Below are 57,671 nucleotides of genomic sequence, written 5' to 3'. Positions count from 1 at the left end.
CAAATGTGAGAAGCAGGCCGTAGTCCACCCGTAAAAACAGCGTCCGCTCAATCAGCAGCACCGCCAGCACAACAATGACCAACGCGGCCTGATACGGTACCACCCTGGCCACACAGGCCAGGCACAGAACGAGCAGCAGCGGGTACAGCCATCTGCCGGCGCTGTTATGTTCGGCGATTTCGGCCTCCGGCCGCCTCTTCGGCAGGCCCACCTCCAGCTCTTTACTGCCGGACATGCAGATTACCAGGATAAGCAGCAGTGCAGAGACCAGCGTCACCGGCACAGTTGTCCTCATAAACTCTGCGAAGGACATGCCATATGCGGAAAACAGATACAGATTCTGCGGGTTGCCTATGGGTGTCAGCATGCTGCCCAGATTCGCGGCGATCGTCTGCAGGACGATGATGCGCACCATCGACTCCTCCAGGCCGGCCATCGATAGTATCATGACGGAAAAGGGCACAAAAGTGATCAGCGCCACATCGTTTGTGATCGCCATGCTGGCAAAAAAGCAGAGAAATACCAGGCAGAAGGAAAGCTGCCTGGTAGTCTTTATATTTTTGAGAAGCGCATGTCCCATGCGTTCAAAGGTTCCCTGCTTCTGAAAGCCGGCTACCACCAGCATCAGTGAAAAAAGCAGCGCCAGGACTCTGAAATCAATATAACCGAGATACTTAAGGTCCGGCGGTGCCGTAAAGCAGGACAGCAGCGCCAGCGATGCGGCGATGCAGAGAACCGTCTCTTTCTTAACAAATTCCAGAATGCGCGCTCTCATCTCTTATGCCTTCCGTCCGTGAAAAGTGCGGTAAACCTCCGCACACATAAGAATGAAAGCACCCGCTCCATGCAGGTCATTTTCACTGGTCGGCCTGTCACAGTAATGCTTATAATCGCCCACGCCGGTGCCCACACAGATGTTGTCAATAATCACTCCGTTTTCGTTATAGCGCAGCCTGTCAATGATGCCCTCATATCCCTTCCGGGCTGCCTCCAGGTATTTCTCATCCAGCAGTCCCTTCCTGACAGCCTTGCAGATCGCTTCCGTAAACAGGCAGGTGCAGGAAGATTCCAGCCAGTTTCCATCCTGGCCGCCTTTGTCCACAACCTGATACCACAGCCCGGTCTTCGGATCCTGATAGGGGATGAGCGCAGTCAAAAGATCTGTCACCATCCGGATCAGCTCTTTGCGGTCCTTATGGTCTTGCGGCAGATCATCCAGTTCATCCAGTATCGCTACCGGAACCCAGCCGATGGATCTGCCCCAGAATTCCGCCGACAGGCCGGTCTCCTTATCCGCCCAGGGCATCACGCGGTCGCAGTCCCATGCATGGTAGAGCAGACCGGTTTTGGGATCCTTTGTTTTCTTCTCCATCAGAAGCGCCTGGAATGCGGCGATATCAAAATACTCCGGCTGATCAAACTCTGCTGCAAACCTGGTAGAGATCGGACCGGCCATGTACAGTCCGTCCAGCCACATCTGCTGGCGGCAGCTCTCCTTGTGCCAGAAACCGCCTTCCTCATTCTTCGGGAAATCCCGGATGATCGGCAGCAGCGTAAACAGCGCCTTTTTATAGCGCTCATCGCCGGATTTTTTATACAGATCATAGAGCAGTATGCCCGGCTGAATATCGTCGAGCTGCCCTTTGTCAAAGCTATGGATGCTTCCGTCCTCATAGATGATGGAATCCACCCAGGCCTTTATGTACCTGTAATATTTCTCTTCCCCGCATATGTCATAGGTATGCTGCATGCCAGAGAGAAACACTCCCTGATGGTAATGGAACCTGCCCTTGGGCGGCAGATCCTCCGGTGCAAATTTTTTCATCAACGTGTCGCATGCCTCTTTGGCATAGTGAAGCGCGGTGTGTTCCCTGTAAATAAGATCTTCCATGACAGTGACTCTTCCTCCTGATTGGATTGCTTTCTGGTTTTTGGAACTTTGCTGCTTATGCAGTATGATATCAGTTTATCACATCGCAGTGAAAGAGGCAACGCTTTTGGACAGTACGAGCGTACAAAGATGCGCATACTCCGTTTCATCTATGCAGTGTTTCATGCTGCCGTCCGTCAGCCTTTTTCTGAGTTCTCCGGCCTCTGTCCATAGAACTTCCGATATCTCCTCCCGCTGAAAGCAAAAGTTTTCCTTTTTCTCCTTCATCTCATAGATAAAACTGCTGATCAGTTCCCGGTTATGAAACTGCGTACCGTGAAAGCATTCCAGCTGATCGATTTTCTTCTGCTGGAAATATATGAGCTCGGCCGGTTTTGCGTTAAGCCCCAATTCCTCTCCGAGCTCCCGGAGCGCGCCATCCAAAAAGCTCTCTCCCGGATCCAGATGCCCGGCCGCCGATACATCGAAACAGCCCGGATAGGAATCCTTCTCCTCGCTGCGCTTCTGCAGGAGGATCCACAGCTTCTCACCTTCCCTGCAGATAACCCAGATATGGGACGCGCCGTGCAGGTCTCCGTCCCGATGCACCAGACTCCGCTCCTTTAAAATACCGGTGAGCGAACCGTCCTCATTTAAAATTTCAAAATACTCAGTACCGCTCATAGTGTACTCTTTCCGGAAGAAAACGGTCGGCCCTTTCCTTTGTTTCCGCGGGATACCCCAAGGAAATCACCGCAAAAGGCGTAATCTGCTCCGGCAGCTTTAACGCCCTCTTTGTGCGCTCCACCCGCTCCATATCCGGGTACCAGCCAAGCCATACGCCGCCAAGCCCTTCCGCTTCGATCTGCAGCAGCATGTTCTGCACGCAGGCCGAAAGATCCTCCACCCACCAGTTACGGTCCGTCACCAAAAGATTGCTGCAGACCACAATCAGCGCTCCCGCATTGGCTGCCATCCCCGCATAGGGGCTCATAGTGGAGATCTGCTGCTTCATCTCTCTGTCCTTAGCGATCACAATAAATTCCCAGGGCTGTTCATTTTGGGCCGATGGCGCCTGCATGCCCGCCCGAAGTATCCGTTCCAGCTTCTCCTGTTCCACCGGTTTGCTCTGATATTTTCTTATGGATCTCCTGGTAAAAATCTCATTCATTTTATTGCCTCCATGTTCTGCGGCAGATACCGCCTGCGGATCCAGTCTGTGACGGTTCTATTCTACCGCAAGAACCCGGGGCGGTCAATCACCGTAAACCTGTATCGCTTCCTCCAGTCCGTAGTCAATCAGATCATAGTCCGCCGCGGCTGGCTGCCCTTTTCTGGGCGCCTCCTTCCACATGGCCGGCCAGGCTGTGCGGCGGGGATGTTTGGGATCGTGATGCGGCCCCAGAGTATTTTTCAGGCTGGCACAAACTCTTATCTGAATCCGGTTTTCTCCCGACTGCAGCGCTTCTGTCATGTATTCATGGCAGTGATCCGCACAGATAAGCACCGGCGCGGCGTTGTTTACCGCTATGCTGACAGCCGCCGCATTCAGATTTTCCGGCAAAACAATGCGCCCTCTGCCGCCGTCCGAAGTCACTGTATATTGATAGAGGACTGCTCCCCCATAAAACGGATAGCCCTGCTCCTTAAGGCTGCCATAGCTTAGCGGTTTCTCCGCACCCAGCTCCCATCTGCCCCCGCTGGCTGTCACGCTGAAACGGCCGGTCACATAGACCGGTTCGATCTCCAGTTCCGCGTCAAATTCCGGACAGATCAGCCGAAGTTCATTTCTGCCCGGCGCCAGTCCAATCAGCTGCGCCTCATAGAGCCCTCTTTCCAGTGCAGGATCCACCGCGCTCCAATGCAGGGGATGACCGTTGCAGCATATGCGGTATTTATCCCCCTGCTCAACCCTGACAGATACATGCTCCAAAGAGACACCCGGCCGGATATAAAAGCGGTACACAATGCAAAATCCGCTCTCTGATCCATAGTAACGGTTTCGGTCCAGCACGCTGTGTTTATACTGAACCTTATTATCCCACGGATTGCTGTCAAACCCGCGGTGCAGGAACAGTTTATGCGACGCCTCAATGGTGCTTCTGTCCTCATACAGATGTCCGTCGACCTCAAGATCGCAGTAATCCAGTGTCAGTATATTAAGCGCTTCGGCCCGCACAGAGTCCAGTTTCACCTGCAGAGGCTTATTCAGGCAGACCTGCTCTTTGACAGATTCAAAAAGGGACGCGCCTCTCTTTTCAACAATCCAGAGCACGGACTGGCCGTGTTCCATACAGAGGGGTATTTCCACCCTGCCATCTTCCCCCGCCGGACACTTCTCCGCCTCTGCTCCTGTAAACGGATCCCATCTGCGCGCGCCTGTACCTCCGGCAGCCAGCACATCCTCGATCCGGTGCAGGCTGTGATTGATGGCAAACAGAATCAGGCAGTCATCCGTCTCCCTTTGCATGACCTCAACTCCGTCAGGCAGACCTTTCTTGGCCACGATATTCGGATAAAGACGTTTTTGCAGTTCTGTCTTAAGATCATCTTCACTGTCAAAACAGACTGTGCCGGCAGCAGCTTTCAGATTTTCCAATGCGGACTCATTTTCTGTTCCGTCGAGCCAAAAAGCCGGCAGCTGTCCCGGCAACGAGCCGCCATATGCTTGTGTATCCTGTTGTGTATCCTGTTCACCTCTGCTAAAACCGCCCCAGAGCACCAGGCCTCCCATATCCAGAAAATCCTTCAGCATCTCCATCGTGGAAGACAGCATACTGCTCGCTTCCCGCGGCAGAATAATTACCCGGTAAGTCTGCTGTCCCACCGTCAGCCCCTCCGTGCTGCACACACCGTGATTTTTCAATATGAATTCATCACCCAGATCAAAATCCCACAGTCCGCGCCGCAGCGCCTTTAAGAGTTCAAAATAGCCGCTCATATCCGGTTTTCTGCATAAATCGCCGTCCACCAGGCTGTCCACCTCTTCCCTCACCGGACAGAGGTAACCGGATAGCGTAGGGTGCAGCACCAGTATACGGTTATGGGCGCGGCTTAATGTGCTGATCACAGAAACCCTGGCAAAATAGTCACACAGTTGTCCAAACTCCTGCCACCACGGTTCCCGCCAGTCAAAGGATTGGGGATGATCTCTTTTCCGGGCTCCCAGATAAGAAGCATAGGTCAGATGGCAGCAGAAAAAGTTGATCCCGTTAGCCAGCAGCCAGTCGCCGTTTCTCTTAAAGTCAGCGATGGTCTGATCCCAGCCTCCTGCGCCGAATGCTTCCGTCAGCACGCGCTCCTTGCCCAGCTGGTTGGCAGCGCCTGATGCCTCCAGCATGATCAGCCACAGCGGGTCCCAGGGTTTCTCCGTCATATGGCTGCCCTGAAGCATATCGATGCCCGGCCAGTCCATATATTCATGATTGGCCATAACTGACGGAGAAGTCACATACCCGGTTACTAACGGCCATTCATCATCCATGAAATGCCCGGTGAGGCGGATGTTATGAGCCTTACACCACTTCTGCATGGGCTTCATGAAATTTTCAATCCAAAGCTCACGCAGAGTGCTGTAATAATCAAAACGCACCTTGGCCGCATCGTGCAGAAACCAGTCCGCCTCCACATTATCTTCAAACAGCGCCGGCAGGTGGCTGTCCAGATCATATCCGTTTCTCTTGACAAATTCATAGCGCAGCCAGGGGCTGTAGGGCTGGGAAAGGCCACTGCCGGTTCCATAGATCATGCTGCCGGTCATAGCCGGTTCATCCATAAATACCGCCGGAATTTCCTCTCCGAAATAGTTCCCGAACCTCTCAAAATAAGGCCGGTACACCGTATCCAAAAACAGCTCGGCGACCTCCGGCCTTAACAGATCCACATTAGCAAATCCCGCCAGCCATTTTTCCGCCTTAGGCTCCACCTGTTCCAGCGCCACATACATGCATTGGTCCTCTGACCGCAGATCCCAGTCCTCATCGGTGACATCCTTAAGCAAGCGCAGCCCCCTGTCCCCTTCCTCACCCACAAAGACCCGGATATATCCGGACAGCTTGGACCTGCTGTTTTTAGCCAGCTCAAATTTATCCTTCACATGAGCAAAATCCGTCTTCACAAATTTCACTGACATGGCCAGGCAGTCCGGCAGCTGCGAGGACACATGCCCTCCCCCAAATCCGGAAGGATAGGAATTCTCATCATACAGATAGAGCTTGATCCCCAGCCCTTTAGCCGTCTTAAGTGCCAGCTCCCATTTATCGAACCACTCCTCATCCAGATACGTCTGAATCATGCCGGGTCTCGGATGGACGAAAGCACCGCCGAATCCATGTCCCGCAATCTCCTCCAGCTGTCTCACAATCTGCTCCCGCGTCATCCAGTCATTCCAAATCCAGAAAGCCGCCGGCCTGTATCCCGCATCCGGCCGCAAAAAATGCCGTCTAAGTTCATCCACTCTCATATTCTGTCCTTTCTATTGCCATAACCTCAGTCACACCGCACAATTCACCTCATCCTTTGACGCCCCCCGCCGTCAACCCTGCTATGAAATACTTCTGCATCAGCAGGAAGATCAGATACAGCGGCAGGATCACGATACAGATTGCCGCGCACAGCTGCGGCCAGTTGGTGGATATCTGGCCCTTGAAATTCAACAGCCCTACTGTCAGCGGCAGTCCCTTATCCGTCAGCAGCGTTGCGATCTGAGCCCACATCAGTTCCCCCCAGACGAAGTTGAAGTTCATGATCGACACGGTGCAGACAGCGCTCTTCATGAGCGGCAGAACGATCAGAAACAGGCTTTTCACCTCGCCGCTGCCGTCAATCCTCGCGGCTTCCAGAAGCTCCTTGGGCACGGTTTCAAAGAAATTTTTCAGGATAATCGCGGAGCCCGGTATGGACCACCCCACATAAGCGATGATGATCGGCACATACTGCATGCGGAGAAAACCGATTTTGGACATCTCCACATACAGAGGGATGATGATCGTCTCTGTGGGCAGGATCTGCAGGGCGAACAGAATCAGAAGGATCAGATTCGTATGAGGCACTCTAAGCCTGGTCAGCGCATAGGCCGCCATGGTGGAGATCACCTGTATGGCTAGGATGGAGCATACGGCTATAATCACGCTGTTAAGAAAGTACTCCCCGATCTTGCCTGTAAAAAATGCCTCGATATAATTGCCGTACAGAAAGTTCTTCGGCAGAGCCCAGATATCGGTGTAAAATTCCGGCAGTGTCTTTAATGATGTGATGACCGCAAAGATGACCGGATATATGTATATGACGGAAAAACAAAGCAGGAGCAGTCTTAGGATCAGTTTAATGGTTCTGTCTTCCGTCCATTTTTTCTTTTTCATGACTGCAGTTTTAGTACTCATATGCTTCACTCCTTAATGCCCTTCTCACAAGTGCGATGCAGACCAGTACCAGTGCGGAAAATACCAGGCCAATCGCAGATGCATAGCCGAATTTATTGTAGGTGAACGCCTGCTGGATCATGGCGATGGGCGCCGTCTTTGACATGGACCCCGGGCCGCCCTGGGTCATGGTCCAGACCATATCGTAGGTCTTGAAGGACCACATGACATTCATGGAAAGCACCATACAGATCGTGGGTTTGATCAGAGGCAGGATGATCAGGCGAATCTCCTTCCAGTAATTCGTCCCGTCCAGTCTGGCCGATTCAAACAGATCTTCCGGGATGGCCAGCACACCGGTGTAAATCAGCATCATAATCGTTCCGCTGTCCTTAAATCCGGACACAACTGCCAGGGTGCCCAACACCAGGCCCGGTTCAGCAAGCCAGGCGTGCTGCAGGGATGTCAGTCCCATAGCCCCGAAGATATTATTGAGGAGGCCTTCATCCGGCGCCAGCACAAATACGAACAGCAGGCCGGCTACGGTCATGGGCATCATGCTGGGATTGTAAAAGATGAAACGGAAAACCGAGCCTTCCTTTTTGCCCATCTTATAGATCATCAGTGCAAGCAGAATACCTAACACCATGGAAACGACGGTGGATCCTACGGCCACCACCATTGAATTTCTGATGGTCTTTAATGTCGCGGTATCGGAAAAGAGCTTCATATAATTGTCCAGGCCGGTAAACTCAAGGGCCCCGTTGCCGTTCCAATTGCTAAGGGATAAAACAATATTCCATATGATGGGAATCACTGTGGTAAATCCGATCAGCACTGCAGCCGGAAGCAGGAACAGGATGCCGATTCCCATCAGCTTGCGATCCAGTTTCCCATATTTTTTCCCCTTCTTTTTCTTCAAAATAACGCCTTCTTTCTTAAAATAACATTTTATCTGGCCGGCTGACGGCCTGACCCCATCAAATTTCGGTGTTTTAAGGGTTTATTAAGGACCGTTCCCGGCGGGGAATAACTTCCCCGCGGTCCGGTCCCGAACAGATCACTTTTTTAGTTACTGGGCGGATTCACGAAGTGCCTCCAGCTCAGTCAGCGCGTTTTCCTTATCATAAAAATAATTGGCCGCGATGTTATAGTTCACATAATCATTCATTTCCGCGGACAGGGACAGGATCTCTTTCGGATAAACCTTATTGGAATCCCGGGAAAATTCCTCGTCCGCGCTGCCTTCCACCTTGGCTGGCACCACATCGCCGTCCTCCACCTGGTACTCAAACGCCTCCGGGCTGGTCAGGTATTTCAGAATATTGACCGCTGCATCCACATTTTGGGTATTGGCCGGTATAAAATATCCGTCGCATCCGCCCAGCACATAATCGCACTCTCCGGTGGCCATGGAGGGCCAGCTGACCGTCCTCACATTCTCGTTTCCGGCTTCTGCCATCAGTTTTCTCGCGTTCTTTCCGCCGTTATTTACATTGCACATCATGGCGATCTTGCCCTGGGTAAAGGCCGCCTCTATCTGATCCTTCGTCTGTGAGAAAGCGCCGTCACCCGGATATGCGTACTCCTTGGTGAACAGCTCATTGATCTTATCCAGAGCAGATACGACGCGGTCATCCCTAAAGGATATCTTCCCATCTATAAACTCTTCCATCTCGTCCCTGGTCTCCCAGATCTGCAGCAATGCGTTTCTCTGGAACCAGCCGCAGCGCGTATCGCTGATGCCGAAAGGAAATGCATCGGTGTTGGCCTTGATCTTCTCACAGGCATCTACAAATTCATCCCAGGTCCAGTGTTCCTTCACTTCCACGCCCGCCGCTTCAAAGATATCCACATTGATGTCAATATCCGGATAGACCGTGGAATTGGGCAGACAGTACAGCTTGCCGTCGTAGGTGCCGATGTCCAGAGCTCCGTCCACAAATACGGATTTCCATTCGTCATCCATATAAGGGGTCAGATCCAGAGCCATATCGGAAGAGATAAAAGTTTCCATCTGATTCGGATACCATTTCACAACGTCAATGGACTCTCCGCCCGCAAATGCTGTTTTTACTGTTTTTTCTACCTGTGACTGTTCCCATGTCTTGGAGGTGATGTTATAATCCGGATACAGTTCTTTGAGTTTTTCAATAAAAATCGGATAGTATACGACATTGGGTTCCTCGATGATGGTGACCACATCCGTCTTGCCGGTCTTAGATTCCGTCTCCTGACCGGCCGTGCCTCCGGCTTCCCCGCCGCCGGACGCACATGCGGACATTCCGGCAATCGTGCATACTGTAAGCAGCAGTGCCGCCGCTTTTTTGATTTGTTTCTTCATTTCTAAGCCCTCCTTTTTAACTTTCCTTACTGTATATCTTTTCAACGTTTCCCCGTTGTCTGTGCCTTTATCATAGACCACATTCCACCGGGCGGGTATTAGAAAATACTACGGTAATTTGTAAAAAACTACGATGGTTGCCCGCCATCCCCGCTTCTTAAACCGGTAGGAGAACAGCCAGCAAGTTTTTTAAACACCTGCGAAAAGTAAGCATAATCGCGGTAACCAACCTTTTCGGATATCTCATAAATCATCAGATCGGAATGAAGAATCAGCTCCTGCGCCTTCTGTATCCGATATTGGTTTAAATACTCTCTGAAGGAAATGCCCATCTCCTGTTTGAATATGCTGCTGAAATAGTTCGGTGTCTTTCCGATATATCCGCTGACCTGTTCCACGCCGATATCTTCCCCATAGTGCTCCTCAATATAGCTCAAGGCCCGCTTCACGTTGGCCGAATACCTCCGGCTCTGTTCGCTTTCATAGTCATCCAGAAACTCTCTGCACTTCTTTTCCCAATACTCCATATACTCTGATAGAAATTTCATCCGCTCCATTTCGCCGTTCCATTCCAGAAGCTTCAGCTTCTCCCCCCTGCCCGCCGCGCCGTAGAGAGCCTCCAGCCCGTATAAAACCAGCTGCCGCACCGCGCGCGCATCTGTCACCCCGCACTCCCGCAGCTCCCTTTTTATCCTTTGGATGGCATCGGATATCTTATCCGGGTCCAGTGAAACAATGCTCTCCCTTATCATCATTTCCCGCTCTCTATATGGAAACTGCACCTGTTTTGCCGTGTCAATCCCGTAAATGCCCACATATCCTTCCCCGGCGTAAAACCGCCTCAAAAGAGCATGATCGGCCATGAGATACCCCCTATGTATCTCCTCCACCGCAAACATGCCCGAGATGCCGCCTGATACGGATACTCCCCTATCTAAAAAATGTCTGCGCACCGCGCGGAACAGGCTACTAAGCCGGTTCTGCTTTTCCAATATAAACAGGGTGGAATCCGCGGTTTTGGTCAGGACTGCCAGTCCCCCGCGAAAGCAGAAGACGTGCTCGTCCTTTTCCAGTCTGTCTTGCCAAAAGCTCTGTTCCACTGTGAGGCTTCCGCCATAATCCGGCAATACGGCCATGCAGAGCAGTGTTCTGGCTTCCCGTATGCCGAAATGCATCGACAGGATCTCCATCAGCACATTGCGGTCTGTAATCCTGCCGTCAAACAGCTCCTCCACCACCTTCTCCCGGTAAGTATCCACATATTTACGGTAATTTTCCCGTCCCACCTCTTCCTCCCGGATCTGATTGACGGTTTCCTGGATTGTCTGGATCAGTCTGCCCACCTTCAGCGGCTTCAGTTCGTATCCGGCAGCTCCGTATTGAATGGCCCTCTGGCAGTATTCAAAATCAGAGTACGCGCTTATCAGAATCACCTTTACGCTCCCCCGTTTCGTTTTGACCCGCCGAAGGAATTCCAGGCCGTCCATCTCAGGCATGCGGATATCTGCCAGGATGATCTGCGGGCTGAACTCCTCCAGTTCTTCCAGCGCCGATACTGCGTCTCCAAAGCTTTTCACCTCACTTATCCCAAGGCTCTTCCAGTCTATGCCAAACTGGATGCCTTCCCTTATCTGTACATCATCATCCAATATCATCAGTTTCATGTCTGTTCTCCTTCAAAAGGCAGCGTGACCGTTACGCGGCAGCCCACCCCCATCCTGGATTCGAACTTCAGCCCGTAGCCGTTCCCGTAACGCAGCTTGATCCTCTCATCAATGTTACAGAGCGCAAAAGTGTCCTGCAGATCCGAGTGCCCGTTCATCCTGCTCCTGATCTGATCCTCATCCGCTCCGACTCCGTCATCGCTCACCATAATTTCCAGCGCCGAAGGGCTGCGCCCTACCGTCACTTCAATCAGGCCGCCCTCCTTCTTGGGTTCCAGTCCGTGAAGAATCGCGTTTTCCACCAGGGGCTGTATGATCAGTTTGGGAATCAGGTGCGTATTCAGCTCTTCCGGAAGATAAATGTGTATGCGGATCCGCCTTCCGAATCTCGCCTGCATCAGCATCATATAGTGATTCAGAAACTCCACCTCGCTCTTGACCGTCACCATATCGCTGCCGCGGCTCAATACATGCCGGAAGATCTCCGAGAGCGCTTCCAGCTGGTCAGCCACCGCATAATCCTTATTGCGTATCGCCATCCAGTGGATGGAATCCAGCGTATTGTAAAAGAAATGAGGGTTGATCTGTGAAATCAGCACCTTCAGCTCGGCCTCCTGTTCTTTAATTTTAGCCGTAAATACCTCCTCAATCAGGTTTTTCAGTTTCTGCGACATGTCGTTGACTTCCCGGTTCAACCCTCCGATCTCGTCTGCCGGGCAGTCCTCCTGTAACTGTATAAAATTTCCCTCTTTGATCTGTCCGATCTGAACCAGCAGCTGCCGGATCGGCCTGATAATGTACCTGCGCTGGATCAGCGCAAAGGTAATGCCGAAGATTGCACACAGCATCATAGACGACAGAATCACCGCCATGCTGGAACGGCTGTCCGCCATAAATACCGACAGCGGCACCGCGTTTACCAGATACCAGTCGAAACTGCTGCTTTTAGCATAGAAGAAGACCACCTTGCGCCCGCCGTCCACAGCGGTCACATAACCGTTTCCCTGCTCATCATACATCTGTTCCAACAGCTCCTGCTGCGGCAGCATACTTCCCAGCATCTCTTTGTCCGTACTGGAAATCACCTCTCCGCTCCCGCTCATCATGCAGGTATACAGTGAACCCGGATTCACATAGCTTCCGTAGACCTTACTGATCTCATCCTCCTTCAGATTCACGGTCAGCCAGGCCACGATCCTGGAAAGCAGTTCATAATCGTTGATGCCGCAGAAATACGTTATGACTGTATCGTTATTCTGATACTCCTGCTTCGTCACCCGCTCCGCCTGATGAGGGCCGATCCAGACGCCCTCCTCTGCCCCGATCGTTTCATTCTCATAGGGAACTTCCCTGACCAGATACTCTCCCCGCTGTATAATCGTCCGCTCCTCATCCGTCATACAGATGGAATGGTAGCATTTCTCATTGCGCAGCAGGGAATTCAGCCAGTTTCCAACCGTTCCGTAATCATTTACATTTCCCTTTCCTTTTACGACAGCCTGTACGCTGCTGTCCGTCAGACAGTAATACTTCAGATCCGCCGCACTTGTGAAGATCTCCTCCACATCTCCGGCCAGCTGGTTTACCACGGTCTGGTTCAGCCGGTACTCCTTTCTGCGGTTATTTCCTCCCACATAGGAATTCAGTATGATGCCAATCACCGCCAGCGGGATGATGATGCAGATGATCAGCGCTGTTACCAGCTTTTTCTGCAGGGAATAATCCTTATATTTTTTCATTCGGTTCTCTCCTTGCCGGATTTTACATATCGCTGCGCCTGTTTACGGAATATACCGGCGGAGCATCCCAATATTTCTCCGGTCTGCCTGTGCAGGATCGTCTTCATACCTCTCTTCCGCTATTTCCTGGGTTAAGAGACCCCGATAGCCGTAGCGTTCCATACAGCTTAACATGTCTTGCAGAGGCAGTACACCGTCTCCCCATACGCCGTGAGTAAAGCTGTCTCCCCTGCCAGCCGCATCCACGAAATGCATATGCACCAGATCCTCTCCAAAGGCTTCCAGCCATTCCTCCAGGGTTTCTCCCTGGTAGGCCATAGCCCCTGTGTCCACCATGGCTTTCAGATTATGATGCGCTGATGCCCGGATCAGATTTTTTGTGCCGCGCAGGCTGTCCGCTATGCAGCTCTCCGTTGTCATAAGAGGCTCCATAGCCAGAACAATTCCCCGCTGCCATGCGAATTCAGCCAGCCGATGCAGCATTTGGGCGGACCGTTTCGCCGCTTCAGAAAGGGGTTCGCCTATAAGCTCCCACCCTGCATTGACGGTCACGATGCCCGCTCCCAGCTCCGCCGCCGCACGTATGCCGTTGCTAAAGTAAGCGAACGCATATTCCGACCACTCTTTTCCCGGCATGGCGTACTGATACTGCCTTGCAAAGCTGGGAGCAGTAGCCGCCTTCACCGACAGCCCGGCCGAAGCCGTCTGTCTTCGTATGGCAGTGCAGTCACTGTAACGCAGCCTGTCCAGATAGAAATGCGGAGCCCCCATCCACAGCTCCAGCGATGTCACTCCCAGACGCTTCTGGTTTTCTAAGAAAAAACGGTATGAGTACCGTTTGTAATGCTGATTCATCTGTGCGATCTGTTCTCTTCTCATTATAGGCCTCCCGCCGGGATACCGCACAGCCTGAAAGCTTCCCGATAACCGGCCTCATAGTTTTCCAGTCTGATCCATCCGCAAAAAGAACTTTGGAAAAGCGCGGATAAGCAATCCTTTGGCCATTCTCCGTCCGTGTGCGTGCCTTCCTGCATTTCCCGCAGCAGAAAACCGGGAACAGAAATGACTTTCAGATCTTCTCCAAAGGCTTTTAGCCAATCCGACAGCTTCTCACCGGCCTCAAGCGCTCCGGCCAGATTCATTTGTATCTGAATTTCCGGCACCGCCGATTTCAGGTCACAGAGTTCCTTAAGGGCAGAAAAAGCGCTGTACTTTCCGCCATTTTCGCACAAAATCTTCACCGGCCCCGCTTCCGCCGACAGCATCTTTACCGCTTTGACCGCCCGTTTCTTTCTCTCCGGCAAATCCCCATCCACGATCCTCATAAAGCTGTTCAATGACAGCATTTTTGCTCCAAGCTTTACCGCGGCCGCGGCCATGTGCCTGTAATATCCCATGGACGCAGCTCCGAACGGATCCTCCGGATCTGCGCACAGATCATACTGATATACTCCCGGCCGAAAGACCGCAGCTTCCAGTGCAAATGCCTCAAGCCCTTTTTTTATTTCCTCCAGACCCGATATCCCATAGGCATCCGCAAACAGGTGGGGTACCTGCCCATAAATCTCCACATCCTTCCATCCTGCCTCCGCCTGATCGCGCAGGCAGTCCACAAGATACATCCTCTGATACCGTTCACTGCTATGCAGCACTCCATACAGCAGCATACTCAATACACTCCTTTCCTGCAGCCTTATGTAACTAGTTACATAAATTCTAACATACGGGAAATGAATGTCAAGATAGAAAAAGCGCCGCATACCTTCCGTTTGGTATGCAGCGCTCCGATTGTTCCCACCGCTTCTGTTACCAGATCATTTCATACAGCGGCAATGCTTCAATGCTTTCCACCGCGAGCCCGCTGTTTTTCTCTGTTTCCAGATAAACGCCTTCCGGCCTTAATTCCGAAACAAGGATCTTCACTTCTGTTCCAAACCGCAAAAGCTCCTGCACACTCACCAGCCACGGATCTCCCCGGTAGAATTCATCCGCCGCCAGCGTATCGTTTATGTAGATCTGTATGCAGTCACCCACATAGCTGATCTTAAGGAACACATCCGCCAGCCCGGTAAGTGAAAGTTCCTTAAGTGAAAGCTCCCATTGCCGGATCTCTCTTTTGCCGCCCAGAGAGAGTTCTTCCATACAGAAGCTCTGTACGTCTATTCCCGGGCATTCTTTAAAGGACACCTCCGGACGCCTCTCATCCGCAGATTTGCCGGCCGGTACAAAAGCATTACCGTCCCACTTAAATCCTGTCAGGTCGGGGTTGCCCAGACAGTAAACGGCCTGTCCTTCATCCGTATTAAACATCTCCCCGCCGGCCACACAGACCGTACCGTCAAGATCGTAGAAATGTTCCGCCTGTTCCTGCGTCAGGGTGACCAGACGGATTTTTTTGCCATCCTTTTTCACGACCGTGATCACGCTGTCCGTACCGCATGCCGCAGGGGTCAGCTTGAGCCTGCCTCCCACGTTCTCTCTTCTGCAGCCTGCCGCCTCAACTCTGTCCATCCCGCCGGTTTCCAGATAATAACACCCCTCTATGCCGTCCACAGCAAAGAAAAACCAGGTATCCTCTTTATGGCAGATCAGCTGGACCGTAGCGCCTTGCAGCATGACCCCGTCCAGATCCAAACGGAAAGGAAGGAAAAAGCAGGCGCCGGACGGCACCTTCATCCCGTCTTCCGGAAACAGGAGCGTCTCCTCCTTAAGCGGAATCTCAAAACGCACATCTTCATGGGATGCCAGCACATCCAGCCTCTGGTAGTTATTCACAAACACATAGCCGCTTTGGCCGTCCATCCTCACACTGTATCGCAGAGAGGAGGTATCATAACGGTCTGTGATCGGATTCTCCGGAAAATACGCATCCATACCGGCCAGCACAGAGCCGAAGTCCGCTAAGAACAGATGCATCAGCTTCAGCTTTCCGTACTGTCCATGAGGCAGACCGTACCGGCCCAGGGGCGCCTGAAAGTCATAATCCCGTATGGGAAGGTCATTAGGATATCCCGTAGCCTTGGACTCCTGCAGCGTGGAGAGCTTTCCAATCGCATTTGTACCGCCGTGATACATATAATATCCGGGCAGATTGTTTCCGCTTCCCAGTTTCACCAATGCGATCGCATAAATCTCCTGCGGTGATATGCGGGGCCTGCGGTGATGGGTGACCTGGATACCCCCGCCGATCTCACAGGTGGCAAAGGGATAGAGATCATAATTCATATGGAAAGCGCCGTCATCCGTCAGAGGCTTCGGGATCAGATCCGTTCCGATGCTGGAATCGTTTCGGGCGGACAGGAAGAAAAAGTTGGAAGAAGGCACAAGCCTAACCAGGCTGGCATCCCAGGGCGCCTCCGAATATCCTCCGAATACAGGAACCACATCGTATTCCGGAATTTCGGCGCCATAGGCGCTGTTCCATCCGGTCACCGTATAGATCGGCGCCGTAAGGCGGCACTGCACGGCCATCTCCTTCAGCTTTAACAGGTGCGGCGCATTGTTCGTCAATTCGTTTTCCAGCTGGATTGCAAAAATACAGCCTTCTTTCTCAAACAGAAACTCCTGTACCTGTTCATATATTTTTGCATAATAGCGCTGTACATAGCTAAGATACTCCGGATCGTTGGTGCGCGGCTTGATATCCTTTTTCAGCAGCCAGTCGGGAAAACCTCCGTTGCGGACTTCCCCATGAGCCCAGGGGCCGATACGAAGGACCACCCACAGCCCCAGTTTCTGGCACAGCATGACAAAGCGCCGTAGATCCCGGCTGCCGGTAAAGTCAAAGCAGCCCTCCTCTTCCTCATGGTAAATCCAGATCACATAGCAGGATACGGCGGTGATTCCTCCCGCCTTCATCTTGCGAAGCTCCCTCTCCCAGTCCTCACAGCACACTCTCGAATAGTGGATTTCTCCCATCACGGGGATCCACGGTTTTGCGTTCAGGGTAAAATAGCGGCTGTTCACATCCACTTCATATGTGCGGTTCGCTCCGCCGAGCTTCATATGGCCCTTAATCAAAGGGGCATGCTCTTCCGTCTTAACTGTGTACCTCATTCTTCTCCTCCATACATCCGCGGCAGCCTGCCGCTTCTGATATGGGTCATTATAGCATACAGTGTTTTTATAATACAACCATAATTACTTATATTTTCCAATATCACAGGCCGCCTGAAGCGTTCCCAGAGCCCTTTCTATCGCGTGCCAGGGGCTTGCTACGCACATGCGCACAAAGCGTTCGGCGCCGTAGCTGCTGCCGGCATCCACATGGAAAAAGGCTTTATGGTACAGAAAATCGATCATGCTTTCCTCGTCCTCAAAATACGGACGCATGTCGATCCAGAGGATATAGCCCCCCTCCCCGCCGTAAACAGCAGCCTTTGGCAGATTCTCGTGAAAGAATTCCCTGATTCTATGGATGTTGTTCTCCACATAGGCGTTCATGGCATGGAGCCAGTCCCGGCCCTCTTCAGAGTAGGCGGCGAGGATGCTTTCATAGGCGAAGGGGTCGATGCTGCCGTAATGATCCGCATTTCTCTGTGTGATAAAGGCTTCACGCAGTGCGCTGTCCGGTATCAGCATGTTGGCGTGGTTCACTCCGGTAAAATGAAAGGCTTTGCCCAGGGATACCGATACGATTGCGTGAGAGGCAGCCCCGGGCACAGTCAGGTAGCACGGGGTGCTGTTTCCGTCATAGACGGTTTCCGCAAAAATCTCATCGGAAAAGACCGTTACATGATAGCGCTGCGCCAGCTCAGCCAGACGGGCAAGTTCCTCCTGACGCCAGATCTGGCCGATGGGGTTATGGGGATTGCAGAGGATGAACAGCCTGTTCTCCGGCCGGGCCATAGCTTTTTCAATGGAATCAAAATCCATGTGATAGCGCCCCTGTGACAGTATGAGACCGCATTTGCAGGTATTTCTGCCAAGCCTGTCGGCGGCCTGCTCATAGCGGTTATAGACAGGAGGGGTCACTATCACGCCCTCTCCCTCTTTGGTGGTCATGCGGATGGCTGTTGCAACGGAATGAATGGTTCCCAGCGTCGGGACCACCCATTCCTTTTCCGCCTTCACACCGCGCTCCGATTCCATCCAGTCTGTCACGGCCCTGCGGTATCTGTCATCGCAGAGGTTAAAACCGTACAGTCCGTTCTCCGCCATGCGGATCACAGCCTGTTCTATGGCCGGAGCCGTTTTGAAATCAGGCTCCGCTCCGTCAAAGCTTATGTTTCCCGCCGCGAGGACGGCAGGATCCGTAGCGGTCAGCTTCAGATTGGCCGGCCGCCTTTTTACTAAAGTTTCAAAATCATATTTACTCATACTAAAAACCACCGCGCGCTGCGACGCGCGCAAATCAAATGCACTTTAAACACGCTCTAGTGTACTGACACGTTTACGTTTAGACTAACAGTGCTGAATATTTCGTCACTCTGCAAGGCGGAGGAAGAAGGCGATGCGGTGGCATCGCTGACTGACGACAACGCGGCAGATGGCGAAATAGGCAGTGCTGTTAGTTTAAATGTAAGCGTGTCAGTGCACTAGCTCTACAGGGCCGGAAACGCTTATTTTTCCGGCCCTGTCACTGTATCTATACTTCGCTTATGTATTTATAGACCGTATAGCGCGACACGCCCAGGCATTCCGAGACATAGGGCACCGCTTTCTGAAAATGAAACACATTGCGCTCCTTCATCATGGAGATTGCCTGAAGGCGCTCTCTTTTCGTCATCTCTTCGATCGGAGTCCCCAGTCTGTTCACGCAGTCCGCCACGATATCTTCCAGCGTGGTGTTTTCCGAATCCGCGATTTCTCTGTACAGATCCTGATTCACCTGAATGAAATTATCGATCAGCGCATGCATCTTCTGCATCTGTGTGTAGTCGTAATTGATTCCCAGCGCATAGCTATAATTCCTGCCGCGGAAATGAATCGTTGTGGATTTCACCTTTTTTCCGTCCAGCGTCACTACCTGCATATTTACGAAATCCCTTTTCACTATGGTTTCGTTGAAATAGCCCGCACCGGGTTTATTCCCGTATATATCCTGTGTGGAACCGATCTCTCTGCCTGAAACCTTCCCATTATAGATTGCCAGTATCGGATGCCCCGGCACACTCATATCATGAACCAGCGTCTCACAGCAGTCGCCGAACATAACAGCGATGCTCTCCGCCAGACGTTTTAAAAAATCCAGAACTTCATCCTTTTCCATGTTTCCGGCCTTCCTTCACTTCCAAACTAAACTCTTCACAAGCATAATACTGTTTTACAGCATATGGCAGGCGGCCATATGTCCCTGCCCTCTGTCTTTTAACGGCGGCATCTCCTGCCGGCAGATCTCCTTTGCCATAGGACATCGGTCCGCAAACCGGCATCCGGGTTTCGGATTGATGGGGCTGGAAATCTCGCCGGTCAGCCCACTCTTCTCCCTGTTTTTCTCATAATCGGGATCCGCGGCGGGCACAGAGGCCAGCAGGCCTTTCGTATAAGGATGCAGCGGGTTTAAATAAACCTCTTCCGTAGGGCCGATCTCCACGATGGTGCCCAGGTACATGACGGCCGTGCGGTCGGATATATGGCGGACCATGGACAGGTCATGGGCGATGAAGAGATAGGTCAGCCCCATTTCGCGCTGCAGACGCATCAGCAGATTGATGATCTGCGCCTGAATGGATACATCCAGGGCGGAAATCGCCTCGTCACATACGATGAACTCCGGATTTACGGATAAGGCGCGCGCGATGCCGACACGCTGCCTCTGCCCGCCGGAAAACTCATGAGGGAAACGGTTTCTGTGCTCTCTGTTTAATCCCACCATCTCCAGCAGTTCACAGATGCGCTCCTCCTGTTCGGCTCTGCTCCTGCACAGGCCGTGCACCTTAAGCCCTTCTCCGATGATATCCGCGATCGTACAGCGGGGATCCAGGGAAGCATACGGATCCTGAAAGATCATCTGGATCTTTTTTGTATAGGTCTTGTCCGCCGAGATCGGAATGCGGGCAATATCCTTACCGTTATAAAGGATCTCCCCTTCGTCCGCGCGGTACAGGCGCAGGATGCAGCGTCCCACTGTGGTCTTTCCGCATCCGGATTCGCCCACCAGACCCAGGGTAGAGCCCTTTTCTATGGAAAAGCTGACATCGTCCACCGCCTTTAGATAGAGCTTTTCATACCAGTCCTTTCCCTTTTTGAAATCGATCACAGAACCGGATTTAAAATATTTTTTCAGGCCCTTTACTTCCAATAAATTCTCTGCCATCGTCACATTCCTCCCAGACTCTGCTGCTTTCCTTCCACGGCATGCCGCTTCGCCTCATACGCCGGCACCTTGGGAGCACGGGGATCGAGGAGATGGCAGCTCGCCTTATGGGTGCCGCTTAAAGAGGTTTCTTCCGGCTGTGCCTTCAGACAGGCGCCCATAGCATACGGGCATCTGGCCGCAAAGGCGCACCCGGCCGGAGGTGCGTATAAATCCGGAGGTGTGCCGGGAATCGCCGCCAGTTCCCTGCTGCCGTCCGTGCCGTTAATATCCGGCATGGAGTTTAACAGCCCCCAGGTATAGGGATGCTTCGGCTCATAGAACACTTCCCTGGCAGTGCCTGTTTCGACGATTTTACCGGCATACATAACGGCCACCTTATCCGCCATGCGCGCGACCACGCCCAGGTTGTGTGTGATCAGGACCATCGCCATGTTGAACTGTTTTTTCAGACTGTTCATCAGGTCCAGGATCTGGCTCTGAGTGGTCACATCCAACGCCGTGGTAGGCTCGTCTGCGAACAGTATCTTCGGATTGGTGGACATGCCCATGGCGATCATGATTCTCTGGCGCATACCTCCGCTGTAAGTATGCGGATAACGCAGCATATTCATCTCCGGTTTCGGTATGCCTACAAGGCGCATCATCTCCATCGTCTTTTCCGTGGCTTCTTTGGAGGATAAGCTGGTGTGTTTGAGTATGCTCTCATTGATCTGCCGCCCCACACGCATGGTCGGGTTTAAAGAGGTCATGGGGTCCTGAAAGATCATGGAGAATTCACCGCCCCTAAGCTGCTGCATCTCCTTTTCCGAACATCCCGTGATGTCCCTGCCGTTATACAGTATCTGTCCTTCTTCAATAAAAGCCGGGGGTGTCGGCGTCAGCTTCATCACGGTCTGGACGGTCACGCTTTTCCCGCAGCCCGACTCTCCCACAATCGCCAGCGTCTCCCCGCTGTCCACGGAGAAGCTTACCCCCCTTACCGCCTGTACCCGTCCGGCATAGGCATGAAAGGACACACGTAAATTTTTCACTTCCAATATGCTCATTTACAGTCCTCCTAATTGCGCAGCTTGGGATCCAAAGCATCCCTGACTTTGTCTCCGAATATGTTAAATGCTAACAGCGTGATGCTAAGGATCACCGCAGGAATGAACAGCTGATAGGCATACTGCTGGAAATTCTGCACGCCCATCTGCAGAAGCTGGCCCCAGGAAGTAAGCGGGGATTTAATGCCCAGACCCAGGATGCTCAATGTAGCCTCATAGAAGATGGCACCCGGCACGGACATGGTCATGCCCACCACCACGATTCCCAGGGTGTTCGGGATCAGATGCTTAAAGATCAGGCGCAGATGGGAAGCTCCTAAGATGCGCGATGCATTGACAAAGTCCTGATTTTTCATCTGCAGCACGAGGCCCCGGACATTTCTGGCGGACCCCATCCATCCGATCAGCGCAAAGGATGTGACGATGGAGACCGGTCCGTTGCCGAATTTGAGCATCAGCAGGATAACAAATACCATCTGCGGCACACACATCAGCACATCGATCACGCGCATGATCAGCATATCCAGCCATCCCCCGAAGTATCCCGCGATGCCTCCGATCACAATACCGATCAGAGAAGGGAAAATCGCGCCCAGAAATCCGATGGCGAGGGAGATTCTGCCGCCATACCACATGCGCACCCACAGATCGCGGCCCAGCGTATCCGTGCCGAACCAGTGCTCGGCGGAAGGGGCCTGGTTGATGCTCATCAGGTTATTGGTATCAAACTGGTACTTGCTCACCATAGGGATCACGACGGACATCACCACCATAAACATCACGATGACAAAGCTGAATATGGCAGCCTTGCTGGAAAACAGCCGGCGCATCACGTCTTTCCAAAAAGTGGTGGCAGGGCGCACGATTTCTTCGCCGCCCTTGTCTTCGGCAGCGAGGAAGGAGAAATCTTCATTTGTCAATACGGTCTTATTATCTTCCATGATGCCCTCCTAATCTGTAATTCTGATGCGTGGATCGATGATTCCGTACAGGATATCCACGATGAAATTGGCCGCAACCAGGAATATGCCGAAAAATATGGTGAGCCCCAAAACCATCGTGTAATCCAGGGCCTGCACCGACTCGGTGAAGTGCTTGCCGATGCCCGGTATGGAAAAGAGCTGTTCCACAATGAATGACCCCATCAGTGTGGAGGCCACGGCAGGGCCCAGCCCGGTCACGATGGGAATCATCGCGTTTCTAAGCTGATGCCTCCACACCGTTTCCTTTTCACTCAGCCCTTTGGCCTTGGCCGTCTTCATATAATCCTGATTATCCACCTCCAGCATGCTGGCTCTCATGGTGCGCGTCAGCGACGCGATGGTGGGGATGGCCATCGTGACGGTGGGCAGAATTGTATAGGAAAAGCCCTTCCACTGCGCGATGGGCAGCAGACCGGCCTTCACGCCGAAGCCCCACTGAAGCAGGGAACCCACTACAAAGTTGGGGACGGATACTCCCAAAACCGCGATGAGCACACAGAGATAATCCGCCTTTTTCCCTCTCCTTCTGGCGGCGATTGTTCCCAGCAGCAGCCCGATGGGATAGCCGATCGCCAGAGACCTAAGCCCCAGGTCTGCGGATACCGGAAAGGTATTCGCGATGATGCCCGCTACGCTGCGGTTGGTGTATTTAAAGGAATATCCCATGTCTCCGTGGAGAAGATTTCCCATATAGGTCAGGTACTGGGAAAACAGCGGCTTATCCAATCCGTAATAAGTCATCATCTTTTCCTGTATCTCCGGTTTTAAAAGCTGCTGTGTCTGGAACGGATTTCCGGGCAGCGTGCGGAGCAGAAAAAAGGAAAAAGTGGCCAGTGCCCAGATTGTAATTACGGAAATGAACAGACGCTTTGCTATATAACGCTTCATTTATTACCTCCCGCATCGTTAGCCTAAGTAAAAGGAAGCCGGGAACTGACTGCATTCCCGGCTTCCCGCAGTGATGTGCTATATTTAGTTGGCGTAATCCGCATAAATGTACTGCATATCGGAACTGTAAGAAATTCCTGTGAACTGCGGATTCACTGCCAGCAGGTTTGTAAAGAAGAACAGAGGGATATGGGGACCGTTGTCCAGAATGTACTGCTCCGCTTCCGCAAAATAACCGAGGCGCTCTGCCCGGTCCAGAGTGGTTTCAGACTGGTCGATGAGCCCCGTATAGGTATCGTCCATCCAGCCGGATACATTGATGCTGCCATAGGTCGTCCAGTAGGACATGTATTCGTAAGGATCGTTCAGATCGGCACCACACTGCTGCCAGTAGATATCGTACTGCCCCTGCAGCATGTTCTGGATCGTGGTCGGTACCGGATACTGCACAATCTCAAAGCAGTCCAGGCCCAGCACGGTCTTCCATGCATCGGTGATCGCTTCCGCATACAGCTTGAGCTGGCCGATTTCCATGCACAGGTAGGTGATGGTCGGCAGTTCCTCTTTGGTCATGCCCAGCTCTTCGAGAGCCTTATCCAGATATTCGTTGGCTTTCTCCGGATCGGCGGCGGCAGGAGCTCCGGCGATGTCCGGATATTCCTCACAGTAGGTCGTGCCTTCCTTGGAGCCGGGAGTCGCCGGATCGATCAGGCGCGTCGCTACCTCATATGTACCATTAGCCAGCGCCGTATTTAAAGCGGTGCGGTCGATGGCATAGGAAAGTGCTTTGATAAAGTTCACATTGGAGAGAACCTTGCCGGTCTCTTCCGTCATACCGTTCATATTGACCATCAACGTGGTGGTCGTGCCTGCCGATGCGATCTTTAACGTATTCTCATCGTAATTGTCTTTCAGGGACGCGGGAACGCTGACGTTCACATCGATTTCCCCGTTATCAAACATGCTCGCGCGTGTGTTGGAATCCGATATAATCAGTCTGGTGATCTTATCCATGCTGATCTTATCTGCATCATAGTAGTTCTCGTTTTTCACCATGACCAGTTCGGTATCCACAGCCCAGGATTCGATCTTATAAGGACCGCAGGCGATGTAATTGTCGGCGCTGGTACCGTAGTTGGCTCCGCATTTCTCCACAAACTCCTGGCGCAGCGGATACAGGCAGCTGGCAGATGCGACGCTGGAGATAAATGTGGGGGACATTCTGCTTAATGTAACCACCAGAGTTTTCTCGTCCTCGGCTTTTACGCCCAGCTGGCTTAAATCCGTGACTGTGCCGTCGGAAATCTCCTGCGCATTCACGATGGAAAGGAAATTGTCATATTCCGTGGCTCCCGTGTTGGGGTCTAACAGCCTCTGGAAGGAATATACAAACTGCTCCGCAGTGATGGGCTCTCCGTCCTCCCATTTCGCATCCCTTAAATGGAATGTATAGGTCAGTCCGTCCTCGGATACGTCATAGGTCTCCGCAATACCCGGTACAATCTCACCTTCCAGATTGCGCAGAAGTCCTTCCGCGGTATGAAACAGTATCTCACCGCTGTTGTTGTCGTTGATCACACTGGTGTCCAGAGAAATCGCGTCGGTAGATACCCCGATCCTAAGTTCTTTGGTGCCGGATGCGTTCTGCGCACCCTCTGCCGTGCTCTCTTTGTCCGCAGACTCAGAGCCTGCCGCCGCAGTGGTTTTTTCCTGTGTTGTCTCGTCGCCGCTTGTATAGGTGTTACATCCTGCAAGAGACAGGATCATGGTGCAGACAAGCAGCAATGCCAATGCCTTTTTCATTGATTCTCCTCCTTTTCTTGTCACCAACCGAAGGTTGATGACCTACGCACGCTTCAGCGTGCTTCCGCTTTTTCTTGTCACCGACCGAAGGTTGATGACCTACGCACATCTGAGTGCGCATTCTTTTTTCAAATCAGCTCTTTAATGTTTTATCCGTTTAAAGTGGTATAAAATGATTATATCTGAAACTGTCAATTTGTCAATGTTTTTTGGCAACATTTTGTCAACTTTTCTGTTACGCGGACGTCAGAGTTTTTTCTGTATTCTCACTTGTCTTTTGAAGAAAAATATGGTATGGTAGTGACATTCAGTAAGTTTATGAATACACATTTCTAATCAGGAGTATTCTCCTAAAACTGCGCGGCAGTTCGGCCGCATGATTCCCATTCACAATGTAACAAGTACAGGGGAATTTATGTCCATTTCTCCCTGTACAGCGATGATCCGGACGGTTCGCTGAAAACGAAATATTCGGCAGAACGGTGGAAAGGAGGTGTAAACAAAAGGCTGTATATTTTCGCAATGCGCTCTTGTTTCACTAACAAATTTAATGTACAATAAAAGGAGAAAAACAGATGGTGAAAGTAAACAAAAAATATAAAGACCGGTTATTCCGCATGGTATTCCAGGACAAAGAATCACTGCTTACGCTTTATAATGCTGTTTCCGGAAGCAGCATCACACAGCCGGATGAAGTTGAAATCGTCACATTAGAAGATGTGATCTATATGGGCACCAAGAACGACGCTGCATTTCTGATTGATGATATATTAAACCTGTATGAACATCAGAGTACGAAAAATCCGAATATGCCCTTGCGCGGAGTGCTCTATATGGCTGATGAATACCGCAGATATATAGAAAAGAGCAGACTGAACATATATGGGAGCAGCCTGATCACGCTGCCGCTGCCGCAGTACTATATCTTCTATAATGGGCTGACTGACGAGCCGGACCGAACCGAACTCAAGATATCCGATGCCTATTCAAAGAAGTATACACAGCTTACGCCCTGTCTGGAATTTAAGGCAACGCTGCTTAATATTAATCTTGGGCACAATCAGGAGCTGATGGAGCATTGCCAAAAACTAAGGGAATATGCGCAGTTTGTAGCGGAGGTACGAAAGCGTCTTGACCGCGGGGCCCTTCTGGAGGAGGCGGCTGATGAAGCAGTAAGTCATTGCATTCGTGAAGGAGTCCTGTCGGAATTTCTGATCGCACACAGAGCGGAGGTGAACGAAGTGATTCTAACAGAGTATGATGAGCAGTTTCACATAGCCAGCGAAAAAGAGCTAAGCCGGAAGGAGGGCGTGGAGCTGGGAAGGCGTGAGGGAAAGGAAGAAGGCAGGCGTGAGGGAATCAAAGTACTGATTGAGACGCTCGCTGAAATGGGAAGTCCAAAGTCTGAGATAGCTTCTAAGCTGCAGGAGCGTTTCGGCCTTTCCAGCGAGGAGGCAGAAACATATATAAATGACATTTTTCCTGATTCGGACTGAAATTCTGTTTTACCCATATAGCTGTGTAAAGAGAGGGCCGGCGCACATACTGCGCGCCGGTCCTCTCTTCCTTTTCCAATCGAACTTTCATTTAATACAGATATCAGCCTTTCACAATCTTCCCGCCGATCATGACTGTGGAGATATTGTCCGCATCGGCCAGCACCAGGATATCCTCCAGCGGATTTCCGTTTACGATCACCAGGTCCGCCAGTTTTCCGGCTTCCAGGGTGCCGATCTCCTGATCCTTCCGCATCAGGTATGCGCCGTTGACTGTGCCGGCCTTGATGGCCTCCATGGGCGTATAGCCGCAGCGGGTCAGGGAGTAGAACTCCTTGCCGATGTGCTTAAAGGGCGTATTGCCGGTATTGGAATAGTCGGTGCCCAGCGCCACACGGATACCTGCCTCGTGAGCCATGCGAAAAGAATTCATCGCACTTTCCTTGACGGATACGGCCTTTTTCATCATGAAGTCCGGCAGATTCTTCATATCCGCCAGGCCCAGCGCCACGCTCAAGGTAGTGACCAGAGGGATATCCTTCTCCTTCATGATCGCGATGCATTCCTCATCCAGCATCACGCCGTGTTCGATGCAGGTCACGCCGCATTTGAGCGCCTGCAGCGTACCGGCCGTGCCGGTGCAGTGCGCGGTCACATAGGTCCCGTGGCGGGCGGCCTCCCCCACAATCACTCTTAGCTCCTCATCCGAGAACTGAACATCGTTGATATTGTCCACGGCGGAGGACACCCCGCCGGTAGCGCAGATCTTTATGAACTCAGCGCCGTCCCTGAACTGCTGCCGCACGCCTCTTAGGCAGTCCTCCGGCCCATCCATCAGATATCCTGTAAGGCTCTTTTCGTTCGCCTCTTTCACCGACAGATCCGTATCGAAATCGCAGTGGCCGGCGGATACGCTTAACACCCTTCCGCCCGGCGTGATCCTGGGTCCGAGAATATTTCCTTTTTCCACAGCATTTTTTAACGGTTTTCCAAACAGACTCATATCCCTGACGCCGGTCACACCGGCATCCACCAGCTCCCCTAGATCCTTCACCACCGTTAAGAGCGCGTCAAATGCCGATGTGCCGGAAGAATTCCTGCTCTCCTCGCCGGTCAGATGGGCATGGGCATCGATGAAGCCGGGCATAATCGTGCCGTTTCCCGCGTCCCTCACCTGCATATCATCCGTCACCATCTCATCGTTTCTTTCACCCGCATAGAGAATGCGCTCTCCGTCCACAATCACCATGCCGTTTTCTACCGCTTCATCCTTCACAGAATCGATGACTCTGCCATATAATACATATTTCATTCGTCCGTCTCCTCTTACTTTGCGTTATTCTACAGATACTTAAGAAACCACTCGATCATCTCATGATAGTGCGAAATTCTAAGATGCATAGGCCCCTCCATGGTGAGTCCATGGTTGGAATCAGGGAACAGCACCAGCCGCACCGGCAGATCCGGATGCGTATCCTTTACAGCCACATAGAGCTGATGTGCCTGTTCCACAGGACATCTCATATCATGAATGCTGTGCAGAATCAGAAACGGAATGTCTATCCGGTCCGCATAGGCAACCGGTGAATTTTTAATCTGATCCTTCATGAAATCCACAAAATCCCGATAGTCCTTTGAGCTTCCGGCCATGTCGCTGGAAGCATACTGGATCAGCTCGCTCGCGATGCTGCGCTGCGTGACGGCAGCCTTAAACCGCTTTGTATGGCCGGCGATCCAGTTCGTCATATATCCGCCGTAACTGCCGCCGGTCACCCCCAGCCGTTTTGAGTCAATCCAGTCAAATCTGCGCACCGCTTCCTCCGTAAACTGGAGCAGATCATACATGGCTGTGCCGTCATATGCTTTCTTTATGGACGCGTGCGCCTCCCCATACCCGCTGCTGCCCCTGGGATTGCAGAAGATCACTCCGATCCCGGCCGCCGCCATCAGCTGGAACTCATAGTTCATGGCAAAGCCATAAAACGGTGTGGGGCCGCCGTGAATGTAGAGCACCGCCGGATATTTCCTGTCCGGTTCACGGTTCTGCGGCTCCATCACAAAGCCCTGCACGCGGGATTCCCCGTCCAGCGTATCGATCCACATTTCCTGCGGCATACAAAGCGCCCGTTCCCGCATCCACGCGTCCTGATCGGTCAGGCGCTTCCTGCCACCGTTCTCATCCACGATCCAGAGCTGTGCCGTCTCCGTGAAATCTCCGGCAGCTGCCAGCATACAGCCGTCCTGTATCTTCCCGATGTAGCGGTAGGTGCAGTCCTCATCCGTCACCGGCTCGATATGAGGCGTTTCAGACAGAGCGGCTCTGTATATCCCGGCGCGGCCGTGCCAACCGGAAATGAAGTATAAGTACCGGCCGTCTTCACTCATCGCCGCAGTATCCCCAAATCCGCCGCAGTTTTCCCCGTTGTAGAGAAAGCAGGTCGCTTCATGGCAGGGAGCATCCGCCGGCCACAGATCACGCTTCTCACCGCTTTTAAGATCCAGCCGGTACAACCGCACGGCGGGCATACCCCCGCTTAAGGACGGGGAAAGGGCGCCGATCACGGCAAACGTTCCGTCGCTGTTTACCACCGGCCGGAAGGCCTTGGGATAGTAGGCGATCCAGCAGTCCTCCGTGAGCTTCGTGAGCTTTCCGTCCTTTACGCCGATGCGGTACAGATCCATGCCGATGCTCTCTTCCCGGGGTCTCTCCCGGTTGCTCGTGATTAACAGTGACTTAGAATCCGGCATCCAGACGGGCATCACATGATCCCGTTCGCCGTCGGTCAGGCGCCTGGCACGGCCCGCCGTGGATGAAACCACCCACAGATGCACCGCGTCTTTTCCCCTGTCAGCAAATCCGTACGCATCCTCTGATTTGTAACCGTAATCCTCGATTACGATGGGATCATATTCCGTGCGCCCCTTCGCTTTCTCTTCGCCGCTGCCGGCCAAAAAGGCAAATTTCCGGCCGTCCGGTGACCAGGCGAATTCTCTGACGCCGCCTTCTATATCCGTTATCCGCCTGCAGGTATCCGCGCTTACATCGCGGACATAAATCTGATGCGTCCCTTTTACATCCGATAAAAATGCCAGCCGTTTCCCGTCCGGGGAAAAGCGCGGCATGGTCTCATGCCTGCCTCCGGCACTCACACATTCGGTCTTACCCGTATGCACGTCCATCAGCTCAATCCGCGAAAGGTATTCCCTCTCTTTAAGCACACTCACTGTCCAGGCGGCCAGACCGGCGCACCGGCAGTAATCCGGCATGCCGATATAATTCATTTTATAGTAATCTTCCAGCGCAGAAAGCCACTTCATGCCTTCTCCCCCTTCCAGTCCTCTTTCTCCACCAGGAAACGGACGAACCATTCCGTCAGTTCCCGCAGGTGGGCAATCTGAAAATGCACCTTGCCGTGTCTGGTTATGCCGTGATTTTCACCCGGGAATACCACAAAGCGCACCGGCACCTCCGGGTTGCGGTCCTTCATGGCGATAAACATCTGCTCCCCCTGTTCCAATGAGCAGCGGTAATCCTTCTCCCCATGCAGGATAAGCAGAGGAGTCTTCATGCGGTCAATCTTTCCGATCGGGCTTTTTTCGGCTCTGGACAGCAGATTTTCCAGCTCTGACTGCATCCCGTTCTCCGACCAGATAAAGCCCATATCCCCGGTACCGTAGGAGGTGGCCAGATTGGCCAGCGTCCGCTGGGTTACCGCTGCCTTAAACCGGTCCGTGGTTCCGATGATGCGGTTTGTCATATGCCCACCGTAGCTGCCGCCCGTCACTCCGGTCCACTCTGCATCTATGAATCCAAGCTCTGCAGCGCCGTCCATAAATGCGAAAAGATCATCCATGGATTCCTGTCCCCAGCAGTAGCTGCCGGAAGCAAACTCCATCCCATAGCCGAAACTGCCTCTCGGATCACAGTAGACCACCGCCATCCCCCTGGCGGCAATCATCTGAAACTCAAACCAGAAATCATGGGCATAAAAGCCGGAAGGTCCCCCATGCACATCCAACACCGCCGGATACTTCATGCCTTCTTCATATGCGGAGGGTTTCATCACAAAGCCGTGAATCCTCGCTTTTTTATCATAAGAGTCCACCCACAGCTCCTCGGGCAGGGACAGCTCAAACTCCTCTAGCCAGCTGTTGGAAACGGTCAGCCTCCGCTGCGCCTCCCGGTCGGCCCTGACGCCAGCCTCCTCATATGGGACCGCATAAAGCTCGGCCGGAGTCAGCAGATCCCCCCGGGTATATACGATCTTCCCTCCCATGGGCACACAGAAGGAATGTACGGACATCTCATCCTCCAGCACGGGCTCCACAACCGCCTCCCCGGCAAGAGAAAGCCGGTAAAGGTTCTCGCACCCCATCCAGCCGGACCTGAAATAGATGTACTGCCCATCAGCGTTTATCTGGTAGGCTGCGCTCTCCCTCCCGTATGCAGTGCGTCCCAAAGGCAGGCTGTCTACGCCGTGACAGATCTCCTCCTCAGGAAACAGGCAGATTTCTCGGCCGTCTTTTCTGCCGCGCCGAAACAGCTGGAGAGAAAACCCGCCGTTTTTCCCCTTTTCATAAGCGGCAAAGATCACGCTCTGCCCGTCGGCGGCAAAGATCACCGGATTCGTATCGTCGGCTTCACGCTCTCCCTTTATCATAGAAACCTCACCGCTTTTCAGATCCCGTACAAATATCTCCGCCGTCAGTTCCTTCACATGCGCATACGGCCGTCCGTAATATGCGAGAAATCTCCCGTCGCGCGAAAATGCAGGTTTATAGCAGTCCATACGGCCATCCGTCAGGATCTGCTGTCCGCTTCCCCCGGCACAGACGATGCCGATCTGTCTGACACTGCCATCGCGCACGCCATATGTATCATCCAGCTTGTACAGGAGATTTTCAATCACAACAGGGCTGTGATCCCTTTCATCCGTCCATTGTCCCTTTTCCCGTTCCGTCATCTCCCGCAGCCAGTTTAATCTCTCCCCAGAAAAACAGGGAGCGGTAAACGCCAGTTTCCGGCTGTCGGCGGACCATGTAAATTCCTCCACGCCATGGCGCGCACTCGTCACCTTTTTATGCTTACGGCTCTCCCTGTCATAGACCCAGATCTGATTTTCCGTCTTCCCTTTTCTAAGATAGGCCAGTTTCTGACCGTCCGGGGAGAATGCAGGCGCATCCGCTTCCTGCGCGCTGTCTTCAAAGAGGGGACTGATCTCCCCCGATTCCGTATCGATAAGAAAGATACGGGGCACAAAGCGTCCCGTCCGATCCGCTTTCTGCACCACATATGCTGCCTGTCTGCCATCCGGCGATGCGGATGGCGCCGACAGATACTCCATCTTCCGTAAATCCTCATACTCCAGCAGTTTCTTCAATGTATTTACCTCGCTGATTTTTGTTTAGCTTGTTTCCTATGACAGGATAAATTCCCGCAGATCTTCATACAGGCGGCCGGCCGGTCCGTCTCCCAGATAGGGCATATGTCCGGATTCGTATTCTTTGACAGTCACCCTCTCTTTTGACAGCGCCAGGTGGTTTTTCAGATACCGCACGGTTCCGGGTGGCGTCACCATATCGTACAGGCCGCTTCCAAAAAACACGCGCAGCCCCTCATTTCTTCTCATGGCCCATTCCAGGCACTCGGCAGGCGTCCGGGGAGTCTGATAATTCCATCGGCCGTTCACTTCAAAATCGATGGAATCGTATGGCCGGTTCATATTTGCAAGCCCCAGATATTCCTTCATCTTTCCGTTCATTGCTCCGATGAATGCGGCGGTGTACTTTCCCATGGCCGGGTCGTCCGCCACAGGATCCTTCATCTGCACCGGGTCCAGATGCCGCATCGTATAGCGGCCGTCATAGGCACCGGCATCCTTCCCCTCCCCTGCAAGCACTTCCGATAAAAATACATCCACAGGCAGGTTCAGGCCATGCCTCTCAAACCAGGCTTCCTCTACACCGGTGAGAAGAGACATCTGCCGCACGAGGAGCCGGCGTCTATCCTCCGAAAGGCCGCTTCCCTGAAAAAGCGCCGGCAGATACTGCTCTCCGGCAAATTTCCAGGCGATATCCGCGGTCTCTGCCGCACAATCCGGGACCGGCAGACCGCAGGCGGTCCATTCCTGCTTCTTACCCTCATCCAGCGGATGGTGGTACAGGTTTACACAAGCCATGCCCGGCAGCTGGAGAACTGCCTCCTCCACAGCAGGCCGGTTATGGAAATAATCCATGCAGATTGCAGTTCCAAGCATGATGACCCCGTTGATCGGGATTGCCCGCAGCCTTCTTCCGGCGCTCATCGGCCCTCCCATCAGCTCACTTAACAGCATGCAGGAACGAATCGTACCATAACTCTCTCCCGCCAGATATTTGGGGGACGCGATGCGTCCATACCGGATCACCCAGTCCTCTATGAGATCCGCCATACACTTGGCATCCTCTAAGACGCCGAAGAAGCTGCCGCCCGCCTCCTCCTTAAGTAACCGGCCGTAGCCGCAGCCCGGCGGATCGATCATCACCACATCGCAGCAGTCCAGCAGGCAGTATGGGTTATCCTCCAGCTCATAGGGCGGGAAAAGGCTGGGATTTGTGCTGTCATCCAGCTTTACCCGCACCGCGCCGAACAGGCCCAAATGTTCCCATACACAGGAAGAACCGGGACCGCCGTTAAAGGCAAATATGACCGGTGCCCCCTCGCCGCCATTTCCAAGATACGTATAGAGAAAAGCGGTTGCCGCGATCTCCCCCTGTTCATCCGTAAACGGGACTTCTTCGGTAATCACCTGGCAGACGGTGCGGCTGCCACGCAGTTGCATTTCATGTTCCGTCCTGTAAGAACGGATCTGATTCTGATCAAGCTTCATCCTTCTTCCTCTCTCTCATCCTCCATCTATAGGATACCGCGCTTTCCCCGGTATCGGCATATGCCGTCTCAATTTCGTCCCTGTCAAACAGGCCGTCAAAGCTGTCCGGATCCGGCACGGGCAGGCATCCCTGCTCCATGGCCTCAAATTCCTTCCGGATATCGATCCCGCCGACTTCCCTCACCATAGAGATAAAATCCTCATTGTTTCCGCTTCCATCCGCCATGTAGCGGCCGGTCAGCGGCTTTACCACATCATCCAGCGACTTGTCCCCGCCGGTGGCCCTGCGCACCTTTGCATCCACATTTGCCAGGAAAAAGAAGCCTCTCCCATAGGCAAGCCTCTGTGTACGCCGGTCCGTCCAGTACTGCTTTGCCGCCTCGCTGTTGCTTAGACGGTTGGTGGGATTGGTATAGTACTGATCCGTCCTTTTCTGAATCTGCCGCAAGGTATCCTCCAGGGACACGATACGGTTTCTGTAAGGCAGCATGACACTGTAGTATTCGGCAGTCCCTTCCGTGTACCAGGTGGTGCTTCCGTAGGGTTCATCGTTCATATGCGGCCAGTTATGCACCATCTCATGGGCCAGAAGATTCTGCAGACTTTCCACCGTGGGGGGCAGAGTATCGTTATAGCCGAACATAAAGGATCTGGTCAGAGCGGTCCCCCCGCTCTGCTCAAAGGGATCTTTTCTGGCAAAGACCCGGTATGCCGTATCTTTGTCTCCGAAAAATTCCGCCATGGCGGCAAACATCTTTTTTACTCTTCCCGCAGCCTCTGCGATGGGGAAAGAGGGGCGGCCAAACCAGTAAAAGCCGAACTCATTATCCGTACAGGAATGCAGCAGTCCCACCGCGTAATAGGAGTAAACCAGTGTGGAAGAGGAATCCGTCCTAAGCTGCTTCCCCTCACCGAAGCTCCATACCCCGCCGCTACCCTCCGGCATCCCGGTCAGGTCCCAGTCTAACGTAATATCATACTGTCCTTCCGGCAGCATGGGAAGAAATGTCACTCCGGCCCCGTTAGCGCCGCCTTCCTCACTGCGGAAATCAAAATACGGCCCATAGCGCTGGTCCTTTGTCACCTCTCGCGGATAGACCGCATAGGCGATCTGCACTTCCCCCTGTGTCTGTCTCTTCGCCGTATACCCGGTGAGCTTTACGGGATACTGCTCTCTTTGCACAGTATCAAAGGTGATTTCCCCCTGTGCATCCGAAATCTGCAGATCCTCCATTTTACAAAACGGAATGGTGACTGTCTCACTCTGTATATAAAAAAGCTCTTCTCCGGCAGCTGCCCTGATATCCGCCCGAACCGTCACATTCATCCTGTCCACACGGTCCGTGTTCCATTCCGGTTTCAGCACCACAGTCAGTTTCAGATGCTGTTTATTTTCTTCACTCATGGTTACACCTCCGTTATTTCCCGCATCCGGACATCAGCACACTGGCCGCGCTGGCCACATCCTCTACTGCCAGCCCCAGAGCGTCAAAAATCGTTATTTCCTCTGCGCTTTCCCTGCCCCGGACCCTGCCTAACAGCAGTTCTCCGATAGAACCGACAATTGCCTCATCATCCAGCAGGCCTTCCGCTTTCGGTATCAGGAATTCCCCGCTCTCCCGCTTCATGGCCTCCGTCTGATCCGCATAAAGCTTTCCGGCAGCCATCAGATCGGATGCCACCTCTCTGGTCGTGGGCGAAAAAGTTCCCACAGCGTTGATGTGGCAGCCGGGTTTTACCATATCAAGCGTCAGCACCGGCTCCTTTCCCGGAGAGACGGTGCAGATGATGTCAGCGCCGCAGACCGCATCCCGCACGTTTGAGCAGACAGCAACCGGTATCCCGTATTTTTCCTCTGTCTCTTTCCGGAAACGTTTCGCGCTGTCGGGACGGATATCATAGACGCTTGCCTGTGTGATATCCCGCACCTCACGAATAGCCGCCATATGGGATCTGGCCTGAGCGCCGGCTCCGATAAAGGCGATCTTTGCCGCGTCCTTAGCCGCCAGCAGATCGGTGGCCACAGCGCTGACCGCGCCGGTGCGGATTTCCGTGATGCTGGAAGCGTCCACCATGCCGGCCACCGTGCAGTGTTCGGATTCAAACAGCATCACATATCCGATATGGGACGGATATTCTGTTCCTTCATTGGGCCCATAGGCATTTAACACCTTAGCGCCGAAATACTTTCCGATATAAGCGGGCATGAATCCGAATTTCGCTGAATTCGGCATCGTGCAGATCAGCCGGGGCGGCATGGTGCAGACGCCGTTTTCCAGATCCGTAAGCGCCTGTTTCATCACCTCAATGCATTTCTTCGGGGACAGAAGTTCCCTTACTTCCTGTGCTTCAATAATCTTCATTTCGACTTTCCTCCTCGATACCGATGTCTTTTTTTAAATACTCTTTTGCGCTCTTGGCGTCGCCTTTCATCAAAGCCGCCGCGATCTCCTGATGATAAACCGGAATCCGGCCCTGGCCCGCGCGTTTTAACATGGAAACGCTTCTGGCAAGGCTTGTCACCAGCCGGTCGATGATATCCGTCAGCACCGGATTATCCGCAGCGGCGGCCAGCGACATATGAAATTTCATATTGCCGCCCACATCCCCGGTATGCTCTGCAGCCTCTGCAATCGCCTCCAGAGCGGGCCGGTCCGCCTTTTTCAGCAGCAGATCCACGGCCGCACATTCATTCAGATACCGGATCCGCCGAATCTCCTCATATTCCTCCTCCGAGATCATGGCGATCCTGTATCCCCTTCTGGGATAGCTGACCATCAGCCCTTCCCGGCACAGCCGGTATAATGCTTCCCGCACGGGCGCTTTGCTCACCTGATAGCGGTCGGCGAGCGCTGTCTCCGTCAGGAATTCATGATCCGGCAGTCGCAGCATATAGATGTCCTGCCGGATTTTTTCGTAGATTTGTTCTGTCAGTGTAGCCATTGGAACGGCTCCTTTCTTATTAACGAATTGGAGTGTCTCACCCTTGAGATCCTGTAAACGCGATCTCCGAAACCAGCAGGCTGGGCGCGGCCACTGCATAGCTCTTTAAAAGGTCCATGGGGCGCACAAACAGGCCGTTTCCGCACGCGGTCACATGGGCAAAAAGCTCTTTTAAGTTTCCGTTGATGGTGATGCCTTCCGCCGACCGTTTTTTTTGTCCGTTTTCCACAAGAATCGCCTTACAGGGAATGTGAAACTCTCCGGACGCAATATTGATGGAATGAAACACATCATAGGACTCAAAGACATAGATTCCGTCTTGCAGCTCATCCAGCAGTTCTTTTTCCGTGCATTTTCCAGGCCGGATGCAGAAGTTGCGGGGAATCGCCTGTATCTGTGTATGTATATTGCCGCTTAAAAGCGCCTTGCGCCCGGCACAGCCGCAGGGTGTCTGTCCCATTTCAGAAGCAGTTTCCAGCGTGTGCAGCAGACCTGTAAGCCGCCCCTCAAAAGCAACGGTCAGCGCGCAGGCCGGCGTGCCCTCGCAGTCCACCGCGCAGCCATAGCCGGAACGCTCCATAAAGGGCAGGTCTTCTATCGTAAGGCAGGGACTAAACACCTGTTTACCGTCCGCTGCGCCACACGAAAGATCTCCCGCATAAGGAGTCGCGCCATTCCGGTAATTCGCACCGGTAAACATCTGCCAGGCTGTGGCCAGTATATTGGTCACCACCTCCCCATCCAACAGCGTCCGGTATCTGCCGGCATCCAGAGTGCCCGAAGGCAGCCTGTTTTCACGCCATTGCCTGATTCGTCTTAGAAACGGTTTGGCAGTCAGCTCTTTCAGACTGCGGGCAGAAAAGCCGCAGTTCAGGAAACAGGGGATTTCTCCATCGGTCTCCGCCATCTCAAGCTCCGCTTCCAACCGTATATTTTCACAGCAGATATCCGTATCCAAGGAATTTATCAGCCCTCTGGTCTCCTTCGTCCTTGTCATGCGCAGCGCAGGCTTAGAACCGGGGATGCCCTCCCGTATTGCTTTTTCCAGCGCCGCTGCCGCTGCCTTCAGCTCCTCTGTCTTAGGTATCTGGCCGCAATCAGTCTTAAGCCGGCTGCCTTTCACCATGGGACCTGCCCCACCGGAATTGGAATAGCGGGCCAGCCCGGCCGCCTTCGCGAGCATCTCCTCCGGGTCCTCTTCCAGCTTCTGTGTGTAATAAAAGCCGCCTCCGGCACTCACAAACAGCTCCGTTACAGAGGAGTATTCCGCGCCTTTCACGGCTCCGTCCTGTATCTCAAACGAGAGGATTTCCCTCTTTTCCGCCTGTACCTGCGCCGCACGGATATCCGCCGGCAGTTCTTTCATGAGCGGTCTTAAGCGTTCCAGTTCTCTCATATTCATGCTCCTCCTATGGACATTTCCGCAATGCGCACCCTGGGCTGGAACGTGGTGGTGGGGATCAGTCCGGATGCCGCTCCGCAGAATCCTCCGTTGTCATATTCCAGCGCCGTGCCCACACGGTCGATCCTGCCGATCACTTCCAGGCCGTTGCCGGTGAGCATCAGTCCCTTCACGGGGTAGGTGAGCCTGCCGTTTTCGATCCACCAGCCCTCTTTCACCTCCAGGGAAAACTGCATTCCTCCGGTTCCCCCTCCTATGCTTTTCACATACAGCCCTTCACTTACGGAAGTGATCATCTCCTCATTGTCATCCCTGCCCGCCGCCAGATAGGTATTGCTCATGCGGGAGGTTGGGGCATAGGTATAATTCTGGCGCCGCCCACAGCCATTGGACGGCAGGTTCAGCATCCTGCCATGCAGGCGGTCACACATATAATTTTTCAGGATCCCGTTCTCAATCAGCACATTGCGCTGTCTTGGATGCCCTTCGTCGTCCACGGCGGAACTGCCGTAGAGACCGGGCATCGTACCGTCGTCCACCAGTGTGACTCTGTCTGAGGCCACCTTCTGTCCCAGTTTCCCGATAAAGGCGCTGCTGCCCGCTGCGATTGCAGCAGCTTCCAGGGAATGTCCGCAGCTTTCATGCCAGAGTGTGCCGCAGCCGCCTGCCTCCAGCACCACAGGCACCGTGCAGGCAGGGACGCTCCTCCCGTCCATCATGGCGCGCGTCCTCCTCACCATGTCTTCGGCAAATCCGATGTGATCCGCCTCATTGCGGTACGCTTCAAACCCCTGCGGCCTGGTGAGATCCTCCCAGTTGAAGAATGAGGTTTTGCCGTCGCTGACGGCCGCCTGGAGCCGCAGCCTGGTGGTCACTCTGCGGTCCTTCACGGACAGCCCCTCACTGTTAATCACCCAGATACGCTGATCGGTGTCAAAATAATCTGCGTTCAGACTCAAAACAGCCGGTCCGGCAGAGGCCGCAGCCGCAGCGGTCTGCTTTAGCACCGTGATTTTCCGATCGGCGCCTGTTGAAGAGGGAGCCAGCAGTACGGGATTCGGATTCTTTAAAGCCGGAGTGTAAAACTGATCCGGAACAGCCGCCTGCCGCTTCGTTCTGACTTCAATCAGCTCCGCTGCCGTCTCTGCCAGGGAAAGCAGGGCGGTAAGGGAACAGTCATTGGAATAAAGATAGATACTGCCGGTGCCTGAGAGCACGTACAGACCCGCACCGTAGATGCGAATGGCTTTCACACCGGACAGCGAATCCTTCTCCCACCGTATATTGCTTTCCTCCCGGTCTTCGAAAAAAAGTTCTGCGAAATCGGCGCCGGTGCAAAGCGCCTTGTTAAGGACACGGGCTGCCTCCTGTTGAGTGAGCATATGTATTTCCTCCTGAAATGTTCAGTAATATGTTCATTATAAATTTCAATCAAAGGGTTGTCAATTACAATCAGTTCTAGGGGCTGCATACGCACGCAATGCTGGCATTCCCGTCAGGGTCCGTCTCCACTGAGATGACAGCAGAACTGTATCACAGTCCCTGCTGCTATTATCAGAGAACTACAATCCTTACTCTGGAAGAGATGTCACACGCCTTTTATCTAAGTTCCAGGCAGCTGAACCGCATTTTGTTGCAGTGTTATCATACAACGATTACCGCCTACCTTAAAAACCTGCGTTACAACACGGCGCTGGCATACATGGAAAAAGGGGGCATGACGCTGCGTGAGATCGCCGCTGAATGCGGTTTTACCGATTATCAGCAGCTTCGCAGAATGATACAGAAGCAGAAAGGCCCGGAAACGCATATGATATAAAAAAAGGATTTTTTATGGCTATTCATATCGTATCTTCCGGTGAGACCGCAGAATCGATCGCTGCTCTCTATTCCGTTTCACCCCAGCGCCTTTCCTATGACAACCAGCTGAACGAACAGGCCCATCTGGTCGTAGGGCAGGCGCTTTTAATTCTGATGCCGGAAACGGTACACCTGACCGTCCCCGGCGATACCCTTTATTCCATAGCCACCCAATACGGCACAACCGCAGACGCCCTGATGCGGAACAATCCTTTCCTGGCAAACCGGCAGTACTTAGAGCCCGGCGAATACCTGGTTGTCCGATACGAAGAGGAACCGTTCCTCCCCCTGGATGTGAGCGGTTATGCATATCCCTACATCAACCGGCCGCTGCTGCGCGAAACACTGCCGTTTCTCACCTCACTGCTCATTTTTTCCTACGGTTTTACCGCGGAGGGGGAACTGATCCCGCCGGAGGATGAACCGCTGCTGGCTTTGGCCCAGGAGTTTGAAACCCGCTCTGTCCTGGTGCTCACACCGTTTTCCGAAGCGGGCACTTTCAATAACCGCTTAGTATCCCTGGCTTCCAATGATATGGCCGTACAAAACCGTCTGATTGAAAACCTGTTGGATACCGTGCAGCTGAAAGGCTATGCTGGGGTGGATGTGGACTTCGAATTCATTCTGGCCGAGGACCGGATTCCCTATGCGGAGTTTGTCCGCCGTTTAAGGATCCGCATGAACGAAATCGGCGTGACTGTGTCGGTGGCCCTGGCGCCCAAAACTTCGGCGGACCAGCCGGGCCTCCTCTATGAAGGGATCGACTACCGCCTGCTGGGAGAAGCGGCAAATACGGTCCTGCTCATGACCTATGAGTGGGGATACACTTACGGCCCTCCCATGGCGGTCGCGCCCATCCCTTCCGTCCGTCAGGTTTTAGATTACGCAGTTACGGAAATACCCCCGGAAAGAATATTCATGGGCATCCCCAACTACGGGTACGACTGGCCGCTTCCTTTTGTGCGTGGAACTACCGCAGCGCGCGGCATCGGAAACCATGAAGCGGTTCAGATCGCCGCCCTCCACAATGTCTCCATCCAATATGATGAGGAATCCCAGGCCCCATTCTTTGAATATACGAGCGGCGGGATCTCCCATATCGTCTGGTTTGAGGATGTAAGAAGCATTCAGGCGAAGTTTCAGCTGGTTGCGGAATACGGATTTCGGGGTATCGGTTACTGGCAGCTCATGCGTCCGTTCCGGCAGAACTGGATGCTGTTAAACAGCTCCTTTAGCATCACCCGCCAGTGACCTGCGCGTTTTATAAACAGACTGTTCATTTCACGGCCAGTGCTGTACCAGACTTTCCACTCCGGATTTGCGGCCGTATTGTGCCGCGCATAGGGATCCGGGGGGAATCTGGTGCAGCAACGGAATTTCCACGATACCTGTAAGATATAACTCTGGAATAGTCAGATATATCTGCTATAATATAAAAATGAACAACAGACACAGGAGGATACTATGAAGTCAATCAGTGTTGCAGCTGCCATAATAAAAGAGGGAAATAAGATATTCGCCACAGAGCGCGGATACGGAAGCTTTAAAGGCTGGTGGGAATTTCCCGGTGGAAAGATTGAGCCCGGCGAGAGCCCTTCCAAGGCCCTGATCCGGGAGATCCGGGAAGAACTGGATACGGAAGTATCGGTAGACAGACACTTAACGACTGTGGAGTACGATTATCCGGATTTTCATCTGACTCTGTACTGCTATTTCTGTACGGTGAAGGAGGGAAACCTGACGCTTTTGGAACACAGCGCCGCCCGATGGCTGGACCGCAGCCAGCTGGATGAAGTAATGTGGCTGCCGGCGGACAAGCCGGTGATAGAGATGCTGAAGCAGGAAATATAAACGTTCAATCACTCTTCATTACAGGAAACATGTATGATATAATGTCGGCAGACATTATATCATACATCAAAAACCAAAAGCACTAAAACCAACATAGGAGTGTAAAACCAATGGCAAACAGAAAAACACACATATTTCTGGCCGGTGATTCAACCGTACAAAGCTATGCTTCAGACATGTATCCCCAGACAGGATGGGGGCAGGTGCTCTGCCGCTATTTTAAGGGATACAGTTCCGTAAGGAGCTATCCTTCCGTAAACTGCCCTTTTCCCCAGGCCACATGCTATGAACTGGAAAATCTCGTGATCGACAACCGGGCCATGGCAGGCCGCAGCACACGTTCGTTTCTTGACGAAGGACGTCTGGAGGATATCGGTCAGGCCATGCAGCCAGGCGATTTTATGCTGATGCAGTTCGGCCATAATGACGCTTATTTTGAAAAAAAAGAACGCTATGTGAGCCCTGACGAATTTCCGGATTTTCTTGCAAAATATACAACCGTCTGTACAAAGCATCAGGCCACCGCCGTTCTTGTAACACCCATCGCCATGAGAAACTGTGATGATAACCCCAAGGGAGACTTTACCTACAGTTTTCCAGAATACCGCAATGCAATGATTCAGTACCATACTGATACAAAGATTCCCCTGCTGGATCTCGGTAAGGCAACTACCGAATATTGCCGCTCACTCGGTTCGGAAGGCTGTAAATCCATCTTCATGTGGATCAAACCAGGTGAATATCCGGACGGACCGCATAAGGAGGGGAAAGAGGACAACGCGCATCTTAAGAAAAAAGGCGCCATTGCTTTTGCCGGTATCCTGGCCGGACTTATAAAAAGCTACGGCGACGATGACAGACTGGATGTTCTGAAGGATCATCTGACCGACAGCATTGAATGGTAAAGATCCTGAAGTCGTTCCCCAAAGTATCGGCTTCAGGGAACGGCTTACCCGTCAAATTACCTTTCAGATCTGCTTTAGCAATACCTCTTCTTGGCTGCGCTTCGGCACATGATGCACCTGTTTTTCATCTCTCCAGTACTTAAAATCTCCATCTGACGCCATGGGTTCAATCACCACTTCTTCCTTGGGCACTCCCAGCGCGATAACCATACTGATCGCAAAGTGTTCCGTATCCAGCTCAAGCACTTCTGCGAGTTTCTCTCTCTGGATATTCATAAGGAAACATCCGCCGAATCCCATCTCGGTGGCACCCAGGAATATGCTCTGGGCACTGATTCCCTCATCCACACTCATAGCGCTCTGTATATTTTTATCCCGCAGCAGTATGATATAGCCGGCCGGACGTTCCCCCTTCACAGGGCCGTCCCATTCCTTCAGGTAGCCGGCCCAGGCCAGACAGCCATAAACCTTTTCATTCATTTCCTCTGAACACACGGTCACATATTTTATGTACTGCTTATTGCCCCCGCAGGGTGAAAGCCTTCCGAGCTCGACCAGAGCGCTTAGCTGATCGTTTGTAATGTGTTTTTCTTCATAAAATCTGCGGTATGAACGGCTTTTCCTAACAAGATCCAACATCATTTCCATCGTCTCCTTAAATATTCATTCATAATACTGTCACTCATAATACTTCCGGCAGATCATCCCGGATCAGTTCCAACGCCACAATCACATTCAGGCACCACTGCGCCGTAAAATTGGTTGATATCCAGGATATCTCCTGAAGCTCTTCCTGATTAGCCGTATCCTTAAGTCCCTTCGGTGTAAAACCGTCCGCCTTTCCGTTTCCGGGCATCGCTTCAAGCAGGATCTTCCAGGTCTTTTCAGCCAGTTCACGGTCCTGATAATAGAACGCGCCGAAAGCAGCGATCCCCGCTGCCATAAACGGCAGGGAGAATTCCCGGTTGCCCACCAGACCTTCAGACTGTCTCTGCTGTTCTTCTTTAGACAGGTAATAGAAACGTCCGTAATCGGCCAGCATCTTCGTCCATTCCCCATCACCCAGCAGCCCTGCCAGCTCCAGCCAGGTCTCGATCGCACCCATGCACACCTGCAGATGAGTCCCGCCATTGGTGCGTTCACCGATGTACCTTAGATGGCTGTCAGCGGGGTCATACTCAAAATCAGGGCCGGAGATCAGCTGCAGCGGGGCCTTTTTCAGATCCTCTATGCCGGTTTTGATCTTTTCCAGATATATAGCATCCCCAAAACGTTCCCACTGAGTCATCCAGTTAGAACACATGCTTGACCAGTCCGGTCCGGAACGGGCGTGAGTCGGGGAAATCATCCCGGACTTGTCAAAGAAATAGCGCAGCGGGTCAATATTCAGCAGCGCGAAATCTCCGTCCTTCACATCGTCAAACACGTCTCCCATTCGCAGGTCACCGGTCAGATAATAATAAAATCTGTGATGGCCGGCCATGGCAATGCGCGCCTCCTTACAGGAGCAGCCCCAATGCCGCACATTGTGTCTGGAACCGATGCCCTTATACTTGCCGAAATGGTAAGTGTCCACCTCGGAGCAGTGCCGGCTCATAGCCTCTGCAAGTGTAAAAACATCCTCTCTTCCGGTCCTCATAAATGCGTACCACAGCCAGAGAGTCGGCACCAGCTCCGTATTCTGCCATGCATATCCGCCCATATCATAGCGCCAGCAATGTCTGGCTTTATCATAGGTGTGCATCACATCGCCGTAGTTAAACATTCCGTACCAGTTTCTCACATCGATTTCTTTCCGGTAGAACTCCACCGCTTTGTCCAGTTGTTCCTCGATCCAGGTCTCCATGGGGCTGTCCTTTTTTGGCAGGCTCCAGATGCCAAAGGCTTTCACCTGATGATAATATTCGGGGGAAGCCAGGTAGATCGGCGGTTTCTGTACCATATGCCCGAAATCCTGCAGCTCTTTATCCTCGGGAATGCCGCCCTCCACCGCTCTCACCGTAAACTGGTTCGTATTGGCGATGCCATAGGGCGTTGCGCCCACTTCGGGAAAACCTTCATAATAGGTCTGAGGATATCCCTCATCCGCATAATGTCTGAAATCCATGGCTTCCGCATCCGGTGACCAAAGCCATACCGTCGCCTCCGCCATATCCTGATCCAGATGGGTAAACTGGTAGCCGGAAGGGTATTTCTGCCAGAAATCCCTGCCCGCAAACATCATGCCGCCGCTCTCTCCCGTAAAGGCAGCAGTCCCGGGCGCGCGGTATCCGTGAAGCGGCTCCAGATAACAGAGACCGCCGTGGTCCACCCTCTTGCGGACCGCAAAATGGGACGGGCTGTCCTGGCAGAGCTTATACTCTCCCCAGACGGGCATCTGCTTCGTGGCTTCGATGGTCGATTCATGCTCCTCTATTGTCAGTTCCAGCTTTTTGCCGTCCATCTGTAAACGGTAGATTTCCTCCGGTATCCTGGGGCGCCAGGAAAGCAGCATAGTAAGCGCCTCGTGAAACACTCCGTGATCCACTCCGAACTTCACATGCCGGTTATATACAGCGCCATCCATTGGGCTGTAAAACCTGACTCCGATCCCTTTTAAAAAATCCTTCTGTTCATCCCCATCATATAAAAACGTATGGGTAAATCCGATCTCCGGCCTGCCATAGCAAACGGTCTCCCTTAGTATAAACGGGAACTTTTCTTCCCCGGTACGCGCATTCTTATGTATACCCACCAGCTTAACCACACACGAAAGAGGCCCTTCCTCTTCGATCTCAAGCTGCTGCACTTGCCCCACATAGGGTATTTCACGCTTCACGGTGATTCCGTCTTCCTCTTCAGGCTGTTCCAGGATCAGCACGAGTTCGGCTTTCTTCGCAGCCAGACGCCCGTCCGCCGTAAAATCCTGCAGCACGCAGTTTCCTTCTGACGGCACAAACACATCCATACATCCTGCCTGAATATAGACGCCATTATCCCTTTTCTCCACGGAAATACCCCCGCCTTGTGCTTCTCCGTGTCCGGCTTCTTTGCCGCCTTTCAGCGCAGTCATCGCTATGCGCTCCGACATCCTGCTGCTGTCGGCCACATGCGACGCCCATTTCACAGTTTTATCCGGCCAGTATGCCGTGACCCTCGACTGAACCGGCACCGCGCTGCCATCCTCATTCTCCGCAGCAAAAACGGCATCCGCCTGTACGGTGCCCTCCGGCCATACCGTTCCCCAGGCGGCATAGCCGTCAGCGGAACGTTGTTCCATTCTGTGCAGTATCATGGTGATTCTCCCTTCTGTCCTCTGAGCATCCGCTTTCTTTACACTCACCAGTATAACGCTTCATATCAAGTTGCACAATCTTTTTAACGCGTACTCCAGCAAATCTGAAACGTGCGCCGCAAGGCGTACCAAAAAACAGGCCGCCAGCCCGGCACGAAGCCGGATGACAGCCTGTTTTGTTATTTACTGTATCAGTTCATCAAGAAATTATTTCACAACGCCTGCAGCTTTATCAGCTTCATACTGTGCATTCACTTCTTCGATTACCTGAGCGCCGCCACGATCCAGCCACAGCTGCATCTGAGCTTCGAACTCAGCCTTGTCGATCGTACCGCAGATGTACTGTGTTCTTGCAGAAGTCATGATATCATTCAGATCCGCGCCAACAGATGCGAATGTAGCGGAGTTAGAAGTATATCCGATTGCAGGGTTAAATACTGCGATATCTTCGTTTGCTTTCTTGATAGCTTCTTCGATTACAGATCTCTCTGTTCTGTTTAAAGGCAGGTTGCCTGTACCAGGAACATAAGTTACACACTGATTCAGACCGTTCTGAGGTTTCTCACTAACTTCCTTACCAGCATTGAGGTCTTTGATCTTGCCGTTCTCATCGTATTCCCAGTCTCTTCCCTCGATACCGTAATCAGCAAGGATGTACATTTCATCATCGTTCATCTTGTCCAGGAAGTGCAGGCATGCTTCCAGATCCGCCTCTGTAGGAGCTGCAGCCTTTGTGATCAGATAGCATCCGCCCTGACCGGCTGTAGCCAGAGTAGAAGGCTCGCTGTTAGCGTCTTTTGCAATTCCGCCTACCAGAGTCATAGAAGCTGTCTGGCTAGGATCTACTACGGAAGGAATATTGTTGTCTACAAAGTAATCCCAGATTCTTCTGGAGTTGTCCAGAACGTCGAGGAACATACCGCACTCGCCCTTCTGAACCATGTCGGACCATGTGTTGGTCTCACGAACTGCCCAGTCTTCATAGATCAGGCCTTCGTCATACATTCTCTTGAACCATTCAACTGCTTCCATATACTCTTCGGTCTGATGAACGGGAACCAGCTTGCCATCTCTTTCAGCCCATGTGTTGCCTGCGCCAAACCAAGCCTGTACGATATCAACCGGGCCTGTGTACTTGCACATTGCAATACCGTATGTATCGTCCTTGCCGTTTCCGTCAGGATCCTGAGTTGTGAATGCTTTTGCCATGTTGTAAACATCTTCAACCGTCTTCGGCTCGCTTAAACCAAGCTTCTCAGCCCAGTCTGTACGGTATCCAAGGCCGTTTCTTCCGATCGGTCTGGAACGGTAAAGTCCAACCAGTTTGCCGTCAACCATGAATGCCTTATTAACTTCTTCATTCATCTGAGACAGGTTCGGATACTTCTCAGCATCATAGATGTACTGGCTTAAATCCCAGAAAGCGTCGTTCTGAGCCGCCTGGATCAGAGTGGAAGACAGAGAAGCGCTGCCCCATGTGATGATCATAGGCATGTTCTTCTTATCCATCAGGGTTACACCAAGTACGTCTTCATAACTGTCGTTAGCAACCCAGTTCCAGTCTACAGTTGTGTTTGTGTACTCTTCATATGCAGCGATAACTTCTTCTGCGCCAACATTCTTCAGCGCATGGCCCTGATGGTCGATACACATCATGGAGATGTGTGCTTTCTCAGTGGGAGCCGCAGTTGTATCAGCTGCCTGAGTGTCATCACCAGCCGCCGCAGTTGTTGTCTCACCGCTTGCAGCCGTAGTGGGTGCTGCTGTCGTAGCGTCATCTTTCTTGCCGCATGCAGCCAGCATGGTTGCTGCCATTGCGATTACCAGAAACAATGCAGCAAATTTGTTGAATTTCTTCATTTCTACATTTCCTCCTTTAGAAATTTAAATATATGTATGCAGGTCAGCCCTTAACGGCACCAACCATAACACCTTTGGTAAAGTACTTCTGAATGAAAGGATACACGATCAGAATCGGAACAGTCGCTACCACGGTGATTGCCATTCTTACGGCTTTTTCCGGCGGCGCTCCCATCAGACCGTAATCAATCGGCGTACCGTCGGTATTGATACCGCCTGCCAGGAAAGCAATTCTTCTTAAAACGATCTGAACAACTTCCTTATCCTGATCACGGATGTAGAGCATAGCGCTGAAGTAGCTGTTCCAGTGTCCTACCATGTAGAATAAGGATACGGAAGCCAGCACCGGTTTGGACAGAGGAAGAATAATTCTTGTGAATATACCGATGTCCGAACTGCCGTCGATCTTTGCAGCCTCTTCCAGTTCCATGGGCAGCCCCTGGAAATAGTTCTTTACAATGATAAAGTTAAATGCACTGATCGCACCGGGCAGCCACAGAGCCCAATAGGTATCCAGCAGATTCAGGGAGCTTACCAGCAGATAAGCAGGAATCATGCCACCGCCAAAGAGCATCGTGATGATAACGATATTGATGAAACCGTTCCGGCCTCTAAGATACGGCCTGGATAACGGATATGCAAACGTGGTTGTGAAAAACATGTTGATAATAACGCCGACTGCGGTTACAATCAGTGAGTTTTTCAAACCGAAGAACACATCACCGGTTTTTGTAACATATCTGTATGCATTTAAAGAAAACTCGTGCGGTATCAGGAAGAACGGGCGCTCCGTCAATTCCTTTTCCGTAGCAAATGACCCGGCAAAAACATAGATAAAAGGAACTACACAGGCAATCGCAAACGCGCCGATAAAGATATAAATGAGTACCTGTACTGTCTGATCCCCGGGGCTTCTTTTAATGTGATTAGATGAATTTTTTGATCCAGCCATTTAATTTTCGCCCCTCCTTTAATATAGTCCGGATTCGCCGCATCGCTTGGCGATCCAGTTCGTACCTAATACTAGAATCATGCTGACGATCGATTTAAACAGGCCGGCGGCCGTAGCCAGCGAATACTGCCCCTGTTTAATACCGACTCGGTATATGTAGGTATCAAATACCTGTGCTGCCGAACGGTTCAAGTCGTTCTCCATCATGAAGATCTGCTCATATCCGGTGTTCAGCAGAGCGCCCACACGCATGATCAGCATGATCACAATCGTTCCTCTGATCGCCGGCAGTGTGATGTGCCACATCAGGCGCCAGCGCCCAGCGCCGTCAACTCTCGCTGCTTCATAGAGCTCTGTATCCACGCCGGACAGCGCGGCCAGGAAAACAATTGTACCGTAACCTGTTTCTTTCCAAAGGCCCTGACCAACGATCATGCCCTTAAAATACTGCGGCTTACTTAAAATATCCGGTGCGGAACCGAAGATGCTTTCGATTGTATGGTATACAAAACCATCGGATATGTTAAACAGCTGGTAAGTCAAACTACCTACGATAACCCATGATATAAAGTGAGGAACATAAACAAAAGTCTGTGCCACTCTCTTATATGTCTGGGAACGGAGTTCATTTAAAAACAGTGCCAGAATAATCGGCGCCGGGAAACCTATTACCAGGTTTAAAACTGAAATTCCCAACGTATTTTTGAGCAGCCGCATGAAGTCCGGCCCTCCGAAGAACTTCTGGAACTGTGCCAATCCCACCCAGGGGCTCTGTATGTACGCCTCAATCGGTGAATTACCAACCATGGGATTGAAATTTTCGAATGCAATGATGATTCCGAACATCGGTACATAATGGAATATTATGTAGTAGAGTAAACCGGGAATCAACATTATGTAAAGCCATCTGTGCGCCATGATATGCGTTCCTAATGAAGCTTTGTTTCTTTTCGGAACCGCCACACTGCCGGCAGCAACTTTACTTTTACCCATTCATCTAACCTTCCTTTCATAATTATATTGTTCTCATAAAGCAGATCTCACATAAACTCCTCTTTTGTATTGTGCATTCTGCACCAAATACAATTTCCGTGCTCGTGCCTTATGTGTATAATTTACAATAAGTTTTGCACTTTTTCAATAATCAATATATTTCATAATTTATTCACATTCTATTCACAAAAAAGTAAAAGGAATGCAGGATTTATCGGCATTTTTTCCTGCATTCCTTCTGGACTTATCATTTTATCGCCTGGCATTTTCACCTGATAATCCGTGATTTTCAGCAGTTTTTCAGGCATGAAATATTATGATTATCGTCATTTAGCCGGTTTTTTTCTCCTTCCGGTATTTGCCGGGAGACATTTGTTCATATTTACTAAAGAAGCGGATAAAGTTCTGAGTGTTGGAGTAATTCAGCCTGGACGCGATTTCATTTACAGATAATTCCGTATTGATCAGCAGATCCTTGGCCGCCTCCATCTTCTCATAGTTGGCAAGCTCAGTAAAAGTCATGTTGCGCTCCGTCTTTAACACCTTCCATATATAACTGGGATGGTAATTGAGCTGCTGGGCGCACTCTGCCAGGGTGATATCCCCTTTGGACTCCTTCACCAGAGACTGCACCTTATCCAGTATGTCATTGCTGTGGCCATGACGGAATTTCGCCAGACTGGCGATGGCCGGCAGAACCACATTTTTCTTATAATAGCATTTCAGCTGTTCCGAATCATACAGCGTGTTTAACTTAAGGAATACATCCACGGACTGGCTGACAAACACCTGATTCATAGACAGTCCGGCGTTGGAAGGCACCATCATAACTGCGATCATAAAACGGTATATATAAAAGCTTCTCTCATACCGCGTTATGCCCTTGGCGCCAAGCCCATCCACAAACTGATCCACCGCTTCCGCCGCCGCATGCTGATCCCCATTGTCCACCGCGACTCTGACCGCTTGCTCCAATGTCAGATCGTAGCCATGCCGGACATTATCATCGCTGGCAAAGTCCTCATAATATGCGATCGAACCGTTCCTGCCCTCCGCGTTATCTGCGGATACGTTGTCATTCATCAGAGCTTCCCGGCACTCATTTAAAGCGGTGCGCAAATGCTTCAGCAGATGGAAGGTCTGGCTGACACCCACCGCGATGGGACAGTGATAGGTCTCCTCCACATAGGAAGTGACCATATTGTGTATCTTATCAACCCGCTCTTCCAGAGCCTTTTTATCATCCATTCCCACCAGGAGCAGGATCAGATCTCCCTGGCTGATCGGAGGCACAAACAGCTCATCCTTAATCTCTTCCGGAATATTTTCCGATACAGTCAGGCTGGCCGCTTCGCTTTCCACCTCTCCTGCGGGAAACGATTCACCGTCCATGATAATATGAACGGCCATCAGCATATAATGCCTGCACTTCTGCAGCTTGTAGCGTTCCAGGAACTGATCGATTCTGGTCTGTGAAATGCCTCCGCGCATCAGTCTGACCATAAACAGCTCAATCAGCATTGTGCCCTGGTCTTTCACCAGCTCTTCCAGCAGCTTTTTTTTGTCAGACAGCTCCCCCACCCCTCGGAATAGGTAGTCAAACTCATCCTCGCTCTCCGACTCATAACCGAAAATTCCTCTTGCATACTCCGTCAGGTTGCTGATCGGGCGGTATATCACATTTGCAGATATCAGACAGAGCACCAGAAACAGGATCAGCACCGCAATAATTGCCAGAGCTGCCGCGCGTATCCGGTCGGCGCCTTCCTGCACATTCTCCAGATCATAGGCTGCCACATAGGTCAAACCGTTCGGCGACGACTGCCCCCCCCCGCGATTTGTAATTATATGTAACGACCTTCCATTATCTAACTTTACATTGTCCTGTGCCTCCAGCGTACCGCCCTGGCTTAACACGGAGGAAGCGTATTCCATCAGATCTTCCGATGTGCCGGCTACAGGCTTTCCTTCCATATCCAGTATGCACATCTCATATTCGGCCAGATTCTTCTGCAATATGCCGGGAAACAGATTATCATTCAGATTTACCACGATGAGGCCGTCCGTCTGAGCCGTCAGTGTCGGGAGCTTAAGCACCAGCAAAAGGCCGGTAAAATCCATCTTGCGCCCGGGCAGAGGGCTGTCCAATGATTCCCCCAGATGATTACTCCAATAAATGCGGTTTGGTGTCAAGGCCTCCTGTTCTAGAAACGCATCCAGGACCTCGCTGTTCGTCACCTGATCCAGCGGATACATGCCATAATTGCTAAGCGCCCATCCACCCTTCAAATTGATGAACGTATAGCCTTTTACATATTCATCCAGATACAGCGCTCCCCGGAGAACCTCCTGCGCATCTTCCACTTTATCAAATGCAGGATACGGTACGCTTGTCTCCTCCATCGCCCATTTGATAGCTTCACGGCTGCTGATTTCCGAATAGTACTGCCGGATACTCGTCAGTGTATTTTCGACCTGGTTCTGCACCTGCTCCATCGTGGACTGCAGCGACAGATCCGCGCGCTCCGTCATTTCTCTGGTGTAAGTGGTATAGGAAAAAGTCCCCAGAACAGCCAGCGGCACAATGGAGAGAAGCGTCAGCAGAATAAATATTCTGTACTTATATTTTCTTCTTGGCTTTGTCCTGACCTTTGGCTTAATTCTGTCAGACAGTAGTCTCATTATCAATCCCTCGCATCTTTCTCATCTTCGCCGGCATGCAGAGCATAAACTTCCAGATCCGCATATTCCGCAACCAGCGGCGCTAACTGCCGGAAACCGATCTTTCCCCCGCCAAGGCGCGGGCCATAGGTCCTGCCGTCATCCAGATAGCAGAAAACCTCCATATCGTTTACAAAGAAACGCACCTGTTCCCGATACTTCAGAACCCCCAGCGTATAGGGAGATGCCGCCTCATCCGCATCGGGAATCGGATCTCCGCCCTGAGCGGTCAGATGAAAACCGTAGCTTTTGCGCAGATTGCAGGTATGGAACGCCCTCTCATCGGCCTCTTTCCTGCGGAAATAGGACACATGATAGGCATTGATATCACCGTGATGATACAGATTATACTCTCCGGTGCGCGCCTGCAGGGAAGGATCAAAAAGATCCTCTCCGTTTCTGCCGGCGGCGGAGAAAAACAGGATGCACAGGCCGGGTTCCTTAATGGGCCAGAATTTCCACTGGATATATACGTCCGAAGGGAAATCTTCCGGACACCACAGCACATAATTGGCCTTTTGGCCCTGATCGGCGCTCATAGCGTTCTCCATGCGCATTCTTCCTTCCGGAAAGGAGATCTTAGCAGATCCCTCCAGCACAAACTCTCTGATGTCCTGATCGGATTTCAGTGAATTCTTATATATACATTCTCCATTTTTTACTCCGTATTGATTCCAGTTGATCATCTATATTTCCTCCTCGTTTCCTGTCATTGTTCAATTTCCTTAGTGGCGCTTACCACTTCCTGAACCGTTGCTGCAGACCCGTCCTTCCATTCTTCCAGCGTTTCTTCACATATAAACGCCAGAACAGCGGCCGCAAATACTGAAGGTCTGTCCGAATCGTCCACCCGGTACCAGCCGTCCTGCAGCTGCTTCCAACAGGACCGGTCTTCCGATTCAAAGCCTGACAAAACAGTCAGACGCACCCTGTCGGTCGTCACAGGTTTCCCAAACAAAACCGTCTTCGGATCAAAGGAAGAAGCCAGTTCTCCCTCCGCGGCTGTGATCCATCCGCCGTCGGACCAGATCTCGACGCGGTATCCCTTCATATCGCCCTCATGATCCCGGTGATTCTGCCTCGGCACATAGATAAGGCCAGAAATCCTGTGTGGTTTTGGCATAATCAGCCGGATATGCAGAGGATACTCCCCTTCCAGGCGGAAAAATGTATCAGGATTCCCATCCAGCATCGCAGATGTATCCGCGTCCTGCGCCTCTTCACAGACCGCGCGGACAGAGAGCTGCTCCATCACATGCGCCGGAAATCTGCAGTGTGCCAGCTCTTCCTCCGTCACCTGCGCCATAGGCTGAAATGCATCCGACTTCATATACGCGATCAGGCTGTTTCGCAGAGCGTTCGCCGCCGGCCGTTCCTTAAGGCGGTGTTTTAGATCCGCCGATGCCACAAGCAGCCTGCCTCTGCCGACACGGCACTCAAATAAAAGGCTTAGCTTATAATTTCTGTTCCAGTCATCGATGGGCTGGACGATATTCTGTACATCCTCCGGCAGGTGCTCCATGCGAAAGCCCCTGGCTCCGGTCATGATTTCCTCCCACTGCCAGCCCGCCCAGCTCTCTGTCGCAAATCCCGCGAGAGCAGGGTGTTTCGGATCGCAGACCAGTCCCATGCCCCTGGCCCAGGTAGGTCCCATCTGAGCGTTCCAGAATACAGGGCGGTAGCTCAAACGCGGACAGTCATAGCTTAGCTGTGCGGGATCGGGCAGAAACAGAACCTTCTTTCCTTCCTTAAGCCTTGCAAAGGCTTTGTCCCAGCTGTCCGTTATCAGAATATCTACCGTTTCTTCCACAGCAGCATCCGCCGTTTCCTGCACCGGCTCATACAGCCAGATATCCCAGCTGTTGGAAAATCCGCTCCTTATAAGCCCCGCTTCCAGGCGGTAACTGCCCGGCGCATCTTTATCCGCTAAAGCGACCGAAATCTCTCCGGCCTCGAAATTCTTTCCCAGGGGAACACTGCCGCATTCAAGCTGTCCGCATGCTACGGTCTCTTCCGCTTCCCGGTCCTTATGAATCAGACGCCACCACAGCGATTCATCCCGCAGCGCGTCTCTGCCGAAGTGACAGATTTCAAAACTGCAGATAAGCTGTTCTTCCACGGTGTAAACGCGCTTTGGCAGTCTGGCAAGCACGACCGTCTCATTGCAGAAATGCTTCCACTCGGAAGCTGTAATATATCCTTTCGGATCCCAGAAAGCATCCAGAACCCCTACCAGGGCCGATCCCTGTCCGAGATAATCATGCAAATCCAAAAGCTCATGGCCATAGATATGGGGCGTCCTGTAGTTCGCCTCCAGATCCTCTTTATACATAGCGGCCTGCAGTCTGCCGGAATGCCATGCGAAGGTCTGATTCTGACCGAGCACGCCGTGCTCCGCCGCGTTTTCCTTATACACAAGATAACTGCCGGGATACAGGTATCCCTTAAACTTATCCGCGGTCTTAAAATCGGGGTATGCGCACCACTGCCCCATCTCATGGCAGATCACCGGGCAGCGGATTCCTTCCAGCGCTTTGCGGTAATCCCCGCCGTGCCACCCCCTATAACCGCGGATGGAGCCTCCGGCTTCCATACCGTATCCGGACCTGTGGAAATAGGCATAATCCGTTCCTGTGATTTTATCGGGAGGCATGGGATAGGGCCATCCGGACTGCGCCGTATACAGCCTGCGTCCGTCCTTTTCCTTCCACTCCTTTACCCAGGCGCTTAAAGGCGAATACCAGTCTCCTCCGGGCTCATTGCTGGGGGAAAGCATCACGAAGGACGGATGGTTTCCGAACGCATCCAATATCTTCTCCGTCTCTTCTTTTAAAACCTCATTCATGGAACAGCCGTCCCAAAACGAGTTCCACATGCCGCATTCCGCCTGCAGATACACCCCGGCCCTGTCTGCCGCGGCAAAGGCTGCATCCGGCGGACAGTAGGAATGAAAACGTATGTAATTGAGCCCCCATTCCTTCACCCTGCCCATGAGCCTGTCCCAGAACTCCGGTTCACAGGAAGGATACCCCGTAAGCGGATAATCCCCGCCAAAATGTGTCCCTCTGAAATAGGTGGGTCGCCCATTCACATAAAACATCCCGTTCTCAGCCTTTATATCGCGGAAACCGAACGTGTGCGTTTGTTCCATATACAGATCCGCCATATCCGGCACCGAGACCTTCAGACCGAGCCGCACCTGATGCAGGGCCGGCAAAAATTCATCCCAAAGCCCGGCATCGGACGGATATTCCAGTTCCAGCCGTTCTGTCCGGCTTTCTCCAGGATGTATCTCAATCCTCTGCGCTTTCCGTATCACGCTTTGTCCTGATTTTGTCAAGCCATCTCCGTCTTCTGCGGTAAGTACAGCAAAAGTATCCTGCTCCAGATGGCTTTCCAGCTGCGCTTCCACCACTGCCCGTCTTTGAGCAGCATCTGTAAAAATGCGCACACGCTTCAATAAAACGAGGGGCGATTCCGTGATCTTCACCTCGCCCACAAGCCCGTTCCAAGTGGCCCCCAGACCATCTGAGACGCCGTGCCCGTCCGGGCGGTAAGGCAGCAGCCATCCGTTATCCGCGCAGATTGTCAGCCAGTGTTCACCGGGGCTTAATCTGCCGACTGTAAACTCATGGGGCGCGCATAATGATCTCTGCTCTCCCAGCCGGTTGCCGTCAATCCAGGCTTCTGTCTTCCATCTGGCGCATTCCAGATAGAGCATCAGCCATTTTTTACTCTGGGCTTCGCTGACCGTAAACGGCCTGCGATACCAAGCCTTTCCGGTATAATGTTTCGGCGGCTGGCACAGGAAAGGCACTCTGGTCCTCTCCTCCTGGCCGTAACGGTACTCTTCCCGCTGATACCAGAGGCGGTCATATAAAGTCTGCACCCAGTCTGTGTGCTCGGTGATATCATCCCCATACCCCTGGGACTGCAGAATGCCCGGAATTGTGATCCTGCCGTCCAGATTCTTACTCTCCCAATGCTCGATTCGCCCTCTATCATCGCGGTCCAGGCTAAACTGCCAGGTTCCTTTCAAATCTATCATAAAAAACCTCGTATCATTATTCTTTAAATCACAGGAGGATCATCATAGCTATGATAAAATCCTGTGCAAAGCAAATATCTTTGTTATTATAACATAAATTTGTTGCACATGGAATAATTTTGTCAGTTTTAACGATTTTTTTCTCCAAAATGATGCATTCAAAGAGAGAAGAGCCGGTATTTCAAGCTTTTGTCTCTCTCTTTTAACTATATTTTTACGGATATTTTATATATTTTTACCATAAAACAATTGACCTCTGCAGCCATCTGACAGCGTCATATAAAAAGAATCCGTTCTGTACAAACGCCTGTTCCGGTGTTTTTTTCTTCTCTTGTACATTCCGCCGGGTGCCGCTATAATATACATATCCGGCGGCCCGTTGCGGTGCCGGTAACCGCTTACACAAGAGCGTATTTGAAAATCATCAGGAGGATTTTTTACCTATGAACGTGCACAGTGTACTGATCAAACCAGCCTCCGGCAGCTGCAATATGCGCTGCCGCTACTGCTTCTACGCGGATGAAATGGAACATCGGGAGCAGTCCAGCTACGGCCTTATGTCAGAGGAGACGCTGGAAATCCTGGTCCGAAAAGTATTGGAGAGCGGCGGCGGGCCTTATCACTTCGCGTTCCAGGGAGGCGAACCCACACTGGCCGGCCTGGATTTTTACCGTTCGTTGATTCGGTTCGTGGACAAATATAAAAAGGACGGGGCTGCCGTATCCTATGCCATACAAACCAACGGCCTTGCCATCGATGAGGAATGGGCCGAATTTTTATCGAAACATCATTTTCTGGTCGGAGTCTCTCTGGACGGAATCCGTGATATCCACGATCTGTACCGGAAGGATGCCGGTACACGCGGCACCTTCGCCCGGGTTATGAGCGGCATACACCTGCTTGAGCGTTATGGCGTGGAATTTAATATACTCACCGTAGTAACAGCCCAATCGGCACGGAGCATCGGCAAAATCTATAATTTTTATAAAAAATGCGGCTTTACCTATCAGCAGTATATCGCCTGCCTGGACCCGTTAGAGGAGGAGCGCGGACAGCACCAGTATTCGCTGACACCGGAAAAGTACGAGTTTTTCCTGAAGACGCTGTTCGATTACTGGTATCAGGATATGAAGCAGGGGAACTTCGTATATATACGTTATTTTGAAAACCTGGCCGGGATCCTGAAAGGATGTCCTCCGGAGACTTGTTCCATGAACGGCTTTTGCAGCGTACAGTGGGTGATTGAAGCGGACGGCAGCGCCTATCCCTGCGATTTCTATGTATTGGATGAGTGGCGTATGGGCAATGTCCGGACAGACAGCTTTGAGGATATGATGCTCAACTGTGAGCGGTCCGGTTTTATCGATACTTCCCTCGTTCCCCCGGAGGACTGCAAGAAATGTAAATGGGGTTTTCTTTGCCGCGGCGGCTGCCGCAGAGAGCGGGAGCCGGGCATGGACGGCATACAAAAAAACTATTTCTGCGAGAGCTTCTATCACTTTTTTGAATATGCGGTGCCGAGGCTGCGAGAACTGCTGT

At 52.2% G+C, this 57,671-nt stretch carries 43 protein-coding genes (1 of these 43 only partly in view); 6 read left to right on the top strand and 37 right to left on the bottom strand.

Annotated elements, in window-relative coordinates:
• The 20 genes from DWZ56_RS20075 to DWZ56_RS19980 all read right to left on the bottom strand — a co-directional run.
• A protein-coding gene (locus DWZ56_RS20075) for an SLC13 family permease (RefSeq protein ID WP_118558388.1) crosses the window boundary here: on the bottom strand, positions 1-775 show its 5' portion. It extends 374 nt beyond the left edge of the window; only the first 775 of its 1,149 coding nucleotides appear in the window; it begins with the start codon at positions 773-775; its stop codon lies beyond the left edge, outside the window.
• A 3-nt stretch (positions 776-778) separates the two neighbouring features.
• Positions 779-1,891, bottom strand: a complete 1,113-nt coding sequence (locus DWZ56_RS20070; RefSeq protein ID WP_118558387.1) for a glycoside hydrolase family 88/105 protein — start codon at positions 1,889-1,891, stop codon at positions 779-781.
• 78 nt (positions 1,892-1,969) lie between these two features.
• Positions 1,970-2,554 carry an NUDIX hydrolase gene (locus tag DWZ56_RS20065; protein ID WP_118558386.1) on the bottom strand — a complete coding sequence of 195 codons (585 nt, stop codon included), beginning with the start codon at positions 2,552-2,554 and terminating at the stop codon, positions 1,970-1,972.
• On the bottom strand, positions 2,541-3,041 hold the full coding sequence (locus DWZ56_RS20060) for a nitroreductase family protein (protein ID WP_118558385.1): 501 nt from the start codon (positions 3,039-3,041) through the stop codon (positions 2,541-2,543). The genes DWZ56_RS20065 and DWZ56_RS20060 overlap by 14 nt, the downstream gene beginning before the upstream one ends.
• Positions 3,042-3,125: 84 nt before the next feature.
• Positions 3,126-6,332 (bottom strand): glycosyl hydrolase, encoded by a 3,207-nt coding sequence (locus DWZ56_RS20055; RefSeq protein WP_118558384.1) that lies wholly within the window; start codon positions 6,330-6,332, stop codon positions 3,126-3,128.
• A 49-nt stretch (positions 6,333-6,381) separates the two neighbouring features.
• On the bottom strand, positions 6,382-7,251 hold the full coding sequence (locus DWZ56_RS20050) for a carbohydrate ABC transporter permease (RefSeq protein WP_118558383.1): 870 nt from the start codon (positions 7,249-7,251) through the stop codon (positions 6,382-6,384).
• Positions 7,241-8,152, bottom strand: a complete 912-nt coding sequence (locus DWZ56_RS20045) for a carbohydrate ABC transporter permease (protein ID WP_118558382.1) — start codon at positions 8,150-8,152, stop codon at positions 7,241-7,243. Before DWZ56_RS20045 ends, DWZ56_RS20050 begins: the two co-directional genes overlap by 11 nt.
• 150 nt (positions 8,153-8,302) lie before the next feature.
• Positions 8,303-9,574, bottom strand: a complete 1,272-nt coding sequence (locus tag DWZ56_RS20040) for an ABC transporter substrate-binding protein (RefSeq protein ID WP_118558381.1) — start codon at positions 9,572-9,574, stop codon at positions 8,303-8,305.
• A 128-nt stretch (positions 9,575-9,702) separates the two neighbouring features.
• Positions 9,703-11,238 (bottom strand): response regulator transcription factor, encoded by a 1,536-nt coding sequence (locus DWZ56_RS20035; protein ID WP_118558380.1) that lies wholly within the window; start codon positions 11,236-11,238, stop codon positions 9,703-9,705.
• Entirely contained in the window at positions 11,235-12,977 is a 1,743-nt protein-coding gene (locus tag DWZ56_RS20030) for a sensor histidine kinase (RefSeq protein WP_118558379.1), read from the bottom strand. The genes DWZ56_RS20035 and DWZ56_RS20030 overlap by 4 nt, the downstream gene beginning before the upstream one ends.
• A gap of 42 nt (positions 12,978-13,019) precedes the next feature.
• Entirely contained in the window at positions 13,020-13,856 is an 837-nt protein-coding gene (locus tag DWZ56_RS20025) for a sugar phosphate isomerase/epimerase family protein (protein WP_118558378.1), read from the bottom strand.
• Entirely contained in the window at positions 13,856-14,644 is a 789-nt protein-coding gene (locus DWZ56_RS20020; RefSeq protein WP_158584674.1) for a TIM barrel protein, read from the bottom strand. The genes DWZ56_RS20025 and DWZ56_RS20020 overlap by 1 nt, the downstream gene beginning before the upstream one ends.
• A 139-nt stretch (positions 14,645-14,783) precedes the next feature.
• On the bottom strand, positions 14,784-17,033 hold the full coding sequence (locus DWZ56_RS20015; protein WP_118558376.1) for a beta-galactosidase: 2,250 nt from the start codon (positions 17,031-17,033) through the stop codon (positions 14,784-14,786).
• A gap of 84 nt (positions 17,034-17,117) precedes the next feature.
• Entirely contained in the window at positions 17,118-18,296 is a 1,179-nt protein-coding gene (locus DWZ56_RS20010; RefSeq protein WP_118558375.1) for a MalY/PatB family protein, read from the bottom strand.
• A 268-nt stretch (positions 18,297-18,564) separates the two neighbouring features.
• The gene (locus tag DWZ56_RS20005; RefSeq protein WP_118558374.1) at positions 18,565-19,188 is read right to left on the bottom strand and encodes a helix-turn-helix transcriptional regulator; all 624 of its coding nucleotides are present in this window, start codon (positions 19,186-19,188) and stop codon (positions 18,565-18,567) included.
• 54 nt (positions 19,189-19,242) lie between these two features.
• The gene (locus DWZ56_RS20000) at positions 19,243-20,235 is read right to left on the bottom strand and encodes an ABC transporter ATP-binding protein (protein WP_118558373.1); all 993 of its coding nucleotides are present in this window, start codon (positions 20,233-20,235) and stop codon (positions 19,243-19,245) included.
• Between the two features lie 2 nt (positions 20,236-20,237).
• Positions 20,238-21,284 (bottom strand): ABC transporter ATP-binding protein, encoded by a 1,047-nt coding sequence (locus tag DWZ56_RS19995; protein ID WP_118558372.1) that lies wholly within the window; start codon positions 21,282-21,284, stop codon positions 20,238-20,240.
• Positions 21,285-21,295: 11 nt separating this feature from the next.
• The gene (locus DWZ56_RS19990; RefSeq protein ID WP_118558371.1) at positions 21,296-22,225 is read right to left on the bottom strand and encodes an ABC transporter permease; all 930 of its coding nucleotides are present in this window, start codon (positions 22,223-22,225) and stop codon (positions 21,296-21,298) included.
• A gap of 9 nt (positions 22,226-22,234) precedes the next feature.
• Positions 22,235-23,155, bottom strand: coding sequence for an ABC transporter permease (locus DWZ56_RS19985; RefSeq protein WP_118558370.1), 921 nt, complete (start codon positions 23,153-23,155; stop codon positions 22,235-22,237).
• 84 nt (positions 23,156-23,239) lie between these two features.
• On the bottom strand, positions 23,240-24,958 hold the full coding sequence (locus DWZ56_RS19980) for a peptide ABC transporter substrate-binding protein (RefSeq protein WP_118558369.1): 1,719 nt from the start codon (positions 24,956-24,958) through the stop codon (positions 23,240-23,242).
• Between the two features lie 575 nt (positions 24,959-25,533).
• On the opposite strand from DWZ56_RS19980, the gene DWZ56_RS19975 reads away from it, so the two are divergent.
• Entirely contained in the window at positions 25,534-26,454 is a 921-nt protein-coding gene (locus tag DWZ56_RS19975) for a hypothetical protein (RefSeq protein WP_118558368.1), read from the top strand.
• A gap of 103 nt (positions 26,455-26,557) precedes the next feature.
• Here DWZ56_RS19975 and DWZ56_RS19970 read toward each other — a convergent pair whose 3' ends face one another.
• From DWZ56_RS19970 to DWZ56_RS19930, 9 genes are read right to left on the bottom strand one after another with little or no spacing between them, the layout of a single operon-like run.
• Entirely contained in the window at positions 26,558-27,766 is a 1,209-nt protein-coding gene (locus DWZ56_RS19970; RefSeq protein WP_118558367.1) for an amidohydrolase family protein, read from the bottom strand.
• A 29-nt stretch (positions 27,767-27,795) separates the two neighbouring features.
• On the bottom strand, positions 27,796-29,772 hold the full coding sequence (locus tag DWZ56_RS19965) for a S9 family peptidase (RefSeq protein WP_158584673.1): 1,977 nt from the start codon (positions 29,770-29,772) through the stop codon (positions 27,796-27,798).
• Positions 29,769-31,835: a S9 family peptidase gene (locus DWZ56_RS19960; protein WP_118558365.1), complete on the bottom strand. Its 2,067-nt coding sequence runs from the start codon at positions 31,833-31,835 to the stop codon at positions 29,769-29,771. Before DWZ56_RS19960 ends, DWZ56_RS19965 begins: the two co-directional genes overlap by 4 nt.
• 36 nt (positions 31,836-31,871) lie before the next feature.
• Positions 31,872-33,323 carry a S10 family serine carboxypeptidase-like protein gene (locus DWZ56_RS19955; RefSeq protein ID WP_118558364.1) on the bottom strand — a complete coding sequence of 484 codons (1,452 nt, stop codon included), beginning with the start codon at positions 33,321-33,323 and terminating at the stop codon, positions 31,872-31,874.
• The gene (locus tag DWZ56_RS19950; protein WP_118558363.1) at positions 33,313-34,728 is read right to left on the bottom strand and encodes a hypothetical protein; all 1,416 of its coding nucleotides are present in this window, start codon (positions 34,726-34,728) and stop codon (positions 33,313-33,315) included. The genes DWZ56_RS19955 and DWZ56_RS19950 overlap by 11 nt, the downstream gene beginning before the upstream one ends.
• A gap of 13 nt (positions 34,729-34,741) precedes the next feature.
• On the bottom strand, positions 34,742-35,686 hold the full coding sequence (locus DWZ56_RS19945) for an ornithine cyclodeaminase family protein (protein ID WP_118558362.1): 945 nt from the start codon (positions 35,684-35,686) through the stop codon (positions 34,742-34,744).
• On the bottom strand, positions 35,673-36,266 hold the full coding sequence (locus DWZ56_RS19940) for a GntR family transcriptional regulator (protein ID WP_158584672.1): 594 nt from the start codon (positions 36,264-36,266) through the stop codon (positions 35,673-35,675). Before DWZ56_RS19940 ends, DWZ56_RS19945 begins: the two co-directional genes overlap by 14 nt.
• Positions 36,267-36,303: 37 nt before the next feature.
• The gene (locus DWZ56_RS19935) at positions 36,304-37,662 is read right to left on the bottom strand and encodes a TldD/PmbA family protein (protein WP_158584671.1); all 1,359 of its coding nucleotides are present in this window, start codon (positions 37,660-37,662) and stop codon (positions 36,304-36,306) included.
• 2 nt (positions 37,663-37,664) lie between these two features.
• Positions 37,665-39,050: a TldD/PmbA family protein gene (locus tag DWZ56_RS19930; RefSeq protein WP_118558359.1), complete on the bottom strand. Its 1,386-nt coding sequence runs from the start codon at positions 39,048-39,050 to the stop codon at positions 37,665-37,667.
• 134 nt (positions 39,051-39,184) lie between these two features.
• Here DWZ56_RS19930 and DWZ56_RS19925 point away from each other — a divergent pair, with 134 nt between their 5' ends.
• The 4 genes from DWZ56_RS19925 to DWZ56_RS19910 all read left to right on the top strand — a co-directional run bounded on the left by DWZ56_RS19925 (position 39,185) and on the right by DWZ56_RS19910 (position 42,284).
• A complete protein-coding gene (locus DWZ56_RS19925) occupies positions 39,185-39,487 on the top strand; it encodes a helix-turn-helix domain-containing protein (RefSeq protein WP_158584670.1) in 303 nt (100 codons plus the stop codon).
• A gap of 14 nt (positions 39,488-39,501) precedes the next feature.
• Positions 39,502-40,779 (top strand): glycosyl hydrolase family 18 protein, encoded by a 1,278-nt coding sequence (locus DWZ56_RS19920; protein ID WP_118558357.1) that lies wholly within the window; start codon positions 39,502-39,504, stop codon positions 40,777-40,779.
• Between the two features lie 213 nt (positions 40,780-40,992).
• Positions 40,993-41,379: a (deoxy)nucleoside triphosphate pyrophosphohydrolase gene (locus tag DWZ56_RS19915; RefSeq protein WP_118558356.1), complete on the top strand. Its 387-nt coding sequence runs from the start codon at positions 40,993-40,995 to the stop codon at positions 41,377-41,379.
• Positions 41,380-41,489: 110 nt separating this feature from the next.
• Positions 41,490-42,284 carry a rhamnogalacturonan acetylesterase gene (locus DWZ56_RS19910; protein ID WP_118558355.1) on the top strand — a complete coding sequence of 265 codons (795 nt, stop codon included), beginning with the start codon at positions 41,490-41,492 and terminating at the stop codon, positions 42,282-42,284.
• Between the two features lie 63 nt (positions 42,285-42,347).
• On the opposite strand, the gene DWZ56_RS19905 is transcribed toward DWZ56_RS19910, so the two are convergent.
• From DWZ56_RS19905 to DWZ56_RS19870, 8 genes are all read right to left on the bottom strand, one after another.
• Positions 42,348-42,926: a nitroreductase family protein gene (locus DWZ56_RS19905; protein WP_118558354.1), complete on the bottom strand. Its 579-nt coding sequence runs from the start codon at positions 42,924-42,926 to the stop codon at positions 42,348-42,350.
• 40 nt (positions 42,927-42,966) lie between these two features.
• Positions 42,967-45,558, bottom strand: a complete 2,592-nt coding sequence (locus tag DWZ56_RS19900) for an exo-rhamnogalacturonan lyase family protein (protein WP_118558353.1) — start codon at positions 45,556-45,558, stop codon at positions 42,967-42,969.
• Positions 45,559-45,765: 207 nt separating this feature from the next.
• The gene (locus DWZ56_RS19895) at positions 45,766-47,418 is read right to left on the bottom strand and encodes an extracellular solute-binding protein (RefSeq protein WP_118558352.1); all 1,653 of its coding nucleotides are present in this window, start codon (positions 47,416-47,418) and stop codon (positions 45,766-45,768) included.
• Between the two features lie 43 nt (positions 47,419-47,461).
• Positions 47,462-48,370 (bottom strand): carbohydrate ABC transporter permease, encoded by a 909-nt coding sequence (locus tag DWZ56_RS19890; RefSeq protein WP_118558351.1) that lies wholly within the window; start codon positions 48,368-48,370, stop codon positions 47,462-47,464.
• A gap of 18 nt (positions 48,371-48,388) precedes the next feature.
• The gene (locus DWZ56_RS19885) at positions 48,389-49,363 is read right to left on the bottom strand and encodes an ABC transporter permease (RefSeq protein WP_118558350.1); all 975 of its coding nucleotides are present in this window, start codon (positions 49,361-49,363) and stop codon (positions 48,389-48,391) included.
• 330 nt (positions 49,364-49,693) lie between these two features.
• Positions 49,694-52,045, bottom strand: coding sequence for a helix-turn-helix domain-containing protein (locus DWZ56_RS19880; RefSeq protein WP_118558349.1), 2,352 nt, complete (start codon positions 52,043-52,045; stop codon positions 49,694-49,696).
• Positions 52,046-52,047: 2 nt separating this feature from the next.
• Positions 52,048-52,770 (bottom strand): DUF1961 family protein, encoded by a 723-nt coding sequence (locus DWZ56_RS19875; protein WP_118558348.1) that lies wholly within the window; start codon positions 52,768-52,770, stop codon positions 52,048-52,050.
• Positions 52,771-52,793: 23 nt separating this feature from the next.
• Positions 52,794-56,132 carry a discoidin domain-containing protein gene (locus DWZ56_RS19870; protein ID WP_118558347.1) on the bottom strand — a complete coding sequence of 1,113 codons (3,339 nt, stop codon included), beginning with the start codon at positions 56,130-56,132 and terminating at the stop codon, positions 52,794-52,796.
• A gap of 443 nt (positions 56,133-56,575) precedes the next feature.
• Between DWZ56_RS19870 and DWZ56_RS19865 the strand changes: the two genes are divergently transcribed.
• Positions 56,576-57,671, top strand: a 1,096-nt coding sequence (locus DWZ56_RS19865) for an anaerobic sulfatase maturase (protein WP_118558346.1), incomplete at its 3' end; no start/stop codon positions are given.

It is taken from the genome of Lachnotalea sp. AF33-28, from assembly GCF_003477885.1.
Lineage (GTDB): Bacteria > Bacillota > Clostridia > Lachnospirales > Lachnospiraceae > AF33-28.
The sequence above is the reverse complement of the archived record's forward strand: the minus strand, read 5'-3'. Positions and strand labels throughout refer to the sequence as shown.

What these genes read in the sequence shown, in the direction of transcription:
- DWZ56_RS20010 (WP_118558375.1), bottom strand. Translation starts at nt 18,296, where the DNA reads ATGAGTAAATATGATTTTGAAACTTTAGTAAAAAGGCGGCCGGCCAAT.
- DWZ56_RS19920 (WP_118558357.1), top strand. Translation starts at nt 39,502, where the DNA reads ATGGCTATTCATATCGTATCTTCCGGTGAGACCGCAGAATCGATCGCT.
- DWZ56_RS20015 (WP_118558376.1), bottom strand. Translation starts at nt 17,033, where the DNA reads ATGAGGTACACAGTTAAGACGGAAGAGCATGCCCCTTTGATTAAGGGC.
- DWZ56_RS19945 (WP_118558362.1), bottom strand. Translation starts at nt 35,686, where the DNA reads ATGAAGATTATTGAAGCACAGGAAGTAAGGGAACTTCTGTCCCCGAAG.
- DWZ56_RS20065 (WP_118558386.1), bottom strand. Translation starts at nt 2,554, where the DNA reads ATGAGCGGTACTGAGTATTTTGAAATTTTAAATGAGGACGGTTCGCTC.
- DWZ56_RS20005 (WP_118558374.1), bottom strand. Translation starts at nt 19,188, where the DNA reads ATGGAAAAGGATGAAGTTCTGGATTTTTTAAAACGTCTGGCGGAGAGC.
- DWZ56_RS19950 (WP_118558363.1), bottom strand. Translation starts at nt 34,728, where the DNA reads ATGAGTGAAGAAAATAAACAGCATCTGAAACTGACTGTGGTGCTGAAA.
- DWZ56_RS20070 (WP_118558387.1), bottom strand. Translation starts at nt 1,891, where the DNA reads ATGGAAGATCTTATTTACAGGGAACACACCGCGCTTCACTATGCCAAA.
- DWZ56_RS19900 (WP_118558353.1), bottom strand. Translation starts at nt 45,558, where the DNA reads ATGATACTGCACAGAATGGAACAACGTTCCGCTGACGGCTATGCCGCC.
- DWZ56_RS19930 (WP_118558359.1), bottom strand. Translation starts at nt 39,050, where the DNA reads ATGCTCACTCAACAGGAGGCAGCCCGTGTCCTTAACAAGGCGCTTTGC.
- DWZ56_RS20040 (WP_118558381.1), bottom strand. Translation starts at nt 9,574, where the DNA reads ATGAAGAAACAAATCAAAAAAGCGGCGGCACTGCTGCTTACAGTATGC.
- DWZ56_RS20050 (WP_118558383.1), bottom strand. Translation starts at nt 7,251, where the DNA reads ATGAGTACTAAAACTGCAGTCATGAAAAAGAAAAAATGGACGGAAGAC.
- DWZ56_RS20030 (WP_118558379.1), bottom strand. Translation starts at nt 12,977, where the DNA reads ATGAAAAAATATAAGGATTATTCCCTGCAGAAAAAGCTGGTAACAGCG.
- DWZ56_RS19895 (WP_118558352.1), bottom strand. Translation starts at nt 47,418, where the DNA reads ATGAAGAAATTCAACAAATTTGCTGCATTGTTTCTGGTAATCGCAATG.
- DWZ56_RS20025 (WP_118558378.1), bottom strand. Translation starts at nt 13,856, where the DNA reads ATGAGAAGAGAACAGATCGCACAGATGAATCAGCATTACAAACGGTAC.
- DWZ56_RS19985 (WP_118558370.1), bottom strand. Translation starts at nt 23,155, where the DNA reads ATGAAGCGTTATATAGCAAAGCGTCTGTTCATTTCCGTAATTACAATC.
- DWZ56_RS19970 (WP_118558367.1), bottom strand. Translation starts at nt 27,766, where the DNA reads ATGAAATATGTATTATATGGCAGAGTCATCGATTCTGTGAAGGATGAA.
- DWZ56_RS19925 (WP_158584670.1), top strand. Translation starts at nt 39,185, where the DNA reads ATGACAGCAGAACTGTATCACAGTCCCTGCTGCTATTATCAGAGAACT.
- DWZ56_RS19940 (WP_158584672.1), bottom strand. Translation starts at nt 36,266, where the DNA reads ATGGCTACACTGACAGAACAAATCTACGAAAAAATCCGGCAGGACATC.
- DWZ56_RS19965 (WP_158584673.1), bottom strand. Translation starts at nt 29,772, where the DNA reads ATGAAGTGGCTTTCTGCGCTGGAAGATTACTATAAAATGAATTATATC.
- DWZ56_RS20055 (WP_118558384.1), bottom strand. Translation starts at nt 6,332, where the DNA reads ATGAGAGTGGATGAACTTAGACGGCATTTTTTGCGGCCGGATGCGGGA.
- DWZ56_RS19905 (WP_118558354.1), bottom strand. Translation starts at nt 42,926, where the DNA reads ATGATGTTGGATCTTGTTAGGAAAAGCCGTTCATACCGCAGATTTTAT.
- DWZ56_RS19980 (WP_118558369.1), bottom strand. Translation starts at nt 24,958, where the DNA reads ATGAAAAAGGCATTGGCATTGCTGCTTGTCTGCACCATGATCCTGTCT.
- DWZ56_RS19990 (WP_118558371.1), bottom strand. Translation starts at nt 22,225, where the DNA reads ATGGAAGATAATAAGACCGTATTGACAAATGAAGATTTCTCCTTCCTC.
- DWZ56_RS19880 (WP_118558349.1), bottom strand. Translation starts at nt 52,045, where the DNA reads ATGAGACTACTGTCTGACAGAATTAAGCCAAAGGTCAGGACAAAGCCA.
- DWZ56_RS19955 (WP_118558364.1), bottom strand. Translation starts at nt 33,323, where the DNA reads ATGAAGCTTGATCAGAATCAGATCCGTTCTTACAGGACGGAACATGAA.
- DWZ56_RS20000 (WP_118558373.1), bottom strand. Translation starts at nt 20,235, where the DNA reads ATGGCAGAGAATTTATTGGAAGTAAAGGGCCTGAAAAAATATTTTAAA.
- DWZ56_RS20060 (WP_118558385.1), bottom strand. Translation starts at nt 3,041, where the DNA reads ATGAATGAGATTTTTACCAGGAGATCCATAAGAAAATATCAGAGCAAA.
- DWZ56_RS19885 (WP_118558350.1), bottom strand. Translation starts at nt 49,363, where the DNA reads ATGGGTAAAAGTAAAGTTGCTGCCGGCAGTGTGGCGGTTCCGAAAAGA.
- DWZ56_RS19915 (WP_118558356.1), top strand. Translation starts at nt 40,993, where the DNA reads ATGAAGTCAATCAGTGTTGCAGCTGCCATAATAAAAGAGGGAAATAAG.
- DWZ56_RS19890 (WP_118558351.1), bottom strand. Translation starts at nt 48,370, where the DNA reads ATGGCTGGATCAAAAAATTCATCTAATCACATTAAAAGAAGCCCCGGG.
- DWZ56_RS19870 (WP_118558347.1), bottom strand. Translation starts at nt 56,132, where the DNA reads ATGATAGATTTGAAAGGAACCTGGCAGTTTAGCCTGGACCGCGATGAT.
- DWZ56_RS19975 (WP_118558368.1), top strand. Translation starts at nt 25,534, where the DNA reads ATGGTGAAAGTAAACAAAAAATATAAAGACCGGTTATTCCGCATGGTA.
- DWZ56_RS19875 (WP_118558348.1), bottom strand. Translation starts at nt 52,770, where the DNA reads ATGATCAACTGGAATCAATACGGAGTAAAAAATGGAGAATGTATATAT.
- DWZ56_RS19995 (WP_118558372.1), bottom strand. Translation starts at nt 21,284, where the DNA reads ATGAGCATATTGGAAGTGAAAAATTTACGTGTGTCCTTTCATGCCTAT.
- DWZ56_RS19935 (WP_158584671.1), bottom strand. Translation starts at nt 37,662, where the DNA reads ATGAGAGAACTGGAACGCTTAAGACCGCTCATGAAAGAACTGCCGGCG.
- DWZ56_RS20020 (WP_158584674.1), bottom strand. Translation starts at nt 14,644, where the DNA reads ATGCTGCTGTATGGAGTGCTGCATAGCAGTGAACGGTATCAGAGGATG.
- DWZ56_RS19910 (WP_118558355.1), top strand. Translation starts at nt 41,490, where the DNA reads ATGGCAAACAGAAAAACACACATATTTCTGGCCGGTGATTCAACCGTA.
- DWZ56_RS20035 (WP_118558380.1), bottom strand. Translation starts at nt 11,238, where the DNA reads ATGAAACTGATGATATTGGATGATGATGTACAGATAAGGGAAGGCATC.